Origin of the sequence: Baaleninema simplex PCC 7105 (assembly GCF_000332355.1) — a bacterium.
Lineage (GTDB): Bacteria > Cyanobacteriota > Cyanobacteriia > Cyanobacteriales > Geitlerinemataceae > Baaleninema > Baaleninema simplex.
Window position 1 is genome coordinate 3,338,875 of record NZ_KB235958.1, and the last position, 57,671, is coordinate 3,396,545.

The 57,671-nt window shown below is 52.7% G+C and carries 51 protein-coding genes (1 of these 51 running past the window's edge); 23 read left to right on the forward strand and 28 right to left on the reverse strand.

All coding sequences use genetic code 11. From position 1 onward, the window contains the following. Nucleotides 1-178 precede the first annotated feature (178 nt). Nucleotides 179-391: a hypothetical protein gene (locus tag GEI7105_RS37490; protein WP_144053847.1), complete on the reverse strand. Its 213-nt coding sequence runs from the start codon at nucleotides 389-391 to the stop codon at nucleotides 179-181. Between the two features lie 125 nt (nucleotides 392-516). Here GEI7105_RS37490 and GEI7105_RS0117045 point away from each other — a divergent pair, with 125 nt between their 5' ends. Beyond that, the gene (locus GEI7105_RS0117045) at nucleotides 517-1,740 is read left to right on the forward strand and encodes an RNA-guided endonuclease InsQ/TnpB family protein (RefSeq protein WP_017661642.1); all 1,224 of its coding nucleotides are present in this window, start codon (nucleotides 517-519) and stop codon (nucleotides 1,738-1,740) included. A gap of 141 nt (nucleotides 1,741-1,881) precedes the next feature. Then, nucleotides 1,882-3,129 (forward strand): lipid-A-disaccharide synthase-related protein, encoded by a 1,248-nt coding sequence (locus GEI7105_RS0117050; RefSeq protein WP_026097734.1) that lies wholly within the window; start codon nucleotides 1,882-1,884, stop codon nucleotides 3,127-3,129. A 35-nt stretch (nucleotides 3,130-3,164) separates the two neighbouring features. Here GEI7105_RS0117050 and GEI7105_RS0117055 read toward each other — a convergent pair whose 3' ends face one another. Further along, nucleotides 3,165-4,427, reverse strand: coding sequence for a hypothetical protein (locus GEI7105_RS0117055; RefSeq protein WP_017661644.1), 1,263 nt, complete (start codon nucleotides 4,425-4,427; stop codon nucleotides 3,165-3,167). 595 nt (nucleotides 4,428-5,022) lie between these two features. On the opposite strand from GEI7105_RS0117055, the gene GEI7105_RS0117065 reads away from it, so the two are divergent. Next, on the forward strand, nucleotides 5,023-6,771 hold the full coding sequence (locus GEI7105_RS0117065; RefSeq protein WP_017661646.1) for an ABC transporter ATP-binding protein: 1,749 nt from the start codon (nucleotides 5,023-5,025) through the stop codon (nucleotides 6,769-6,771). Nucleotides 6,772-6,818: 47 nt separating this feature from the next. On the opposite strand, the gene chrA is transcribed toward GEI7105_RS0117065, so the two are convergent. Then, the gene (chrA, locus tag GEI7105_RS0117070; protein WP_017661647.1) at nucleotides 6,819-8,051 is read right to left on the reverse strand and encodes a chromate efflux transporter; all 1,233 of its coding nucleotides are present in this window, start codon (nucleotides 8,049-8,051) and stop codon (nucleotides 6,819-6,821) included. 126 nt (nucleotides 8,052-8,177) lie between these two features. Here chrA and GEI7105_RS0117075 point away from each other — a divergent pair, with 126 nt between their 5' ends. The 3 genes from GEI7105_RS0117075 (at nucleotide 8,178) to GEI7105_RS31030 (ending at nucleotide 9,987) form a co-directional block, all read left to right on the forward strand. Next, complete coding sequence (locus tag GEI7105_RS0117075; RefSeq protein ID WP_017661648.1) at nucleotides 8,178-8,951, forward strand: MotA/TolQ/ExbB proton channel family protein; 774 nt, start codon at nucleotides 8,178-8,180, stop codon at nucleotides 8,949-8,951. A gap of 33 nt (nucleotides 8,952-8,984) precedes the next feature. Then, nucleotides 8,985-9,416 carry an ExbD/TolR family protein gene (locus tag GEI7105_RS0117080; RefSeq protein WP_026097735.1) on the forward strand — a complete coding sequence of 144 codons (432 nt, stop codon included), beginning with the start codon at nucleotides 8,985-8,987 and terminating at the stop codon, nucleotides 9,414-9,416. A gap of 88 nt (nucleotides 9,417-9,504) precedes the next feature. Continuing rightward, nucleotides 9,505-9,987, forward strand: coding sequence for an ExbD/TolR family protein (locus GEI7105_RS31030; protein WP_017661650.1), 483 nt, complete (start codon nucleotides 9,505-9,507; stop codon nucleotides 9,985-9,987). 67 nt (nucleotides 9,988-10,054) lie between these two features. Here GEI7105_RS31030 and GEI7105_RS37500 read toward each other — a convergent pair whose 3' ends face one another. Then, nucleotides 10,055-11,365, reverse strand: a complete 1,311-nt coding sequence (locus tag GEI7105_RS37500; protein WP_026097736.1) for a hypothetical protein — start codon at nucleotides 11,363-11,365, stop codon at nucleotides 10,055-10,057. Nucleotides 11,366-11,798: 433 nt separating this feature from the next. Between GEI7105_RS37500 and pstS the strand changes: the two genes are divergently transcribed. From pstS to pstB, 4 genes are all read left to right on the forward strand, one after another. Then, nucleotides 11,799-12,848 (forward strand): phosphate ABC transporter substrate-binding protein PstS, encoded by a 1,050-nt coding sequence (gene pstS / locus GEI7105_RS0117095; RefSeq protein WP_017661651.1) that lies wholly within the window; start codon nucleotides 11,799-11,801, stop codon nucleotides 12,846-12,848. 95 nt (nucleotides 12,849-12,943) lie between these two features. Continuing rightward, nucleotides 12,944-13,927, forward strand: coding sequence for a phosphate ABC transporter permease subunit PstC (pstC, locus tag GEI7105_RS0117100; protein ID WP_017661652.1), 984 nt, complete (start codon nucleotides 12,944-12,946; stop codon nucleotides 13,925-13,927). Between the two features lie 11 nt (nucleotides 13,928-13,938). Beyond that, nucleotides 13,939-14,850, forward strand: a complete 912-nt coding sequence (gene pstA / locus GEI7105_RS0117105; protein ID WP_017661653.1) for a phosphate ABC transporter permease PstA — start codon at nucleotides 13,939-13,941, stop codon at nucleotides 14,848-14,850. 24 nt (nucleotides 14,851-14,874) lie between these two features. Continuing rightward, the gene (gene pstB / locus GEI7105_RS0117110; RefSeq protein WP_017661654.1) at nucleotides 14,875-15,726 is read left to right on the forward strand and encodes a phosphate ABC transporter ATP-binding protein PstB; all 852 of its coding nucleotides are present in this window, start codon (nucleotides 14,875-14,877) and stop codon (nucleotides 15,724-15,726) included. 16 nt (nucleotides 15,727-15,742) lie between these two features. Here pstB and GEI7105_RS33645 read toward each other — a convergent pair whose 3' ends face one another. From GEI7105_RS33645 to hpnA, 4 genes are all read right to left on the reverse strand, one after another. Next, nucleotides 15,743-16,540: a DUF2135 domain-containing protein gene (locus GEI7105_RS33645; RefSeq protein ID WP_144053849.1), complete on the reverse strand. Its 798-nt coding sequence runs from the start codon at nucleotides 16,538-16,540 to the stop codon at nucleotides 15,743-15,745. A gap of 25 nt (nucleotides 16,541-16,565) precedes the next feature. Continuing rightward, nucleotides 16,566-17,225: an NAD(P)H-binding protein gene (locus GEI7105_RS0117120; RefSeq protein WP_026097739.1), complete on the reverse strand. Its 660-nt coding sequence runs from the start codon at nucleotides 17,223-17,225 to the stop codon at nucleotides 16,566-16,568. Between the two features lie 247 nt (nucleotides 17,226-17,472). Further along, nucleotides 17,473-18,495: an adenosyl-hopene transferase HpnH gene (gene hpnH, locus GEI7105_RS0117125; RefSeq protein WP_017661657.1), complete on the reverse strand. Its 1,023-nt coding sequence runs from the start codon at nucleotides 18,493-18,495 to the stop codon at nucleotides 17,473-17,475. A 673-nt stretch (nucleotides 18,496-19,168) separates the two neighbouring features. After that, entirely contained in the window at nucleotides 19,169-20,188 is a 1,020-nt protein-coding gene (gene hpnA / locus GEI7105_RS0117135) for a hopanoid-associated sugar epimerase (protein ID WP_017661659.1), read from the reverse strand. A gap of 155 nt (nucleotides 20,189-20,343) precedes the next feature. Between hpnA and nblS the strand changes: the two genes are divergently transcribed. Further along, nucleotides 20,344-22,374, forward strand: coding sequence for a two-component system sensor histidine kinase NblS (gene nblS, locus GEI7105_RS0117140; RefSeq protein WP_017661660.1), 2,031 nt, complete (start codon nucleotides 20,344-20,346; stop codon nucleotides 22,372-22,374). Here the strand turns inward: nblS and GEI7105_RS0117145 are convergent. From GEI7105_RS0117145 to GEI7105_RS0117215, 12 genes are all read right to left on the reverse strand, one after another. Continuing rightward, nucleotides 22,360-22,704, reverse strand: coding sequence for a zinc ribbon domain-containing protein (locus GEI7105_RS0117145; RefSeq protein ID WP_017661661.1), 345 nt, complete (start codon nucleotides 22,702-22,704; stop codon nucleotides 22,360-22,362). The two genes, nblS and GEI7105_RS0117145, sit on opposite strands and share 15 nt — an antisense overlap. Before the next feature lie 91 nt (nucleotides 22,705-22,795). Then, nucleotides 22,796-24,079 carry an RNA-guided endonuclease IscB gene (gene iscB / locus GEI7105_RS0117150; RefSeq protein WP_017661662.1) on the reverse strand — a complete coding sequence of 428 codons (1,284 nt, stop codon included), beginning with the start codon at nucleotides 24,077-24,079 and terminating at the stop codon, nucleotides 22,796-22,798. Between the two features lie 363 nt (nucleotides 24,080-24,442). Next, complete coding sequence (locus tag GEI7105_RS0117155) at nucleotides 24,443-25,120, reverse strand: GerMN domain-containing protein (protein WP_017661663.1); 678 nt, start codon at nucleotides 25,118-25,120, stop codon at nucleotides 24,443-24,445. A 207-nt stretch (nucleotides 25,121-25,327) separates the two neighbouring features. Then, nucleotides 25,328-26,491 carry a lipid-A-disaccharide synthase gene (lpxB, locus tag GEI7105_RS0117160; RefSeq protein WP_017661664.1) on the reverse strand — a complete coding sequence of 388 codons (1,164 nt, stop codon included), beginning with the start codon at nucleotides 26,489-26,491 and terminating at the stop codon, nucleotides 25,328-25,330. Then, nucleotides 26,488-27,306, reverse strand: a complete 819-nt coding sequence (lpxA, locus tag GEI7105_RS0117165; protein WP_017661665.1) for an acyl-ACP--UDP-N-acetylglucosamine O-acyltransferase — start codon at nucleotides 27,304-27,306, stop codon at nucleotides 26,488-26,490. The genes lpxB and lpxA overlap by 4 nt, the downstream gene beginning before the upstream one ends. A 94-nt stretch (nucleotides 27,307-27,400) precedes the next feature. Further along, nucleotides 27,401-27,913, reverse strand: a complete 513-nt coding sequence (fabZ, locus tag GEI7105_RS0117170) for a 3-hydroxyacyl-ACP dehydratase FabZ (RefSeq protein ID WP_017661666.1) — start codon at nucleotides 27,911-27,913, stop codon at nucleotides 27,401-27,403. 67 nt (nucleotides 27,914-27,980) lie between these two features. Continuing rightward, nucleotides 27,981-28,823 carry a UDP-3-O-acyl-N-acetylglucosamine deacetylase gene (lpxC, locus tag GEI7105_RS0117175; RefSeq protein ID WP_026097740.1) on the reverse strand — a complete coding sequence of 281 codons (843 nt, stop codon included), beginning with the start codon at nucleotides 28,821-28,823 and terminating at the stop codon, nucleotides 27,981-27,983. A 727-nt stretch (nucleotides 28,824-29,550) separates the two neighbouring features. Then, nucleotides 29,551-31,872 (reverse strand): BamA/TamA family outer membrane protein, encoded by a 2,322-nt coding sequence (locus GEI7105_RS0117185; RefSeq protein WP_245555427.1) that lies wholly within the window; start codon nucleotides 31,870-31,872, stop codon nucleotides 29,551-29,553. Nucleotides 31,873-31,966: 94 nt separating this feature from the next. Further along, entirely contained in the window at nucleotides 31,967-32,716 is a 750-nt protein-coding gene (purC, locus tag GEI7105_RS0117190; protein WP_017661670.1) for a phosphoribosylaminoimidazolesuccinocarboxamide synthase, read from the reverse strand. A 191-nt stretch (nucleotides 32,717-32,907) separates the two neighbouring features. Further along, on the reverse strand, nucleotides 32,908-34,566 hold the full coding sequence (locus tag GEI7105_RS31040; RefSeq protein ID WP_017661671.1) for a PAS domain-containing sensor histidine kinase: 1,659 nt from the start codon (nucleotides 34,564-34,566) through the stop codon (nucleotides 32,908-32,910). 111 nt (nucleotides 34,567-34,677) lie between these two features. Beyond that, nucleotides 34,678-35,571: a phosphatidate cytidylyltransferase gene (locus GEI7105_RS0117205; protein ID WP_017661672.1), complete on the reverse strand. Its 894-nt coding sequence runs from the start codon at nucleotides 35,569-35,571 to the stop codon at nucleotides 34,678-34,680. A gap of 154 nt (nucleotides 35,572-35,725) precedes the next feature. Then, nucleotides 35,726-36,913, reverse strand: coding sequence for an RNA-guided endonuclease InsQ/TnpB family protein (locus GEI7105_RS0117215; protein WP_192816691.1), 1,188 nt, complete (start codon nucleotides 36,911-36,913; stop codon nucleotides 35,726-35,728). A gap of 128 nt (nucleotides 36,914-37,041) precedes the next feature. On the opposite strand from GEI7105_RS0117215, the gene GEI7105_RS38595 reads away from it, so the two are divergent. Further along, a complete protein-coding gene (locus GEI7105_RS38595) occupies nucleotides 37,042-37,185 on the forward strand; it encodes a hypothetical protein (protein ID WP_017661675.1) in 144 nt (47 codons plus the stop codon). Between the two features lie 278 nt (nucleotides 37,186-37,463). Here the strand turns inward: GEI7105_RS38595 and cbiT are convergent, their stop codons facing one another. Beyond that, a complete protein-coding gene (cbiT, locus tag GEI7105_RS0117225; protein WP_017661676.1) occupies nucleotides 37,464-38,066 on the reverse strand; it encodes a precorrin-6Y C5,15-methyltransferase subunit CbiT in 603 nt (200 codons plus the stop codon). A gap of 135 nt (nucleotides 38,067-38,201) precedes the next feature. Between cbiT and ychF the strand changes: the two genes are divergently transcribed. From ychF to GEI7105_RS0117285, 9 genes are all read left to right on the forward strand, one after another. Next, complete coding sequence (gene ychF, locus GEI7105_RS0117230) at nucleotides 38,202-39,293, forward strand: redox-regulated ATPase YchF (RefSeq protein WP_017661677.1); 1,092 nt, start codon at nucleotides 38,202-38,204, stop codon at nucleotides 39,291-39,293. A 32-nt stretch (nucleotides 39,294-39,325) separates the two neighbouring features. Next, nucleotides 39,326-39,682 (forward strand): phage holin family protein, encoded by a 357-nt coding sequence (locus GEI7105_RS0117235; protein ID WP_017661678.1) that lies wholly within the window; start codon nucleotides 39,326-39,328, stop codon nucleotides 39,680-39,682. Nucleotides 39,683-40,413: 731 nt separating this feature from the next. Beyond that, on the forward strand, nucleotides 40,414-41,904 hold the full coding sequence (locus GEI7105_RS0117245; protein ID WP_017659491.1) for an IS5 family transposase: 1,491 nt from the start codon (nucleotides 40,414-40,416) through the stop codon (nucleotides 41,902-41,904). A gap of 502 nt (nucleotides 41,905-42,406) precedes the next feature. Beyond that, a complete protein-coding gene (locus tag GEI7105_RS0117250; protein ID WP_017661680.1) occupies nucleotides 42,407-42,619 on the forward strand; it encodes a hypothetical protein in 213 nt (70 codons plus the stop codon). Nucleotides 42,620-42,895: 276 nt separating this feature from the next. After that, on the forward strand, nucleotides 42,896-43,120 hold the full coding sequence (locus GEI7105_RS31045) for a TLTLP motif-containing protein (protein ID WP_017661681.1): 225 nt from the start codon (nucleotides 42,896-42,898) through the stop codon (nucleotides 43,118-43,120). 247 nt (nucleotides 43,121-43,367) lie between these two features. Continuing rightward, nucleotides 43,368-43,877, forward strand: coding sequence for an inorganic diphosphatase (locus GEI7105_RS0117265; RefSeq protein ID WP_017661683.1), 510 nt, complete (start codon nucleotides 43,368-43,370; stop codon nucleotides 43,875-43,877). A 173-nt stretch (nucleotides 43,878-44,050) separates the two neighbouring features. Beyond that, nucleotides 44,051-44,464, forward strand: a complete 414-nt coding sequence (gene panD / locus GEI7105_RS0117275; RefSeq protein ID WP_017661685.1) for an aspartate 1-decarboxylase — start codon at nucleotides 44,051-44,053, stop codon at nucleotides 44,462-44,464. 7 nt (nucleotides 44,465-44,471) lie between these two features. Continuing rightward, nucleotides 44,472-45,449: a thiamine-phosphate kinase gene (gene thiL / locus GEI7105_RS0117280; RefSeq protein ID WP_017661686.1), complete on the forward strand. Its 978-nt coding sequence runs from the start codon at nucleotides 44,472-44,474 to the stop codon at nucleotides 45,447-45,449. Between the two features lie 459 nt (nucleotides 45,450-45,908). After that, nucleotides 45,909-46,517 carry a Uma2 family endonuclease gene (locus GEI7105_RS0117285; protein WP_017661687.1) on the forward strand — a complete coding sequence of 203 codons (609 nt, stop codon included), beginning with the start codon at nucleotides 45,909-45,911 and terminating at the stop codon, nucleotides 46,515-46,517. A gap of 373 nt (nucleotides 46,518-46,890) precedes the next feature. Here the strand turns inward: GEI7105_RS0117285 and secA are convergent, their stop codons facing one another. The 5 genes from secA to GEI7105_RS0117310 all read right to left on the reverse strand — a co-directional run bounded on the left by secA (nucleotide 46,891) and on the right by GEI7105_RS0117310 (nucleotide 54,671). Further along, nucleotides 46,891-49,716, reverse strand: coding sequence for a preprotein translocase subunit SecA (gene secA / locus GEI7105_RS0117290; RefSeq protein ID WP_017661688.1), 2,826 nt, complete (start codon nucleotides 49,714-49,716; stop codon nucleotides 46,891-46,893). Nucleotides 49,717-49,890: 174 nt separating this feature from the next. Further along, nucleotides 49,891-50,553: a C40 family peptidase gene (locus GEI7105_RS31050; RefSeq protein ID WP_017661689.1), complete on the reverse strand. Its 663-nt coding sequence runs from the start codon at nucleotides 50,551-50,553 to the stop codon at nucleotides 49,891-49,893. A gap of 702 nt (nucleotides 50,554-51,255) precedes the next feature. After that, complete coding sequence (gene arsS / locus GEI7105_RS0117300; protein ID WP_017661690.1) at nucleotides 51,256-52,302, reverse strand: arsenosugar biosynthesis radical SAM (seleno)protein ArsS; 1,047 nt, start codon at nucleotides 52,300-52,302, stop codon at nucleotides 51,256-51,258. Between the two features lie 76 nt (nucleotides 52,303-52,378). Beyond that, nucleotides 52,379-53,395, reverse strand: coding sequence for an adenosine deaminase (locus GEI7105_RS0117305; protein WP_026097743.1), 1,017 nt, complete (start codon nucleotides 53,393-53,395; stop codon nucleotides 52,379-52,381). 94 nt (nucleotides 53,396-53,489) lie between these two features. After that, nucleotides 53,490-54,671: a DUF8838 domain-containing protein gene (locus GEI7105_RS0117310; RefSeq protein ID WP_017661692.1), complete on the reverse strand. Its 1,182-nt coding sequence runs from the start codon at nucleotides 54,669-54,671 to the stop codon at nucleotides 53,490-53,492. Between the two features lie 168 nt (nucleotides 54,672-54,839). Between GEI7105_RS0117310 and GEI7105_RS0117320 the strand changes: the two genes are divergently transcribed. Next, nucleotides 54,840-55,295 (forward strand): SRPBCC family protein, encoded by a 456-nt coding sequence (locus tag GEI7105_RS0117320; RefSeq protein ID WP_017661694.1) that lies wholly within the window; start codon nucleotides 54,840-54,842, stop codon nucleotides 55,293-55,295. Between the two features lie 147 nt (nucleotides 55,296-55,442). Beyond that, on the forward strand, nucleotides 55,443-55,613 hold the full coding sequence (locus GEI7105_RS35135) for a CPXCG motif-containing cysteine-rich protein (RefSeq protein WP_017661695.1): 171 nt from the start codon (nucleotides 55,443-55,445) through the stop codon (nucleotides 55,611-55,613). A 234-nt stretch (nucleotides 55,614-55,847) separates the two neighbouring features. Here the strand turns inward: GEI7105_RS35135 and GEI7105_RS0117330 are convergent, their stop codons facing one another. Then, nucleotides 55,848-56,198 carry a hypothetical protein gene (locus GEI7105_RS0117330; protein ID WP_017661696.1) on the reverse strand — a complete coding sequence of 117 codons (351 nt, stop codon included), beginning with the start codon at nucleotides 56,196-56,198 and terminating at the stop codon, nucleotides 55,848-55,850. Nucleotides 56,199-56,381: 183 nt separating this feature from the next. Beyond that, on the reverse strand, nucleotides 56,382-57,671 hold the end of the coding sequence (locus tag GEI7105_RS31055) for an EAL domain-containing protein (protein WP_017661697.1). Its footprint extends 1,869 nt past the window's final position; the window shows 1,290 of its 3,159 coding nt (coding positions 1,870-3,159); its start codon lies beyond the right edge, outside the window; the stop codon is at nucleotides 56,382-56,384.

A 57,671-nucleotide genomic window follows, 5' to 3' on the forward strand; every position in this document is an offset into this window, starting at 1 on the left:
GTTATCGAGGCTTGTGAGGTCGGTCGCACTGCCTTAACCCGAGTAAAGCTGTTTAACGACCGACGACAGAGCAACAAGCTGGCTAACTCGTCGGTGTCGTGACCTCGATAACGGAGTCCGTAAAGGACTTAGCCTGGTCAACTCTCGGGCTTTTCAAGCCCGCACTGTACCCGAAGGGTCAGTGTCGGGTCGTTGACTTTAACGGCGGAGAGAGATCGTCTCCATCGCAAGTATATTTCTTAGGGATGGCGGTGTGGACGGTGAAGGCAGTGCTAGAAAGATTCATCGTCGGTACGGTGTCGTCTACAACTTCGAGGGTGGCACGATCGCCACTGGCTTCGCAAGCCGTCAGCATTAAGCCCGTCGAGACCTTGGGAGGGAAACAAATCATCGAAAAATTTGGGTTTGAAACCCCGCCCCCTTCGACTTGGCTCAGGGCAAGCCTTCGACTTAGCTCAGGGCAGGCCTTCTAGGGCGGCTTTAGAGTACACTGGCATTAGTGTCTAAACTGTCTAAATGGCACTTCGAGCATTCCGATATCGCTTCTATCCGACTCCCAAGCAAGAGTCTCTCTTGCGCCGAACCCTTGGGTGCGTGCGGCTCGTCTACAACAAAGCGTTGGAAGCGAGATCGCAGGCGTGGAAAGAGCGACAGGAGAAGGTAGGATATCGCGAAACCTCGAAGATGCTGACGCAATGGAAGCAAGAAGAGGAGTTGCAGTTTCTTGGGGAAGTAAGTTGCGTTCCTCTCCAACAAGGATTGCGCCATCTCGATAAGGGATATTCCAACTTTTTCAACGGAAGAGCCAAATACCCACGGTTCAAAAAGAAACGGAATGGAGGTAGCGCCGAATTTACCAAATCGGCGTTTCGTTGGCGAGATGGTTCTCTGTATTTGGCAAAAAGCCAAGAACCGCTCGAGATCCGATGGAGTCGCCAACTCCCCAAAGGAGTAGAACCCTCCACCATTACGGTGCGACTCGAACCTTCGGGACGCTGGCACGTCTCTATCTTGGCGGACGACGACACCATTAAACCGCTTCCCCAGTCCGAGAAAAGCGTTGGTGTCGATGTGGGAATCGCCCATCTCGCCATCACCAGCGATGGAGAAAAAACGGAAAATCCCCGCCATCTGACGAAACACTACAAACGCTTGAGACGCGCCCAGAAAGCACTCTCTCGTAAGATGAAGGGTTCTCGGAATCGAGAGAAGGCGCGTCGTAAAGTTGCTAAGATTCACGAAAAAATCAAAGATTCTCGGAGCGACTACCTGCACAAACTGACAACCCGCCTGGTGCGTGAAAACCAAACCGTCGTGGTGGAAGACTTGTCGGTTAAAGGGATGGTAAGAAATCCCAAACTTGCCAAACACATCTGTGATTGTGCGTGGGGAGAGTTGGTTAATCAACTGGACTATAAGTGTCAGTGGTACGGACGAACTCTCGTCAAGGTAGACAAATGGTTTCCGAGCAGTAAGTTGTGTTCGAGTTGCGGACACAAAATGGGTTCGATGCCGTTGGATGTCAGAGAGTGGGATTGTCCGAAATGTGGGACGGTTCACGACAGGGACATCAACGCAGCACGAAATCTTTTGGCGGTGGGACACACCGTTACAGCCTGTGGAGCGAGTGTAAGACTTGAAGGACATTGTTCTAGAGAGCAACTGCGAAAAACCCGTAAGGGGAAGAAACAGGAACCCAAATCGCGAGGTTTGGGAATCACCGTCCTTCCAGGGCGGTGAGGATGTCAAAGAAACACCGAGACCCCGAAGTCCCGTGTCGTGCAACGCAGCCACGAGCAACAGCGAGAGCGTCTCAAAAGCGTCTACAACCCTCAAAATTGATATACCCTGGAAAACGTCGTCTTGGAGATTGAGTTAGGCGTGAAGCTACTGTGCTTGAGTAACGGTCACGGAGAAGACGCGATCGCCGTACAGATTCTGCGTCGCCTCCAACAACATCACCAAGCCCCAAAACTGGCAGCACTTCCCCTCGTCGGCGAAGGCCGCGCCTACACCGACTTAGACGGCGTACCGATCGTCGGTCCCGTGAAAAAAATGCCCTCGGGTGGGTTCGTGTATATGGACGGACGACAACTGTGGCGAGACGTGCGCGGGGGATTGTTAGGACTGACGTTAGCCCAGCGGCGCGTCGTCCGAACCTGGGGACGAGAAGGCGGCGCGATTTTAGCCGTCGGCGATATCGTTCCGTTGTTGTTGGCGTGGATGAGTGGTGCGAACTACGCCTTTGTGGGAACGGCGAAATCCGAATACTACCTGCGCGACGAGATCGGGTTGCTCCCTCGGCGCACCTGGTTTGAAAAACTCGAGAGTTGGTCGGGATCGGTATACTTACCCTGGGAACGGTGGTTGATGACCCGAAAACGTTGTCGGGCTGTATTTCCTCGCGACGGCTTGACGACCCGCTACTTACAAAAATTCAACGTTCCCGCCTACGACTTGGGCAATCCCATGATGGACGGATTGGACGCCGAAACCGTCACCAACGCCGAAGAAACCCATCGAGTCTTGACGATCGCCTTAATGCCGGGGTCGCGATCGCCTGAAGCCGAACGCAACTGGGAACAAATCGTCAAAACCGCCGCGATCGTGCGAGACGATCGCCCGAGTCGCGCGATCGCCTTTCTGGGAACCATCGCCCCCGGACTCGATCTCGATCCCTTCTGTCGCGTTCTCGAAACATACGGGTGGCAACCCAGCGAAAGCCGATCCCCGGTGTCCGTGTCCGATCCCGAAGCGCGACGTTTTACGCTGGGCCAGGCGACCGTCGTTCTGACACAGCGAGCGTTTGCCGAATGTTTGTATCGGGCCGATCTGGCGATCGCGATGGCGGGAACCGCGACCGAACAGTTCGTGGGTTTGGGGAAACCGGCCATCGCCCTGCCGGGAACGGGACCGCAATACACCCCAGCCTTTGCAGAAGCCCAAAGTCGCCTGCTCGGATCGTCGCTCGTTCTGCTCGATCGCCCCGAGAAAGTCACCGACGTTGTCGAACAGTTGCTCGGCGATCCTGACTGGCTGCAAGCGATCGCCGAAAACGGCCGTCGCCGCATGGGAGACGCCGGAGCCAGCGATCGCATTGCCGACTACATCATGCAGCTGCTGAGTTGAGGCGATCGAGCTGAAATGCGATCGCCCCAAACGATCTAAGGATTGGCAAAGGTGTTAATTTCCCCGTTGCCGATGGCGCGTCCCGGTGGCGTCCGGGGAACCGAAAACTGTTGGGGCGGTGCAGTGGGATAGGCGTAAGGCGTCGTACCAGTCGTCGAAGGCGTCGTCGCGCCGTTTCCAGACAAACCCGTGCCAGAATTCACGGAAAACGGATTGCCCGTAGGCGTTCCGTAGGCGTTGCCGTTGTTTCCGTTGAAGTTTCCATAAGGATTGACGTTCTCAGCGGTCGTCGGAGGCGTCGCCCCAAACGTCGGACGCCTGTACGTCGGTGCGGGGACGTTCGAGGGAGACGTACTTGGCGTTCCCGCCGACGGAAGGGCGTAAGGGTTGTTATAATTTCCCGAATTTCCTGCCGAATCGGGAGCGATCGCGTTGGGATTGTAGGGATAGCCGGTAAACGCCGGTAGCGTCGAACCCGTAGAAGTCTCGTCCGGCGTCGAGAACGGTGCGGGGGTGGCAAAGGGGGGCAGCGTCTCCGCCGAAGTTGCCCGCTGGCGTCTGTCAGAGTTGGAGGCGTTGCGATCGCCCGTCGCCCCGCCGTCCTGTCGGCTTTCCGCCGTTTCTTCTTCAGTCTCGTCAGTCTCCGCCGAACGCTGGCTGTCGTTCGTTCTCAAATTTGGCAGAGACGCGCCATCGAGGTCGAACTGTAAAAAATTCGTCAACGAATCGTTTGGTGGGGAGTCGGCGGCGTTTCCTGACGTGGTAGCAGAAAACAGGTTCGATCTCGCACTGCGATCGGATGGCGTCTCTTCCTCGTCCGAGGTTCCCAAAGACCCAAACGGTGAAAGATTGGCAAATATATTCGTCTCGGAAGCGTCTTCGGAATTCGAGGAACTCCCCGGAAGCTCGTAGTCCGCCGCCATAAGTTCGAGTAGGCGATCGATATGTTCTCGACGTTCTCGAGCTTGTCCGCTGTCGGGAACGGGAGCGGGGGCGGGAGATTCCTGTTGCGCGAGGAGACTGCGGAGAACGTCCGAACTATCGATATCTGCGGCGATTTGTGCGTCTTCGTCAGAAACTTCTCCTTGCCATTCCGATCCGAGAGCCTCTGAAATCTCCACTTCGCCTTCGTTTTCCGCTTCCACATCAGTCGGGGAGTTCAAGCGTTTGGCATATTCCCAACCCACGCCGAGAACTAACGCAACCCCCAAAGCAGACAGCCACACCGACGGACGCGACAACGAGCGGAGTCGGGCGCGTAAGATGTGGATCGAGTTCGGCAAGTGTTTGATGGGCATCTTTTACAGTGAACCGCGAACAGTGAGCAGTGAGTTATCAGTTGTCAGGGGTGTGTGGGGAGTTCCGAACCTTGTATTTTTTAGGGGCGATCGCGATCGTAACGGGCGAATCGCTGTTATATCGAGTATCGCTTCTATTGTAGCCGTTCTAAAGTATTCGTATCGCAGGGAACGGGGAACAGTCACCAGTCACCAGTCACCAGTGAAGACAGGGAACGGGGAACGGGGAACAGGGAAAAGTGATGATGAGGAGGAGAGGAGATGAGGAGAGGGTGCATCTCACTTTCGTAAATACACAAGTTCGGCAATTTGTCAATATTTTCCTCAAGGACTGCTAGAAGGGGATTTACTCCTTTAAGTATTTATACTTATCGCAGAATTGAGATGCACCCTGAGGAGAAACTGTTGCCTGTCTTCCCTCTTCACTCTTCCCTCTTCCCTGAAGAAGCTCCCCTTCTCCCCCTCTCCCCTTCTCCCCCTCTCCCCTTCTCCCCCTCTCCCCTTCTCCCCCTCTCCCTCTCCCCGGCTCCTCCAAAAATCGAGCCTGCTTTAAGATAGATGTCTAGCCCGTAGCCCCGTCCTCGATCGAACTCCGATGACTCGTTCCAAACTCGACAAACTGTTTTTCTATCTCAAGCCGCACTGGAAACAAGTAGCGTTGGGAACTGTCGCCTTACTCGTCGTCAACGCGTTGGGGGTGTACATTCCCTGGCTGATTCGCAACGGGATCGACGAGTTGCAAGTGACCTTCAGTTTCGATCGCATTCAGCACTACACGATTCTCATTATCCTCCTCGCCAGCGTCATGTGGGCGATTCGGGTGGCGTCGCGGATGTTGCTGTTCGGGATCGGGCGTCAGGTGGAATTCGACCTCAAACAGCGCATTTTCCAGCATTTGTTGCACTTGGATGCAGGCTATTTTTCCCAAAGTACCATTGGCGACCTTATCAACCGCGCCACTAGCGATGTAGATAACATTCGCCGCTTGTTAGGATTTGCCGTTCTCAGTCTGTTGAATACTTTGTTCGCCTATGCCCTAACGCTTCCCGTCATGCTCTCGATCGACGCGAGACTGACGGCGTTCGCGGTGGCGGTGTATCCAGCCATGTTTATTATCGTTTGGCTGTTTAGCGGACGGTTGCGAACCCAACAACTCGACGTTCAGGAAAAACTCTCCCGCGTCAGCGAACTGATTCAAGAGGATATGAGCGGGATTTCCCTGGTGAAGATTTACGGACAAGAGCAAAACGAGCGACGGGCGTTTCGCCACGTCAACGAACAGTTACTTGAAAGTAATTTAGCCTTAGCGAGAACCCGCACGATTCTATTTCCCTTTTTGCAGGGGTTGGCGGGAGCGAGTTTGTTGGTGTTGTTGGCGTTCGGGGCTGGGAGTATCGCCGACGGTGCGATCGACGTGGGAGACTTTATCGCGTTGATTTTGTACGTGGAACGGTTGGTATTTCCGACGGCGTTGTTGGGCTTTACGCTAACGGTTTACCAACGGGGGGAAGTGAGTATCGATCGCATCGAAGCCATTTTCACCACGGAATCGAAAATTCAAGACGCCCCCGATGCGATCGCTCTTCCGCCCGAGGAAACTTTGGGACGTCTCGACGCCCGCCATCTGACGTATACCTATCCCGGTGCGGAAACCCCCGCCTTAAACGACGTGAATTTCGACATCGAACCGGGGGAAACTATCGCGATCGTCGGTTCCATCGGTTCGGGGAAATCTACCCTCGCCAGTGCGGTTCCCCGTGTTCTCGATATCGACGCCGAACAACTGTTTCTCGACGGGTACGACGTGACGAAACTGCGGTTGCAGGATTTACGGGGGGCGATCGCCGTCGTTCCTCAAGATAGCTTTCTCTTCAGTACCACAATTCGCGATAACATCCGTTACGGCAACCCCACCGCCGAACAGTTTGAAGTCGAACGGGCGGCGAAACTCGCCCAAATTCACGAAGAAATTCTCAACTTCCCCAAACAGTACGATACTGTCGTCGGCGAACGGGGCATTACGCTCTCGGGGGGACAGAGACAGCGAACAGCATTGGCACGGGCGTTGTTGACAGATGCCCCGATTTTGATTCTCGACGACGCCCTCTCCAGCGTGGACAATCAAACCGCAACGCGGATTTTAGAGGAACTCTCGGCGGGAACGCAACGTAAAACGGTGTTGTTTGTGTCTCACCAGCTTTCGGCGGCGGCCACAGCCGATCGCATTTTCGTGCTCGACGAGGGCAAAATCGTCCAAAACGGTAGCCATCAAGCCCTAATCGAACAGCCGGGGTTGTATCGATCGCTCTGGGAAGAACAGAAACTCGAAGCCTTGTTGCGGTAGCCCAACCCCCAGTATGTCCAAGATACTGGGGGTCTGCCAGTTCGCGGTTAAATCCACCCCACCAACAAGCCAATGGCAGCCCCCGCCACAATCAACTGCCAAGTGGCGACTTTAAACCGCAACAACGCCACCATCGCCGCGATACCAATACATCCGGCTAACACCGATTTCCAGATCGTATCCTGAGTCAGCGAGGCTTCGGCTAAGGGGATGGCGGCGGCAGCGATCGCCCCGAGAACGGCAGGAGTAACGCCTTTCAAAAACGCTTGAATCCAGGGATTTTCCCGCAAGCGCAACCAAAACGGCATCGCCAGCATAATGAAGGCAAAGGAGGGGAAAAACACTCCGACAGAAGCCGCCAACGCCCCCAAAAAACCAGACACTTTATAGCCCACAAACGCCGCTGTGAGGACGACAGGGCCGGGACTCAACTGTCCGATCGCCACGCCGTTAATAAACTCTTCTCGCGTCAACCATTGCAGGCGATCGACCACCTCGAATTCGATCAGAGGAATAATCACCAATCCCCCACCAAAAATCAAACTGCCGACTTTCACGAAAAACCAGACCAGCGGCAATCCAAAAATGGCAATGCGTTCCCACCCCCAAAAACTTTCAGAAACCAAAGTTTGAAGGGCGTTTGAATTGTTCGCCGTTCCCCAAACTGTCGGTAAGGTGGGGGCTAACCACGCGGCGTTCGGTTTTTGAGGTGCGTATAAATACAAACCAAACGCTCCTGCTAGCAGAAACAAAATTAAAACGTTAATATTGGCGAACCACATCAACAGAAAAATAACAATTGAAATGACCCAACCTGCCCGAGTCGATAGAGTTTTTCGGGCTAACTTCCAACAAAATCCCAACACGATCGCCGTGACGATCGGGGAAATTCCTAAAAACAATGCCTCGATTTGAGGCACGCCTTGAAACTGAAAATATCCCCAAGATAACGCCACTACAATTAGAAACGCCGGGGCGATAAAACACAACCCCGCCACTAACGCCCCCAGTTGTCCGGCACGAATGTATCCAGTGTAAATGCCCATTTGCGTCGAAGCTGGCCCCGGCAGCATCTGACACACCGCCAGTCCTTCTGTAAACTGCTGTTGTGTCATCCAATTTCGACGCACGACGGCTTCGTTATTAATCATCGCGATGTGGGCTTGGGGGCCGCCGAAGCCAATGCTTCCGAGTTTTAAAAACATCCCGGCTAAAGACCACAAACGCTCGAACAGCGTTACGGATTCAGAAGTTTGTCGATCGTTAGATGGAACGGTCATATCAATTACTTAACCTAATCTTGTTCGAGTCTTAGTCGAATTTTAAACTCATCTTAACAGCAAAAAACACCGAATACCGCTAATCTATCCACTAAAAAGTTTGTATATTTAAGTTTTCAGAAACTGATGTATCTTTTAGTATATTTTTTAGCAGAAACGTCACCTGACGTACAAGAGACCGTTACTGAAACTGCCCCTCAACTAATCGACGAATTCCTCAAAGGCGGCCCGGTCATGTGGCCGCTGCTGGGATTGTCCGTGTTGACGCTGGCTACAGCACTCGAACGCCTCTGGTTTTGGATTCGCCTCGTCAGCCAAGAAGACCGCATCGTCCACGACGTTCTCGACGCAGCGCGGTACGATTTGGCGAAAGCGTCTGAAATTGCCGAGTACGCGCGATTTTTAGCCATCGGACGCTTTTTGCTGGCACCGTTGAGACTGCGCCACCCCACCCCGGAAACCTTTCGTCTGGCGATGGAGTCGGCGGCGGATAAGGAATTCGTCAAAATGCGAAAAGGCGACAAGCTGTTTGAAACTGTAATCGCCATCGCCCCACTGCTGGGGTTGTTGGGAACGGTGACGGGGTTAATTCGCACCTTCGACAACCTCAACGTCGGCGGTGGCGGATCGGCTGAAGAAGCGACGAAAGCCGCTGCGGGGATTGGGGAAGCTTTGATTACCACAGCCGCCGGCATGATCGTAGCCATTCTCGCATTGTTAGTGTTTCGCTTGATGGTAACGTTGCAAGCGCAACAAATGGACTATTTCGCGCAGGTGGGAAGCGAAATGGAGTTGATTTACCGTCAGTTTTGGTACGAACCCCAGTCGCACGCTCGTCCTCCCGCGTTACCGAGTACGACATCTCGCTCTCCAAACAATCGATCGTCCGACGACTATTAACGGTTTCAACTCAACGACGCTTTTGAATATTTTATGCGATCGCGCAACAGCCAAGACCGATCTTCTAAAGTGCCTCAAGTCAATCTCACGCCCATGTTGGACGTACTCATGTCCGTTTTGACCTTTTTTATTATTTTGTCGATGAGTTTGACCGGACAAGGAATTTTCGACGTCGATTTACCGAAAGTGAAAGACGGAACGGGGGCCGGAGGTGAAGGAGCTGAAAAACCCGAAGCGATCGAACGGTTCGTACTGGGGTTAAACCGCGACGGAGCGATTATTTATCAAAACGAAGCGATCGAACCCGAAGACGCGATCGCTCGCCTCCAAACATTTCTCGCCGAACATCCCGACGGCACGGTGACGCTCAACGCAGATCGCACGCTCGATTACGCCCAAGTCGATCGCCTGCTGCAACTCCTTCAAGAAAACGGAGAAACCGAAGTCTCTCTAGTTATCGAATAACGTCATTCAGCCACTCAAAAATTCTCCGCGTCCTCTGTGCCTCTGTGGTGAATTTCTCCGATCCAGGTATCACAAAAATTTTAAAGCCATGAATCGCTTTTCAATGTTTAATTCTCGACAACGTGCCTCGTCGATGCCAGACATCGATTTAACGCCGATGTTGAATTTAATTATGGTCGTTTTAGCATTTTTCGTGTTGGTATCGATGACGCTGACGGGAGAACCCGACGTGGTAGATGTGAGGCTACCAGGTGACGAACGAGCCAATCGCGATCGCGACAACTCGTTACCCCTCAAAGTCAAAATTGACGAATACGGCGGCTTAACGGCCGACGATCGCGCGATCGATCGCGACAAACTCCTCCGACAAATTCCCGCCTATTTAGCCAACAACCCAGAAAGTGCCGTGTATTTGATCCCGCATCCCGACCTTCCTTACGAAGACGTAATTCGGTTGCTGTCCCAAATGCGAGACGTGGGGGGAAATCGCGTCGCGTTAGCGATCGGAACTGACGGAAATTCCCGATCTGACACTGTATCGGAAAACGTTCCCGAAGCGGAGATCGAGTAGTCGGACTTCCCTGTGACCGATCGCGCCGAGTCGCCGAAAGCTCGAAACCAACAGCGATATACCGCACTTAAGGCGGTGTCGTGGATGTAAAGACCGCGTAAGGTTGAGTTCCAGGGCTTCCTGGCGGGTGATACGCCGGTGCGAAAATCACGTAACCTGTAAACGAACCGAGTTGGGCTTCGATCGCCCCGACGCCTTGATATTGCGTGGGACGAACGGAGAAATTACGTTCCTGCAACCGCGATGTCACAGTTGCTCGAAGCTGTTCGAGGGACGTTTGGAACATTGGCACCGTCACCCCTTTGGGAGTATAGCGAGAGGGATCGCAGCAGAATTGAGTCGCCCCGACGTCTAACTCCACGCCGCGAAACTGAGACAGCGTCAGATCGTTTCCGGCGGCGTCGATAGCTCGCTCGAACGTGCGTTCTTCAACGGAAATCGATTCGGCATCTTGCAGCGCAGCGAGTTCTAAGATCGGTTGTGGGGCGCGGAAAATTACCGTTTTGTTTTGGTGAAAGACTAAATGTAAAAATTGCGGCGCGATGCCTTCAGCTTGGGGGGAGAGCTGAAAAATCCTGAAGTTCGGCTCGTTTTTGACCGGGGGCGCGATCGTGATTTGGCGATCGGGTAGCGCACCTGCGTAAAACTGATAGACTCCATCGATGTCGCTCGAAACGTTTCGGGCTTCTGCATCGCTAGCATCGGAGAGTAATCCTAACGATCCGACGGCGGCATTGGGGGGAAAGGGAAAATCGTTAAACGGGTCTTCTACCGTCGTCCCTCGACCGGGATCGGGAGTCGGACTCGGGGTCGGTTCCGGTGTGGTTTTGGTTACGGGGGTCGGGGTGGGATTTGGCGTCTCCTCAAATGTCGAGGTCGGGTTGGGGGTTGGCGTGGTGGTCGGAGCCGCCGTTGGGGTTGGCGTGGGGGAGGGTTGCAAACTCGGTAGCGTGTCTGCGGTGGTGGGGTCGGGATCGGGTGGCGGTGCGATCGCGGGGGATTCGGTGGGGGGAGATTCGGGGGGTGGAGTTTCCGGCTGCGTGGTTTGCAGTTGCGTAATGCGGACGGCTTCTTCTTCGAGGGTCTCTTCTGTTTCTTCGACGGTTGGGGCTTCAGTGGCGCGATCGCTCGGCGAGGGTAACGTCAACAGCCAGTAGTGGAACGCGACGGCGACAACGAGCAATGGTCGAAAGAGCGCCCATCGCACGGGCTTCGGAACGCTGAGAAGGGCTTGTTTGAGGGGTTTTGGGGTCTGAATCCTCGAGAGTTTACGTACGGGAGTCCAGCAAACGCTCGCGACCCGATGCCAGTCGATGAGGGGGGTTTCGTCGGGTCGAGACTCCCGCTCGGATTCCCGTTCGGACAGTTTCCAGTTCATAGGAGAGGGGGTGGGGTTTTCGATGTCTCTCGAAGGGCGATCGCGCGATTCAATTCTACGAGTTGAATTTCTAAAGAGTCAGGTACAGAAACCAAGGGCGATCTGAGGGTTGTAAAAGCCGTCGATCGCAATTTATAACATTGAGCTACAGGTTAATTTACAAATTCTTTAGAGAATTGACAAGAACGAAAAAAATGATGGTTCCCAAAACACTGAAATTGTCGAGAACTCAGAATTTTACTGAAAATCGGGTTTTCAAAATAGTAAAATAATCGTATAGAAAAAACACACACAAAATTTTTTAACCCAAACCCAACCTTTAGTTAAACTAATATTAATATTAGGCTTACACTCCGTTAAATCCTGTCCTTTATTGTGAACCACATTCAGCCCCAACTCGCTCGAATCTCCAGAATGTGAGGACAGAAATAACATGATTTTTTCTACCGCAGTTTGGCGTCGCGTCGTTACCGTTTCAGCCGCGACGCTTGCCATGTCCGTCGGGTCGATCGCTCAAGCCGTAACCCTCAACGGAGCGGGGGCATCTTTCCCCAAACCTCTCTACGATCGCTATTTTTCCGAAATCCAAACCCAAACGGGCATTCAAGTCAACTACGAAGCGATCGGTAGCGGCGGCGGAATCCGCCAGTTTATCGCAGGAACCACCGACTTTGGCGGCACCGACGCACCACCGAGCGAGGAAGAAATCGCTCAAATGGAAGACGGCTTAATCTTAATTCCGACCGCTGGCGGTGCTGTAGCCGTGGTTTACAACCTTCCCGGCATCGAGAACTTGAACCTATCGCGGGACGTATTGCCCAAAATCTTCTCTGGGGAAATTTCCCGTTGGAACGACCCCGCGTTAGCCGCAGCAAATCCCGGCGTCAGCCTCCCCGACCAACCGATTCGGGTTAGCGTTCGTGCCGACGGTAGCGGCACCACCTTTATCTTTACCCGTCACCTGGCCGCGTTGAGCGGTAATTTCGTCGCGACGAAGAGTCCCGACGAGTGGCCTTCGGCAGCGAACGTCCAAGGGGGTCGCGGTAACTCCGGCGTCGCCGCCCTCGTCCAACAAAACGAAGGTGCGGTCGGTTACGTTCAAGCCAGCTACGCCGCCGAAAACAATATGCAGTACGCTCTCCTCGAAAACGCGTCGGGTCAGTTCGTCGCGCCGATTCCCGTGGCCAACGCCGATCGCGCGTTAGAAAACATGGAATTTTCCACGGCGAACAATCGCTTCATTCCTCAAGGCTTAGAAGATCCCAGCGAAGGCTACCCCATCGTCGGCGTGACTTGGTTGATGCTCAAGGAAAACTACGAGGACGCCGAAAAAGCCGAAGCCATCCAAACCATCGTCCAGTGGATTTTAAACGACGGCCAAGACATCAACGGCGAACTGCAATACACCCGCATTCCCGGTTCGGTCGCGCAAGCCGCGATCTCTGCTGTAACCAACGGCATTAACGCGACGGCGAGCCGCTAAATCGCGTTCGTTCTCCTCAATGGAATTCGAGATTTCATGGGGCTTTCGGGGACATCTCTCCAACGAGGTGTCCCTCAACCGTTTCAATCAAGAAAATGATACCGAGTCGATCGCCTGCCTCCGAAACCCTCTCTCACCCCCTCGATCTCACTCAACCTGACAGCAAAACCCGTTGGCTCGAAACGGCCTTCGTCCTTCTCGCCTGGGGTTGCGCTCTCCTAAGCGCCGGAACGCTCTTTTGGATCGCTCGCGTCGTTTACCAAGACGCACGACCGGCGATCGCAGAATTCGGGCTGGAATTTTTATGGGGCCGGGAGTGGAGTTCGACGCGGGAAGTATTCGGGGCGCTGCCCTTCGTGTACGGAACCCTCGTCACCTCTGCGATCGCGCTGTTGCTGGCGGTTCCTTTCGGTTTGGCCGTGGCGATCGTCACCAGTGAAACCATTCTGCCTCAATGGGTGCGATCGCCCGTAGCCTTTCTCATCGAACTGATCGCCGCCATTCCCAGCGTCATCATCGGACTGTGGGGCATTTTCGTCCTCGTTCCCTTTCTGATGCCGCTACAGCGATGGTTACACGAAACCCTGGGTTGGATTCCCCTATTTGGGAGCGAACCCTTCGGACCGGGACTGTTGGCGGCGGGAGTGTTATTAGCCATCATGATTTTGCCGACGATCGCCGCAATTTCGAGAGATGTTCTGTTGGCGATTCCCCCAGAGTTACGAAGCGCCTCGCGATCTCTCGGGGCGACGCGCTGGGAAACGATCGTCCGAACGTTACTCCCTGCCGGGAGTGCGGGCATCATCGGCGCGATCGTCCTAGCGTTGGGTCGTGCCTTGGGGGAAACGATGGCCGTGACGATGGTGATTGGAAACGCCGTCCGCATCAGTCCGTCGCTGCTCGATTCGGGATACACGATCCCTGCAATTTTGGCCAACCAGTTCGCCGAGGCACTCAAACCGATTCACATCGGCGCGTTGATGTATTTAGCGTTGATTTTGTTTGGCTTAACGCTCGTCGTCAACGTCATCGCCGTGGTGTTGGTGCAGTGGGTCAGTCGCCGGGCGATCGTTCGATAACTGTTGAAACGATGACTCATTTCGACCGTACAGACATGGAATTATCCGACCGGGAACTCCCCGATCTCGACTTACAACAGCCGCTATCGCTACCGCGTCGGTTGTTTGAATACGGAACGACCGCGATCGCACTGGGATTAACCGTCGTCGCACTACTGCCCTTGTTCGCCATATTTTGGCAGATCGTCAGTCAGGGATTGCAGCATTTAAGCCTAGAGGTGTTGGTTGCGCTGCCGGCACCGGTGGGGATGGAAGACCAGCCGAACGGCTTCGCCAACGCCATTCTCGGCACGATGATGATGGTGGGTGTCGGGGCTTCTGTTAGCGTGCCGTTTGGGGTGATGACGGGAATTTTTCTCTCGGAATTTGCCGGAGGAACGGCGATCGCCAACGGGATTCGTTTTGCGGTCAAAATCCTCAGCAGCGTCCCCTCGATCGTGGTGGGGGTGTTTGCCTACGCCACCATCGTTTTAGCGACGAAACAGTTTTCTGCCCTAGCCGGTGGGTTTGCGTTAGGGGTCATTATGCTACCCATCGTGACGCTCACCACCGAGGAAGCCCTCAAACTCGTTCCCGACACCTACCGTCTCGCGTCGGCGGGATTGGGAGAAGGGCGCTTTAGTACCACTTTTCGCGCGGTGATTCCCAACGCACTGCCCGCGATCGTCACGGGGGTTCTTCTGGCCGTTTCCCGAGCGGCTGGAGAAACAGCCCCGTTGATTTTTACCGCGTTGTCGAGTCAAAACTGGCCGCAAGGGCTGCTGAGTCCCACGCCTTCGTTGTCAGTGTTGATTTTCAACTACGCCGATTCGCCCTATCGCGAGCAGAACGCTCTGGCTTGGACGGCAGCGTTCGTGTTGTTGGCGATCGTGTTGCTCGTGAACACCATTTCGCGACAAGTTACGCGCAAGCATTTGAAGTAATACGTCTGAATTCACACGCTGACGATGGCATCTGAAGAACGAACTCCCTACGATCGCGCCCTAGAACCGGAAATACGCGACGTTTCGATAGAATTGTCCGAGCCGCCTCCCTCGACGGCGATCGAAGTGCAGAACTTACACTTTCATTACGGTCGCCGAAAAGTCCTCGAAGACATTTCGATCGACATTTACCAACACCACATCACGGCAGTTATCGGCTCCTCGGGATGTGGGAAATCGACCTTTCTCAAAGCCCTCAACCGCATCGGCGAAATTGAAGGAAACGTCAACGTTGCGGGGTCGGTTCGCTTTTTCGGACAAGATATCTACGATCGCCGCGTCAACGTCAACCGACTGCGCCGCCACATTGGGATGGTGTTTCAACGTCCGAATCCCTTCCCCATTAGTATTTACGACAACGTCGCTTACGGCGTGCGGCGGTTGGGCCGGTCGCGAGTTCACCTCGACGAAATCGTCGAGTCTGCCCTGCGTCGAGCGGTGTTGTGGGACGAAGTCAAAGAAGATTTGAAAAAATCGGCCTTGGGGCTGTCGGGAGGACAACAGCAGCGACTCTGTATCGCTCGAGCGTTGGCGATCGAGCCGGAAGTGCTGTTAATGGACGAACCCTGTTCGGCTCTCGATCCGATTTCAACAATGAAAATCGAGGAGTTGCTGCGACAGTTGCGATCGCGATACACCATCGTCATCGTGACTCACAATATGCAGCAAGCGTCTCGAGTCTCGGACTACACTGCATTTTTCAACACGGACGAAAGCCGCATCGGACGACTGGTCGAATTCGGGCCGACCGTGCAGATCTTTACCTGCGCGGCGAACTCCAGCACCCGCGATTACGTGGAAGGGCGATTTGGTTGAAGCATGCGTCGAACCGTTACGGAAGCGAAAACGGGAACGTAATTGTGGGTTCGGCATCGCTCACCGTTCCCGTTTCCGTGCGCGTTTCCCCCTGAGTCAAAATCGTCAGCTCAAACGAAATCGGTTCCGAAGACGCCGCGCAGCGGATAAACAGTGTCACCGACACCACATATTCCCCCTCTGGAGCGCCCCCAGTCGGCCAAAAGACGTTTTCGACCGGGTTCGAGGTGGAATCCATACATCCGGCGTTCGAGTCTACGTCGAGCTGTCCCCCCGAAGCTACCGAGGGATTGGCAAAAAATGCCGTGTTCCCCTCGGGATCGGTGACGGCCAGATCGAGATCGTCGGTGGTGTCCCAGCGTAACGTGACCTGTACGTCTCCGGTACCGAGAACCGGTTCCTCGCCCGGCGGCGGTTCGGCGGGGATGGTGTTGAAACCGAGGAGGTCGCGCGTGTTGGGATAGTATCGCGCCCAACGGGTGACGTCTGGGTCTTGTCGCCAGCGATCGCGGCGCACGTCGATCGAGAGCAGGGGCGCGACGAGACCGTTATTTTCCCCCATGACGACGACCGATACATCGCTGACAACGATGTCGGTGTCGAACAGTCGTTGAACCTCCCGTTGAGCGAGGTCTTCAGCCCGTTGTAACATTTGAACGTAAGATTCTCCCGGCTCCCGTTGGAGTGGAAGGTCGAGGCGTTCGGTGACGGCGAGGATACGAGGTGGGTCGATCGCCGTCGAGATCGTCGAGTTGACGGTTCCGGCCGCGATGAGGGTCGCGAGACTCCACGGTACGAATCGATTGACCAACACGGTTGTTTCTCCCTGATTTGAGACGTCAGCCAACGCCCGCGAACAGTTGTGCGATTTCAGTTTTCGGGGCGTCGGCCTTGGCGACGATCTCGACAATTTTATTGCGAGCGTCGGGACAAAACACCGCTTCGACACAGACGCGAGCGACTTTCGAGCGAGGAATGCTCCCATCGAACAGACTGTCGGCCGATCGCATGACGATCGAGGCGGAACTGTCTTCGTTTTTCAATCCCCCCGGACGCACGATCGTATACGTCAAACCGCTTTTTTGCAGGTATTCTTCGGCTTGTTTTTTCCAGTACAACACCAGCCAGAACAGATTGAGGGGATGGAAAAACTGGGACACGCACAGGGAACTGACGAGAACGAACTGTTGAATGCCTTGGTCTCGGGACGCATCGACGAGGTGTTTCGTTCCTTCGTTATCGACTTTGTAGGGACTGGTGGGATCGAGACTGGGTTTGGCACCGGTGGCACAGAAAACTACTGTGCTGTCGCCGATAGCGTCGGGGAGGGTGTCTGGTTGGAGAACGTCTCCCGTGACGAGTTCGGCTTGGGGAGGGAGAAGCTCTCGAGCGCGTTCGAGGTTACGGACGAGGGCGCGAACGGGAACGTCTCGCTGGACGAGTTCGGCTACGATGCGGCGTCCGGTTTCTCCGGTGGCTCCTGCGACAAATGCTTTCATGGGTTCGTCGGGCAAAATGACCTCACGTCGTCATTTTACTGCGATTTTTTGCATAGTCAGTTCGGAAGAGCCCGAAGTGTTTGAGTCGGGGGAAGTTGCGCCACCGAACCATCTAGATCGAACAGACTCTGGATTGGGGCGCAACTTACTCATTTACCTTTCGATCGCTGCCGTTATCCAAATCGTAACTCGGTTAGACCAAAGGAGTTGGAACGGAAACTTGAGGTTTGACACGAGATTGAGTCTCTCAACGCGCCATTCCGAAGACGCTGCCGAGCGATCGCACCACGTTCGCCGGTTCCATCGAATCCATCGCCGCCGTCGGTTCGTAACCGCAGTGAACCATGCAATCGGCACATTTCGGGTTACCGCTCTTGCGTCCGTACTGGCTCCAATCGGTACGGTCGAGCAGTTCTTGGAAGCTGTCGTAATGCCCTTCATCGAGTAAATAACAGGGTTTTTGCCAGCCCAAAACGCTGTAACTGGGACTTCCCCAAGGGGTGCAGTCGTAATCTTTATACCCCATCAAAAAGTCTAAAAACAGGGGGTTGTGGTTGAAGTTCCAATTCTTTTTACCGGCTTTGAACGGTGCGAGAATCTCCCGAAACAGGGCTTTCGTGCGTTCCCGTTGCAAAAAGTGGTCTCGATCGGGCGCTTTTTCGTAGCTGTAACCGGGAGACACCATCATTCCATCGACATTCAACTCCGCTAAGAAATCGAAGAATTCTTGCATTTCTTGGGGATCGGTTCCCTCGAATACGGTGGTGTTGGTGGTGACGCGGAAGCCTTTCGCTTTGGCGGCGCGAATGGCGTTGATGGCAATGTCAAACACGCCCTCGCGATCGACGCATTTATCGTGTTGGTCTTTTAAACCGTCCAGGTGAACGCTAAATGTGAGATAGGGAGACGGTTGGAATTTATGCAGGAATTTTTCCAGTAAAATCCCGTTGGTGCAAAGGTAGATAAACTTTTTGCGATCGACCAGTCCCGCCACGATTTCGTCGATTTGCGGGTGCAGCAGCGGTTCGCCACCGGGAATCGACACCACGGGAGCGCCACATTCTTCGACGGCGGCGAAGCATTCTTGCGGCGTCAAGTTTTGTTTGAGAATCTCTTTGGGATGCTGGATTTTGCCGCAGCCGGAACAGGCTAAGTTACAGCGAAACAGCGGTTCGAGCATCAACACTAGCGGGAACTTTTTACGTCCTTTTAAACGCTGTTCGACGAGATATTTTCCGACGGCGACAGCTTGTTGGATTTGAATAGACACAGTCTTCCTCCTCTCACCGATTTAGGGAGTTTTTTATGGTTCTAGTAAGCCAGGCGATCGCAAATTTTGCAAATGCCAATCTATCTGTTTTACTATTGTACTCAGATCGAATGTTGAAATCGAGTATGTAGCTCTATTATTTCAAAATTTCCTTCGTATTTGAGATTATTTGTGACAGTTTTTTGACTGTTTTGAATTTTGAAAAAGTCTTAAAAATCGAATTTCAGAGCGATTTTGTTTTAAATTTTGAGATTCGATCGCTGGATTTTACGAAAATACGAAAAGCCCTCGACTCCCCAGCCGTCACTAAATCTGTAAATCTCATTATAATCCCGTTGTCTCTCTAGGATCGGAACTTTTGAACAAAATTAGCCCTAACCCCCACATAGGAACAGGTGGGCGACGAATTGCCAACGAACCTATGTTAGAATTGCCCTATCCTGAGCGGTACGGCAAAGGGCGCAACGAGATTGCGAACCACCTGGAGGCACGACCTCTCAGCGAAAGCGAAACCCAACCTATAAGTCCTCTGAGTCGGTTCGTACAGGTCGGACTCTAGGCGAAAGAAATTAACCAAAAGCCCCATAGCGGAAACGACTTGGGGGAGCAGTCCAGCCAAAGTTCTGGCGGTTCGGCGAGAATACCGCCTGTCGGGAGGGATAAGCCCTTCTAATTAAGACACCGCCACCTCGCGGGACGCAGGTGGAGGAGTATTCATATTCACATGAAACCACTGCACCGCCTCGCGAATTGCCCCGTCGATATCCGATTGCGGCAAACCCAACTCTCGCACCGCTTTCGAGGCGTCGTAATACATAGGTTCGGCGGACATTCGCACGCCGTCGAGGGGAACCGAGGGGGATTTTCCCAACCGCGCCAATACCATTTCGTCGAACCACGCCACTGTCAGAGGCAGCCAGAGGGGAATCGTGCGTTTGGGGGCGTCTAACCCCGCGATCGCAGCGAGCTTGTCAAGAAATGCTTTTAAAGTCAGGTTTTGATGGCCGAGAATGTAGCGATCGCCCGTTTTCCCCCGTTCCAAGGCGAGAACGTGACCTCGCGCCACGTCCCGCACGTCGATAAAATTCAAGCCCGTATCCACGTAAGCGGGCATTCGCCGTTGTAGGACGCGTAAAATAATATCGCCCGTGGGCGTGGGTTTGATGTCCCCCGCACCGATGGGAGTGCTGGGGTTGACGATGACGACATCTTGTCCGGCGGCGACGGCGCGATCGGCTTCTCGTTCGGCGTGGTATTTCGATTGTTTGTAAGCACTAATCAGCTTCTCGACGGGACTTTGAAAGGTTTCGTCGGCGAGTTGTCCGTGGGGTTTGACGCCGATCGCGGCGACAGAACTGGTATAGACGACGCGATCGACCCCCGCATTGCGGGCGCAGATTAGGACGTTACGAGTTCCGAGGACGTTGCTACGGTAGAGGCGATCGCGATCGCGCTGCCACAAGGAATATTCCGCCGCCACGTGACAGACCGCTTGACAGCCTCGCATCAACGCTTCCAAACTGGCATCGTTGAGATCCCCTTTGACCAATTCCACATCGAGACCGCGCAGATTGTCGAGGCGACTGGTGGGGCGAACGAGCGCCCGTACCCCGTAACCTGACTTTAAGAGCGATCGCACGACGTGAGATCCGACAAATCCCGTTCCGCCGGTCACAAAAACTGGCTCGACCACAAAAACTTCCCCTCGAGTTCGATCGACTATCTTACCGTCGAAACCGTATTAGACTGTCCGAAACGGTGGTTTTCGTTCGCGCGAATCTGCCTCAAATCCCAGATCGTGGCAGAATATAATCGTAAAAATTGTAGCGAAGTTTTAATAGGCTCCCCTTGCTGACTCTACTGAGACAGATCTCGAACGCGATCGAAAGCTGGTGGTCGGAGTTTACGCTCCAAACCAAACTGATGGCGGCGGCAACGCTTGCGGTCTCCCTCATCGTGAGCGGCTTGACGTTTTGGGCAGTCAACACCATCCAGCAAGACGCTCGCCTCAACGACACGCGCTTCGGTCGCGACTTGGGGTTGCTTCTGGCGGCCAACGTCACACAACTGGTCGCCGACGACAACAAACACGAACTGGCTCGGTTTTCAAGTCAGTTTTATAGCAGTACCTCGAGCGTTCGTTACATCATCTACGCCGACGAAGACGGACAAATCTTTTTCGGCATTCCCTATTCCGAGTCTACCGTTCAAAATTCCCTGACCATTCAGCGGCGGATTCACCTTCCCGAAGAAGCCCTGCGATCGCGATCGCCGTTCGTTCGCCAACACCACACGCCGAACGGCCAAGTGACCGACGTGTTCGTCCCCCTCTACGACGGCAATCGCCCCTTGGGAATCATGGCCGTAGGCATCAACCCCAACCCCACCGTCGTCACCTCCTCGGGACTGACACGGGACGTGACCATTGCGGTATTTGTCTCCATCTGGGTCATGGTGATTCTCGGGGCGGTGTTCAACGCCTTAACCATTACCCGCCCCATTAAAGAGCTACTCGTTGGCGTCAAAAACATCGCCTCGGGGAACTTCAAACAACGCATCGATTTACCGTTTGGCGGCGAACTCGGCGAGTTGATCGAAAGCTTCAACGAAATGGCGGAACGCCTCGAACGCTACGAAGAACAAAACATCGAAGAATTAACCGCCGAAAAAGCGAAATTAGAAACCTTGGTGTCTACCATTGCCGACGGTGCAGTGCTGTTAGACACCCACATGAACGTGATTCTCGTCAATCCCACGGCCAAGCGGATTTTTAGCTGGGACGATCGCGATTTAGTGGGAACGAACGTCCTCCATGCTTTCCCGGCGGCGATTCAAGTGGAGTTGACGCGGCCGCTGTATCAAATGGCAAAAGGCGAACGAGACGGTGGCGAATTTCGCGTGACGCTGACAGAACCCACGCGGCGCACCATTCGTATTTTAGTGACGACCGTACTCGATCGCGACCGGGAAAACGTCAAAGGCATTTCCATCGCCGTCCAAGACATCACCCGCGAGGTGGAACTCAACGAGGCAAAAAGTCAGTTCATCAGCAACATTTCTCACGAACTGCGAACGCCGTTGTTTAACATTAAATCCTTTATCGAAACCTTACACGAGTACGGCGAAGATTTAAGCGAAACTGAACGACAAGAGTTTTTAGAAACCGCCAACCACGAAACCGATCGCCTGACGCGACTCGTCAACGACGTTCTGGACTTGTCGCGGTTGGAGTCCTGTCGGATTTACCACCTCGACCCCCTCGACATCGCTCAACCCATCGAGCAAACCCTGCGAACCTACCAACTCAACGCCAAAGACAAAGGGATCGAACTGACGCAGGAAGTCGAACCGGATTTACCGCTAGTTTTAGGACATTACGATTTGCTGTTGCAGGTATTTGCCAATTTAGTGGGAAACGCCCTGAAGTTTACGCTGTCGGGGGGACGGGCGATCGTGCGGGCGTATCTGTTACCTCCCCCCACCGAAAACGAGGGCAGCCACGCGATCGAAGGGGCAACGCGTTACGTGCGGGTGGAAGTGTCCGACACGGGAATCGGTATCGAACCGGAGGATCGAGAAGCCATTTTCGATCGCTTCTTCCGAGTCGAAAACCGCGTTCATACCTTAGAAGGAACGGGGTTAGGACTCTCCATCGTCCGCAACATCCTCAACAAACACCACAGCAGCGTTCATTTAGCCAGCGAGGTGGGGGTCGGGACGACGTTCTGGTTCGATCTCGCCGTCGCTGAAGATTTAGAAGAAACTCACCTCGCCACACCGCAGACGACCTCCCACGAAACCACCACAGCAACCGCCCCTGAAGATGCGACCGAAACCTCTCCCCAAACCGTCTCGAACAGTACTTCACAGGGTAGCTAAGACGAAGCTGAGAACGAGGAGTCCGAGAACCGGCCACAACAGTCGGTAGCGTCGATACCAGGGCGTTGGTCGTTTCCAGGGAGGAAGCGTTTCCGGGGCGATCGCCTCTTCGACGTTGTGATAGAGCGTGCAAGTCTCGGCGTAGGGACGCTGGGGAAAGTTACAGGTATCGTCGTGGTGATAAGTGCAACTCGAGCAGAGAAATCCGTCGTCCGTCGCCCGGTGTAAGGGAATACCGGGATGTCCGAACGCCTTGAGTGGATAGCGACAGTGGGGACAAGAAACTGCGTCCTCGCGCACGGGGCGATCGCATTGGGGACAACTCGCCATCTAAAATGCGGGAATTCCCCTCCCGTTATATCCGACAGGATTAGCGGGAGGGGAATTCCCGCCAACAAACGAACTGCCCGACAGGGCATCCTTATTTCGAGAATCTGTATTCATAGCCGTCTGATTTCTGAACAGTCGTCAGATATTTCGGATGAACGTCAAAAGGTTTAACCCCAGCGTTCAGTCGAAAGGAAGGGCGAAACCGAATAGCAATCCGCCCCGTGTAATTTCCGGCGAATTTTCCTTGAGGAATTGTCGCCTTGACTATATCGCCGGTTTGGAAACCTTGAAAAGATTTGGCTTTCGGGGCAACAGCCCTCGGAAAACCGTATCGATCGGGACGACATCGTTGCCGAACTCCGTGACCTTTGGCTGCAACGAGTAAAGGTTTCTCGACCGCGACATCTAATCGATCGGGAGTCGATTTCCCGACACAAGCAGCATCGAGCCAGTGAGTTTTCGGCAAACCCAATCGAGTCCGATTAAACTTAGTCTGTCCGCCCGTTCCCACTTCAACGGGCAATCCAGTTTCTTTCAACTGTTGGTACAGCTTCCAGCGAGTTGCGTTGACTGCTGCCGCATCTTTTAACGGCGCTTTTGCCTGTTTCAAAATACGGTTGAGAACGGTCGGTTTGCCCGATAGAAACTCGCGAATATCTCGGTTTCCCTTAGCTTGGTTGCAAGTATGACAAGCCAGCGTTAGGTTAGAAACTCGGTCGCTCCCTCCCTTGGATTTGGGATGAATATGTTCGACCTCTAATGGTAGGTCTTCCGCGCCGCAATAAATGCACTTCCGACCCCACTTTTGCAACACGTACTCGCGCACTTCATAGCCCAACAATTCGCCCTGCTGGTACTCAATACCACTCACTTCGGGGTTTTGGAGTTTTTGGGTATCGAACCGCACGAGTTCTTGAGAAATCGAGACGATCGGACAAAGTTTTCGCAAACGGTTCACCCAGGTCATCGTAGTTTCGACCCGATGGTTGAGAGACGGTGGAAGCCAACCCTTCGGACGAGTACGGTTAAGAAAGCGAGGCTTTCGGTAACGAGTTTTTCGATGGCGTCGGGAGCGTCGTAAAGCACGACGCTTCTCTAAGTCGTTCTTAATTTGCTGTCCGCGATAGCTGAGTTCGGACGCCCAAATGACTCGGTTTTCGGACAGGATAGCCAACCCAGTTGTTTGCGAGCCGGGATCGATTTTGAGTTGAGTTTCGGGAACGACACAATCTTTGGCTTCAATCTCGTGCAAGATAAGGGTAAATGGATAGCGACGAAACACCGAAGCTCGACCGGATTTCAGGAGCCGCCGCGCCTTGGCTGGATGGCATGGTGCTAGGGGTTTTTTGTCTTTGTCTAGAACGAAAACGTGCATAATACACAACTCCCAAAAGGGGTAACGTTTGCCTCGCCAAGGTTACGTCTCGGTACTCTCTGAAAAGCACTGCCTTAACCCGTTTTAAGCTGTTTAACTTTTCAGTTCTAGAGCGACAAGCTGGCAACGTACTCGTCGGTAGGAACTTAAACTCTCGGACGTAACGTAGTCTTCGGAAGACTTAGGCTGGTCAACTTGTGGGCTTAGAGCAAGCCCCCGTCATAGCCAACAGGCTTGACGGCGGGTTGTTGACAGTTGCTGTTGAGTGGTGTGGGGTTGACGGTTCTCTGCTCACCCTAACGGATATTGCGACGAGATTGCCAAACCTCGAAGCTGCCCCGAGAGACGACACCGCTCTTCTCGTTACAGCGAAAATTCTGCGTCGAACTGTTGGCGAGAAATCGGCTGAGGGACTTCTAACCCTTCTCCTCCCAACAGGCGCAGCGGTTCGCCTTCGACAGACAGCCAAACGGACGCGTCGGGGTCGAGACTGGTGGCGGTATAGACCACTTGTCCGAGGCGTCCCATCATCGAAGCACTGCCGCCGCCAGAGGTAAACTCTCGCGAGAGATCGACGTGAATGCCGTCGTCGCGAACGCTGAGGTCTTTGAGTTCGGTTTCGGTGGGAATGGTGTTAAAGGCATCGTTTTGTTCGGCTGTATCGAGGAGGCGATCGAAGGCTGCCGTTAAAATCGCGTCGGGTTCGTCGCTGCTGGCCTCGACCGTGACGTCCAGCGGGACTAACTCAAACGAGGTTCCCGTATCTCGCAGAAAATAGGTTTTGAGGGTTTTCTCGACAGTCGGCGCGTCCGTGGCTTTCGTCGTCTCGTCGGGGGCTTGTGGTTCGGAGGGTTGCGCCTCAGACGGTCGCGCGTCAGGAGGGCTGTCGGGGGCGACTTGACCGGGATTCGTCACGGTTGGGGCTTGTCGGTTGGCGTTGTTGCGCGTCCATACTGTCGCCGCCCCACCTGCGACGAGGAGGACAGCGGCGATTCCAGCGACAATTCCAAGAGAACGGCGGGTTTGACGTGGGTTGTCCATGACGAAGTTAACTCCTAACGGTTAATGTCTGAATCGTGATTCGGGGCGATCGCCCCGTCCCCCATACACTGACAGAAATAGGGTGAATTTCGGGCGATCTTCTGAGAAAAAACTACAGAATTTGCCGGTAATTTTCCAGAACGAACGGGAAAGTCGGGACGGGAGAATTGTTCTATCCTAAGTGTTTACGGCGATTTCGAGAACGCCTCAGCGCAACGTTTTGAAAATTTCAGCCGCCGCGCGATCGCACGCCCCGACGGTTCCGACGGCCGCCCGCATTTCCCGATAGTCGTTCCGGGTTTTCTGGCGGCGATCGGGGTTCGAGAGCAAGTCTAGGGCTTCCCGTAGGATATTCTCGGGTGTCACTTCTTCTTGTAGCAGTTCCGGCACGATCGCCTTCATTTGTACCAAGTTCGGCGGCGACATGAAGGGAATGTCGAACCCGAGGAGTTTTCGGGCGATCCAGGCGGTCACGGGATGGACGGCGTAGATGACGATTTGCGGAACCTCGAGCAACGCCAGTTCTAAATTCACCGTTCCCGATTTCGTGAGGGCGAGGTCGGCGGCGGCGAGGATTTCCGGGGTGCGATCGCTGGTAATTTCGGCCTGCAACCCGTACTCGGACACGGCCCGTTCTAAGGCGTCGCGATAGGTTTCCAACGACAGGGGAATCCAAAAGCGCACCTGGGGCAATTTCTCCTGTAAACGCCGGGCTGCCTCGAACATGGGCGGAACCAGCGATCGAAGTTCTTGATGGCGGGAGGCGGGTAGCAGGGCGACGGCGAGGGTATTGTCGTCGAGGTTTAACGCAGCGCGGGCTGTGGCGCGACTGGGGGCGTCTGCAAGGCGATCGACGAGGGGATGCCCCACCCACGTGACCGACGCGCCTTTGGCTTCAAAATACCGGGCTTCTTCGGGGAAAATGGCCAGCAGGCGATCGCTGGTTTCGACCAACCGCAGGGCGTCGCGATCGCTCGGCGACCAGACCCAGGTTTGAGGCGCGATATAGTACACCACCGGAACCTGGGGAAAGCGACGTTTGAGGACTTTTCCGATGCTGAGGTTCGGCCCCATGTAGTCGATGAGTACCACCAAATCGGGGGGACGAGCCGTCAGTTCGGCGAGGGCGCGTTTTTGAATTTGCAGGGTGGGAAACACGAAGGGTAGGGATTCTAGCAGCCCCACCGAGCCGATTTCGCTAGTTTTTGCCAATAGTTTCGCCCCGGCCTCGGCCATGCGATCGCCGCCCAAGGCCACGATGTCCAGTTCGAGGTCGGCGCGTTCGGCCTGTCGAAACAAAGCCTCGACCAGCAGCGACCCTTGCAAGTCTCCCGAGACTTCTCCCGTGCTGATAAAAATGCGATAGCTCACGATCGGTCGCTACTCCCCCGTCGGCGTCCGGCGATGGGGCCGCGTCGTCCGGCGGTCAAAGACTCTCGTAGAAATTCTCGCAGGTGATGGAGTTGCGGCGTTTCGGGCAACAGTTCCAGTTGTTCGAGAGACTCGTCTAGGGTCAGCCCCGAGCGATACAGGATGCGAAACGCCTTTTTCAACACTTTAAAGGGTTGTCCGTCTTCGGCGTCTACGAGTCCGGCTCGTTTCAACCCCACTTGGTTGAGGGCGCGAACCCGACTGGGGTTGCCTTCGACGAGCATATAGGGGGGAACGTCGCGATCGATGCGACTCATACCGCCGACCATCGCAAGCTGACCGATGTGAACGAATTGGTGAACGCCGACGACGCCCCCGATGCGCGCGCCCATTTCGACGCGAACGTGACCGGCGAGTTCGACGGCGTTGGTAATGACGACGCGGTCTTCGACGATACAGTTGTGGGCGATGTGAACGTAAGCCATCAGCAAGTTTTCGTTGCCGATATATGTGGTTTCCCCGGCTTGGGTGGCGCGGTTGATGGTGACGTACTCGCGGATGCGGTTGTCGTTGCCGATTTTAACGCCGCTCGCCGCACCGCTGTATTTGAGGTCTTGGGGTTCTAAGCCGATGGCTGCGCCCGGAAAAATATGGTTGCGTTCTCCGATTTCTGTATCGCCTCCGACGACAACGTGAGATGCGATCGTCGTGTCGCGCCCGACCTTCACGCGCTCGCCGATGACTGAATAGGCCCCGACACGCACGGTCGGGTGGAGTTGAGCGCTGGGGTGAATGACAGCCGTTGGATGAATCATCTTCTGTCTGGTAAAGCCGTGCGGAGAGACGGACGTGTTGGGGGCGCAAGTGTACGACCCACCGAGTTCGTCGCGTGCCGAACGAGTCGGCGAACTATTCGATTAACAGAGAGAACATCAGTTCTCCTTCGGTCACGAGTTGTCCGTCTACTTCGGCACGGCCGCGCATTTTGCCAAACCGCCGACGCTTCGTCCACATGAGTTCGACAGTCATAATCATGCGATCGCCGGGAACGACGGGACGACGGAACCGCACGCCGTCGATTCCGGCGAACATAAACAGTCCTTCGTCCATTTGCGACATTTGCGTCAGGACGATACCGCCGACTTGCGCCATCGCTTCGACGATCAATACCCCCGGCATCACGGGCTTACCGGGAAAATGACCTTGGAAATGGGGTTCGTTAATCGTGACGTTTTTGATCCCGACCGCTCGCTCGCCCGGAACGTATTCGATAATGCGATCGACCAAACTAAAGGGGTAGCGATGCGGGAGCAGTTGCTGGATTTGTTCGATCGTCAACACCGTTTGAGGTGGCTCGGACGGTGTTTCGATTGCTTTGGTCGAGTCTGATTTCAAAGAATTCGCGTCGGTAAGTGTGGACATAGTTCAATTCGATCGCTGTTGAAATGCAAAATAGGGCTTTTCGGATTTGCCGAAGGTCGAGGAACTGTCACCCGTGCTGCGACAATCCTCGCTCTCGCAACCGTTGAGTTAATCGAACGTGCAGGCGGTGACTTGCTTTGTAGGCGATAAAATGAGCCACTGGAATCGTTCCGAGCAAGCTCAGATCTCCTACTAAGTCTAAAATTTTATGACGGGCTGGTTCATTTGCAAATCTCAGGGGAGGATTGAGCCAGTGTTGGAGATCGCACACGAGGGCGTTTTCGAGACTCCCGCCGCGAATGAGTCCGGCCGATCGCAGGCGATCGACGTCTTCGGCCAGTCCGAAGGTTCGGGCCGGCGCGATCGCTTGGCTAAAGTCTTCTTGCAGGGGCGTCCAACTGTGCCACTGGTTGCCGATCGGACGTGCCTCGAAGTCGATACCGTAGCTCAATCGCAGTTCGGGGGAAGGCAGAGCGGCGACGAAGGCATCGCCGTCGCGTACCCAGAGGGGATCGTCTAGGTACGCGACGGTGGCGGTTTGGGATTCGGTTTGGCCGGCGCGATCGATGGCGTCGATCCAATGTTTCGCCGATCCGTCGAGTAAGGGGAGTTCGGGGCCGTCGATTTCGATGCGAGCGCGATCGATGCCTCGGGCGGCTAAAGCTGCTAGGAGGTGTTCGACGGTTCGCACGCTGGCGTCTCCTGTCGCGAGTTCGGTGGACAGTTGGGTTTGGCGCACGGCTTCGACTTCGGCGGGAATGTAAGGGGTTCCCGATAAGTCGGTGCGGACAAAGTAACGGCGTTCTCCTGCTTCGGCGGGGAGGACGCGCACTCGCGTTGTTTGTCCCGAGTGCAAGCCGACGCCGCTTCGATCGAATCCTTCGAGTAGGGTCGATCCGCCTCGGGCGATCGCGGGTAGTGTTTTTTGATGGCTTGTTTCGGTTGTTTTTATTTGTGTTTGCGACACGATTTTGGAAACTCTCTAGAACTAGAATTAAGTCAGAAACATTATTTTTTTATTGTTTTTTTGAGTAAAAACTATTTTTGATATGTCTAATATTTCAAAAATAGTAGAGTAGAAAATTATTTTCATTTTTTTGTGCGATCGCTGGGTAATTTCTGCTTTTTTACAGATATTATAATACGGAATCCGTTTCCGATAAGCTAGGTTTTAAGAAGTCTTCACCCCATCCCCCCTTAGCCCCCCTTTGAAAGGGGAGTTGGGGGGATAGATGGACTTGTCGGGTTGAAAAAAACAGTATTGGAAATTCAAATTCCGTATCAATTCCGAGGTTTTTACAACATTTATAGCAAGGATTTTCTCACACTCGACTCTACAGGGTGGGCAATGCCAACCTTACAGGCTACAGGGAATTTTCGAGAGAAGAGTTAGGAGATAAACCACAGATACACAGAAGATGCGTAGATTTTGGATGCAGAAATTTTGGATGTTGCTGTCTAACAAAAATGTTTTAAAGAAACTTTGTAGGGTGGGCATCGCCCACCTTTTTCACTCATTGAAAAAATTCAAAGTTGAGATTTTTGAACGATTTGACCCAACTTTTATATGGTGGGCATCGCCCACCCTACAGGTTTCTACAGGTTTCTGAAACTCCCAAACGCTCCAATTTAACAGGTTAGAAACGCTGACCGATACCGAAGTGGAATCGATTTTCGCCGTCGTCGTTAATCCCGAAATCGATCCGAATCGGACCGATGGGAGACTGAACGCGAATCCCCGCGCCGTAACCGAATCCCGAGCCGGGTTTGTCGCGAATCCCCGCCGGATCGCCGGGAACGTTTTCCCCAGTTCCTAAATCAGTTCCCACATCCAGGAAAACAACGCCACTCAAAATCGAAAAAATGGGAAATCGGTATTCCGCCGTTGCTTGAACGAACGATCGCCCGGTTCCCAACGCCCCTTCAGCATAACCGCGAACGGAGTTGACACCGCCGAGAACGAAGGCTTCGTAAGGGGGCATATCGCCGATAATCGTTCCCGCTTGTACGTTAAACGCCAACGCTTCGGGACCGTCGGTAAAGTTTAAGATATCCACCGGAAAATAATAACTGTAACTCCCGCGCAACCGGTTGTAGAACACGTCAGCGTCAAAAGGAATCGCCTGTTCGGTACTGAAGCTGACGCGATACCCTCGGGTGGGATCGAGGGGGTTGTTGCGGCGATCGCGGGCGATTCCAAACCGCACGCTGGGAATAAAATCGGTACCGTCTTCACTGGCGGACAGCAAGTTTCCCTCTTCGTCGCGGGGTTCTCGATCGCCGTCTGCATCGCGAATGGTGACTTCTTGAACTTCCAAACCCAACGACGCCGTCCAAGCTTGACGGGTATTAAAGACCTCCCGAGTCAGGGGACGTGTAAAGGTTACAGCGCCGCCGATGCGATCGATCCGGGGGCGATCGCCGTTATCGAGTTCGACCTCCCTCTGATCGGGGCCGCTGTCGAACACCAGCGAAATCGATCGCCGCCGAAACAGGTTGATGTTGTACGCCGTTCGGTAAGGATCGCCGCCGATCCAAGGATCGGTAAAGTTGACGTCGAAGAACAGACCCCGCGTTCCCAACTGCACCTCAGCCCCTAAAATCTGGTCGTTTCCGCCGAGGTTTTGCTCTTGGAAACTCACCGTTCCGAAGAAGCCACCCACGGAACTAAACCCACCCCCAGCGGCGATCGAGCCGAAACTTCCTTCGATGACGTTAATCACCAAGACCGCCTGACGGGGATCGGTTCCCGGTTCGACGGAGAGGTTCACGTCCTCGAACAGTCCCAAGCCGAAAATTCGCTGTAAGTCCTGCTGAATCACATCGCGGTTGAGGACTTCCCCCGGTTGCGATCGCATCTCCCGCGTAATAATAAATTCGCGAGTCCGTCCGTCTACGGGTTCGCCATCTTCGTCGACGAGTTCTCCTTCTTCGCTGAGAAAGCGAATATCGATATCTTCAATTCGACCTTCGGCCACGTCTAGGGTCACGACGCCGTCGTCGGACACCGGAGGCGGGGCGATGAGTCCCTCTTCGGGAACGGGCGGGTCGATGACCTGCGCCAACACGTAACCGTTGGTTTGATACCACTGGTTCAACGTCTCGATTCCCCGTTGGAATTCCCGCAAGTTGAGAATATCCCCATAGAGATCTCCGAAAATTTCGTCGATTTTCTCTTGGGTCAACACTTGGTTGTTTTGGGCGGTCACCCGGTTGAGCGTGGGGTTCGGTAACACTTCAAAAATCACGCGTACCCCCAACGGCGTTTCTTCGGCCAGGGGTTCGACGCGACCGAAAAATCCCGTGGCGTAAACGGCGTTGACGTCTTCTTGAAGCTGGCGGCTGGTGGTCGTGCGTCCGGGTTGCGTTCCCACGGTGTCGTAAACCAGTTCTTGAAGGTCGCGGGGAATCTCCCGGCCGCCCGGTCCGCGCACGACGACTTCCGAGACGAGAACCTGCGGTTGTCGATCGCCTGTCTCGTCTTCGTTGTTTTGCGCTCGCAGCGTTGGGGGGGGAGAGGACGACTCGTCGAGAACGGCGGGGTTGATGTCGGTGTCGATCGCCACCGAAGGAGTCACCGCATCTTCTGTCTGCTCGGCTCTTTCCTCGACCGTCGGGTCGCTCTCCGACTCGATCTCCAGGCTGAGATCTGCTTGGGACTCGGACTCGACGGGCGATCGCGCTTCCAGCTCAGGAGCGGCCGCCTCGCGTTCGGGGTCTGAGTTCTCTGCCGTTTCCGAGGGTTTGAGGGGTGACGCAACGGTCGCCACTGTCGGTTTTTCAGGCGTTGTTGGGTTGTCGGTTGCGATCGCGCTGGCTTTTTCGTCCGAGCCATCGAGCCGCATCGCCGAGTCGTTCCCGTCGAGCGATCGCACGGCTTTGGCGATACCCGGTTCTCCCCCGACGAGGGCGATCGTCAGCGGCAAAATTGTTAACCAAGACCACTTGAGTCTGTCCACGATTCTCCTTTTCCTCCACACACCAAATCCCGGCACCCACCAAACGTCCGGACGGTCGATTTAAACTTTACTCTGTTTATCCGACGTTTTCGCCTTACGTTACCGCATTCGACAGTGTCTCGACGCGTTCGAGAACCCGTTCTAACACCCGTTCGTAAGCATCTTCGACTTGTCCGAGGTCTTGTCGGAAGCGGTCTTTATCCATCACGCGCCGTTCGGAATCGGTTTCGCGCCGATCCCACAAACGACAGGTATCGGGGCTGATTTCGTCGGCTAGGACGATGCGCCCGTCGGACGCGATCCCGAATTCGAGTTTGAAATCGACGAGGGTAATGTCGCAACTGGCAAAAAACTCTGACAGGTGACGGTTGACGGTCAATGCGAGTTCCCGCAGGCGATCGATCGTTTCAGAAGTTGCGACGTTTAGCAATCGCAGGCGATCGCGCGTCAGTAGAGGATCGCCCAACTCGTCGTTTTTGTAAAAAAATTCCACCAACGGCGGATCGATTTCCGTTCCCAGGGCGATTCCCGTTTGGCGACAGAGGCTTCCGGCGGCGACGTTGCGAACGACGACTTCGAGCGGAACGATTTCGACCGCTTTGACTTTCATGCGATCGCTCTCCGGTGTATCCAGCCAGTGCGTCGGGACGCCGCAGGCTTCGAGGAGTCGAAATAGATGAGTCGAAATCGCACAGTTAATTTCGCCTTTGCGAACGATCGTGCCGCGTTTGGCGGCGTTGAACGCAGTCGCGTCGTCTTTGAAGTGAGCGACGAGGACTTCGGGATCGTCGGTGGCGTAGAGGATTTTGGCTTTCCCTTCGTACAGCTTTCGATCGGCGGACATGAATTTTAGGCTCGAGGCTTGCAGTGGAGCGGCCGATCTGCCGGAAGGCAGGGTCGGGCTTCACAATTCTATAACGCTTCCCGGTTTTTCGGACTGACTTGTCGGGGGTTTTTGTTCAATTCGCCCCTCGGGACGCCGTTTCGGGGAAGCTCGCCGGTCAGACTGCAACGTCGAGCGAGGCGGCTAGAGGGCTAGGTTTCGATGTCGCGATCGAAGGGTTTGACGGGAAGCACCACGGTAAATTCCGTACCGCCTTCGAGTTCAGATCGAACGTGAATGTTGCCGCGATGGTTTTCAACGATTTGGTAGCAAATGGCCAGTCCCAGGCCGGTTCCCGCGCCGACGGGTTTGGTGGTAAAAAACGGATCGAAGATTTTTTCGAGCAGTTTGGCGGGGATTCCCCGTCCGTTATCGCGAATTCGCACGCACACGCGATCGCCGTCGAGCGGTTCGGTTTCGACGATAATTTTCGGCTCTTTCTGGGGTGTTTCGATGGCTGAGGTTTCTACGGGGCGATCGCCCACTGCATCGATGGCGTTGCACAGCAAATTCATCCAAACTTGATTGAGCTGTGCGGGATAGCAGTAAGTTTTGGGCAGCGTGCGATACTGTTTGACGATTTCGATATGCCCTTGAATGCGGTGGTTGAGAATTACCAGGGCGCTGTCGAGACCTTCTTGAAGATCGACTCGTTTGAATTCGGCTTCGTCGAGACGCGAAAAGTTTCGCAACGACAACACGAGTTTTAAAATACGCTCGGCACCGATTTTCATCGAGTCGATAATTTTCGGCAAATCGGAGGCGATAAAATCGAGGTCGATCGCTTCGATTTCGGCTTCGAGGGTGGGGGTTAACGTCAAGAGTTCGTCGCGATATAACTGCATTAACCCCAGTAAATCTTTAACGTAATTGTCGGCGTAGGCTAGGTTTCCGTAAATAAAATTAATTGGGTTGTTGATTTCGTGCGCCATTCCCGCCACCATTTGACCGAGGGCGTACATTTTCTCGGATTGAATCAGGTGAGCTTGGGCTTTTTGCCGTTCTCGCAAGGCGTCTTCGAGTTGTTGCGTTTGCTCTCGCAAGCGGCTTTCGCTATGACGTAAGGCTTCTTCGGACTGCTTGCGATCGGTGATGTCGATGCCCACGGCAACGGTCGCGCGTCCTTCGTCGTACTTTTGGGCGGCGATAATGTAGTAGCGATAGACGCCGCGAACGCTGGCTCGAATCACTTGTGAGGCATACAAATCGTCGTTTTGAAGGAACTGTCGCACGAACTCGACGAATTCGGGACTGTTTTTGAGAAAGCCCAGTTCTTTACCGACGAAAGTGGCTGGCGGCATATTGTAGCTGGCGGCCAGGTGGCGGTTGACGCCGAGATAGCGACCGTCTGCGCTAATCCAAGACACGAAGCCGGGAACGGCATCGAGAACTGCTCGCAGTTGTTCGCGCGCGCGTCGCACTTCTCGAGCGTCGGCGTTTCGTTTGGACAGGGAACGCGCGACGAGACAACTATAGGGGGTATCGGGGTTAAAAATATAAGTGGTGGTGGTTTCGACTGCGATGCGATCGCCCGCGGCCGTGAGATAGGTCGTCTCTCGAGCGATCGATTCTTGCTGGTGTAAGCGCTCCCAATAACTCCCCCACTCTTCGACCGTTAGCTCAGTATCGATCTGCCAGAGTTTTCGGGACAGGAGTTCGGTTCGTTCGAGGTCGAGGAGCTGACAGGCTGCATCGTTGACGTAAAAAATCTCAGCTCGACCGTCAAAAAAAACTACGGCGTCTGCCATGCGATCGAGAGACAACTGAGCGAGTTGCCCGATTTCAAGGCTCGACGGTTTCAAATCTCGCATGACAGTCTCTTACAGTATGGGTTCGGCATCCTGTGGGCGGTACGCACCTGCGGCTCTTGTTCTGTATCTTAACACTGACCTCGATCTGACGGTCTCCGTGAAATCGCGGTTTTACAGGACAAACAGCGGTAAAACGAACATCACGAAATAGTACACGAGCGGTGCTGTAAATACGTAACTATCGGTTCTATCTAAGATTCCTCCGTGACCGGGAATTAACTGTCCGGAATCTTTGACACCCGCATCTCGTTTCATCATGGATTCGGTCAGATCTCCCATGAGGCTGGCCAAACCGATCGCCAAACCCATCGCAGCCCCCGACCCCAGCCAAACCGGCCAGCCGAGACACCAGGCTCCAAACGCTCCGATAGCGGTACTGCTGGCAATTCCAAAAATTGCCCCTTCGACCGTTTTCTTGGGACTGACCGCCGACAGACGAGTCCGTCCGAAGGTTTTGCCGAAAAAGTACGCCCCGATGTCAGCCGCCCAAATGCAGCCGAAGGCCAACAGGGTGATACACAGTCCTTGGGGAACGTTTTCGAGAGAGAGGGGAGACGACCAATTCTCGAAGAAAGGAACGGGACTGGCGACGATGGTGCGATCGAAGGGTAAGGGAACGCGATCGAGTTCGACTCGCAGCCGAATCCAGTAACTCGGTAACAGACCGCCGTAAAATAACCCGAGAATCGATGTGGAAATATCGGCGATCGAAGCGAGTTTCGGTTGAAACAGTAGATAGGCGCAGATAACGCCACCGGCTAGGGGAAACGCGACGCTAACTAAATCGGGGGCGATCGCTGCGATTAACAGCAGGACTTGCGACAAAACTAACGTGGTTTTCGCGGCGGGTGCGATGCCCTTCGCGCGCACGAGTTGAAAGTATTCTCGCTCGCCAAGAAAGACGATCGCACCGAAAAAGACAACGAAATACCACCCACCTAAACCGATCGCCGCTAACGCAACGACGATCGCAACAATTGCACTGAAAAGCCTAGCCCAAGACATATGACGTATCGCTGTTCGGAATTAGAAATTTGGGGAAACACCACGGCAATTCGATCTTCACCCGTCGGTGCTGCTACCCGCTCGATCTTAAGGTTAAAAACGCAGTGAACTACCCGACGCTGACACTGATGGGTACAGCGCGGGCTTCCGACTTCTAAGGGGATTGCCTCAACACGGATTTGCGTCCGCGTTTCGGTCTGACATTCCCTCCATCGGCAGCCGTCCCGGTTCCCGAGACAGTTAGCAGTCTGATCCCTTCGGCTCTGATATTTTTGGCGGCATTTTCATCTCGGTCGTGATGCGTTCCACAGTAAGGGCAATCCCACACCCTCACGTCTAACGGCATCTCGGAGACTTGAAACAGACACTCAGAGCAGGTTTTCGAACTGGCGAAAAAACGGTCGATCTCCACCAATACCTTTCCTTCTCGTTCGAGTTTGTAGGAAAGAAAATTGACGAATATTCCCCAGCCCACATCAGAAATTGCCTTAGCCAGATTGTGATTCCGAACCATGCCCTTGACATTGAGATTTTCGACTACGATGACTTGGTTATCGTTCACCAGCTTTCGGCTCAGCTTGTGCAGGTAGTCTTGACGGGCATTTGACAGGCGTTCGTGAACTCTGGCGACCAACCTCCTGGCTTTCTCTCGAGACCTCGAACCTTTGGACTTACGAGCAAGTTTTTTCTGTTTCCTCGCTAAGTTCCGTTCGTGTTTCTCGAGATGCCTTGGGTTGGCATATTTGGAAGTTTTGACACCATCGTTGACGATGGCGAAGTCCTTCAATCCCAAATCTACCCCCGCCACTTTTCCCTCGGGACTCGGTGAGGGTGCATCGCCCTCAAGTTCGCAAAGGACAGACGCAAAATACCGACCCGAGGAAGTCATAGATACTGTGACCGTCTTAATTTTTCCGTCGATGGGTCGATGGAGTTTCGCCTTGACGACTCCTACCCGACCGGGGAATTTAATGTGGTTGCCAATAACTTTGACGTTCTGGGGGTATTGAATGGATTGACGATACTTTTTGCTCTTGAAGCGAGGATATTTCGCTCGCTTATCAAAGAAATTCTTGAAGGCGGCTGTCAAGTTGAGTGTCGTCGTTTGTAAAACTTGCGAGTAGCACTCTGATAGCCAAGCGGTCTCCTCGGATTTCTTGAGACTGGGAAGGTGAGCGTTAAGAGCTGTGCGGGTCAATCCTTTACCCGTTTCTTTATAGGTTATGTTGCACAGGTTGAGTGCATAATTCCACCACCAACGAGCGCAGCCAAAGTGCTGAGCTAACGCCTGTCTCTGTTCGTCAGTTGGGTAGATTCTGACTTTGACCGCTTTGTGTATCAACGCCCTCACCTCCTGTGTTTGCCACTATAACATAATTCCGATAAATTTGTGTGATGGGTCAATTTTCGGGGCATCGTAGACGCGAAGCGGCTTCTCGCAGAGTACCCCTCAATTGACGCGGGGAGTCCATGTTGTTGCTGAGCTTGTCGAAGTTGTTGCTGAGCTTGTCGAAGCTGTTGCTGAGCTTGTCGAAGCATCCCGACGCTGACCGTTCGGCTAAGCCGCTCACAGCCGAAGCCTTCGGTGCAGCACGGGACTTATTGCTCCGGTGAACCCCTCACAAGTTAAGAAAAAAATTGCCCCGATCCATCTATTGTCGCACGTTTTGCAAAGTTGCGATCGCGCTTGTAGTAGGGGAGCGGGGGAGAAGGGGAGAGGGGGAGATAGGGAGAGGGGGAGAAGGGGAGATAGGGAGAGGGGGAGATAGGGAGAGGGGGAGAAGGGGAGAAGGGGAGAGGGGGAAAAACAGTTATCTGTTTGCTGTCTTCACTGTTGCCTGTTCCCCGTTCCCCGTTCACTGGTGACTGGCGACTGGTGACTGTCTTGACCCTCACTCCATCTTCTCGCCGCTGAGTACGAAAATCGGATTGACGGCGGCGAGAATTTGGTGAGTTCCCCGTTTTTCGAGTCGGTTGACGGCAGATTGGACGACTTCGATGTTGCGAAGCTGGAGTTGAGCGAAACATTCAGAAATCGTGTAGAGACTTTCGAGATTGGCGGCTGTGGCGACGATGCGTCCCCCAGCTTCCATCGCGTCCCACACCGCCTGCAAGATATCTTTCATCTGGCGTCCCCCTTCAATACAAGCGTGAGTCGGGGGCTGTGACAGTCGAGCCAAACATTCGGGGGCGTTTCCTTCGATGACTTCGACGTTCTGTAACCCGAAGCGATCGCAATTGCGGCGAATGAGGTTCGCCACGTCTTCGTCTCGTTCGACGGCTAAAATGCGACCCTGGCGACAGAGTAACCCGCTTTCGACGGGAATCGTTCCCGTTCCGGCACCGATATCCCAGAGAATCGAATCGACTTTTAAGCGCAGTTGCGACAGCAAAACGAGCCGAACCTCCCGTTTGCTGAGGGGAATTCCCGGCAGACGCTCGAAGAGTTCGTCGGGAATTCCCGGCGTGACGTAAGGCCAGAGGGGGGCAGACATGAATAGGTTTGGGTAAACGGGTTTCGCGAACGGGATGGCGGCGATCGAGCGATCGGGTATCCTCAACCTTCAATCTCAAGTTAAACTAGCAGAGCAAACAAGACTCAAGCAAGCAAGCCTCATCGAACCCCCAGTATGCTCAGAGCCGGAATTGTCGGACTGCCGAACGTCGGAAAATCTACTCTCTTCAACGCTCTCGTCGCCAACGCCAAGGCGCAAGCGGCAAACTTTCCCTTTTGTACTATCGAGCCAAACGTCGGTGTCGTCGCGGTTCCCGACGAACGTTTGAACGTTTTAGCGAAAATTTCGGAGTCGGAGCAAATCGTCCCCACCCGCATGGAATTTGTCGATATCGCCGGATTGGTCAAAGGTGCCAGTCAGGGGGAAGGGTTGGGAAACCAGTTTCTCGCCAATATTCGAGAAGTGGACGCGATTGTTCATGTGGTTCGCTGTTTTGAGAACGACGATATCGTTCACGTTTCGGGATCGATCGACCCGGTGCGGGACATTGAAGTGATTAACTTAGAGTTAGGCTTGGCGGATTTGGCGCAAGTCGAACGCCGCATGGAGCGCACCCGCAAGCAAGCTCGCAATAATAAAGATGCGAAACTGGAACTCGACGCCTTGGAAAAAGTGGCGGCGGTTCTCAACGAAGGGAAATCAGCTCGTTTGGTGGAGTTGACGGAGGAGGAAGACCTCGCCATCAAACCCTTGGGACTGCTGACGCGCAAACCGATTATTTACGCCACGAACGTCTCGGAAGACGATTTGGCGCAAGGGAATCAGTGGGTAGACCGGGTTCGCGAGGTGGCTAAGGAGGAAAACGCCCAGGTAGTGGTGGTTTCGGCGCAGGTGGAATCGGAACTGATCGAACTTCCCGAGGAGGAACGAGGGGATTTTCTCGAATCCTTGGGAGTTAGCGAAGGGGGGCTGCAATCTCTGATTCGCGCCACTTACGATTTGTTGGGACTTCGAACCTATTTGACCACGGGACCGAAGGAAACTCGCGCTTGGACGATTCACGCCGGAATGACTGCACCGCAAGCGGCTGGGGTGATTCACACGGATTTCGAGCGGGGCTTTATTCGTGCGGAAACCATCGGATTTGAGGATTTGGTGAGTGTGGGGTCGATGACGGCGGCGAAGGAGAAGGGTTTGCTTCGCAGTGAAGGTAAAGATTATGTTGTGCAGGAAGGCGATGTGATGTTATTTCGCTTTAATGTGTAGTGTACTGACTCCGTTTTGGGAGATACACAGCTATGCAAATCGACATCGTGGGGCTGATTGTCACCTGGCTTATCATGTCCCTGAGCTTCTTTATCATTTCCAAGCTCCCTCTAGGGGTGGAAATCGACAGCTTGAATAAGGTTTTAGTTTCGGCTGCGGTTTTCGGGATTTTGAACGCCCTCATCAAACCTGTTTTGTTGGTGTTGGGGTTTCCGTTCGTCGTTTTGACCCTCGGCTTGTTCATTGTCATTATCAACGCGATCGTGTTTGGTTTGGCGGCGTGGTTCGTTACTGGATTCCGCTTACGCTGGGGGATTTGGAGTGCGCTCCTGGGTTCGATCGCTTTGAGCATTATCAACTCGATTTTGTTTAAAGTATTCCCGTCTTAAAACGGTCTGTTTTGTTTGATTTCCTTCCGTGAAGTTTAACGTTAAAATTTGATTTGTTTGGGAATTGAGAACGAAAATTAACCTCAATTTTAAGAGGATTGTAATTTACTCGATCGAACATCTTTTTCTAAAATCGGAGTTCGCGATTTTTAGACAACTCATACGAAGTTCGATCGAGCTGAAACTCGCGGCTTTTTCTGACAGTCGCGAGTTTTATATTTTCGATTTTAGCAGCGTTAGGACTCACGCCGAAACCCGGTAACAATCATGAAATTCCGTTATTGTAGTGTCGGGTTTAGAACGAGAAACTCGGTTGTTCGACCAACAACTGTATAACTCCCGATCGTCAAGTTTTTACAATATCCCACCTCGTAAATCCATCTGGGTCTTCGGAGTTTGTGGTTATAAATGTATAGCATGATACAAAAAATTGAAGATTCGAGAGCCAAAACCCTTGAAATCTCGTGAAGTTAGTTTTTCTGTCACCCTAAACTCCGAAGAGCCATCCATCTGTGGATGTCTGCTCGTTTTTCCTGGATTTCCCATCTCCAATTTCCTGTTTTTTCTGTGTCTCCGTGGTGCTTAAATTTCATTAAAAATCGAGAAATAAATAGGGCTTGCTGAAAAGAAGTGAAAAGCTTACGGCGTAGGGCTTAGAGGAGTCTAGATGTGACGTCAAGAGCCCGAAAAAGAGGTAAAATTGAAAATTATCGTGCATCCAGTCAGAGAAAATGTATCGAAAATCACAAAATCCCGACACGCCCGAAGAAGCCTTTGAGCTTTCCTCTGAGGAAAAGTTGTGTGGAGAAAATCGTTGGGTCATTCTGGCAAAACTCATTCCCTGGACAGAATTTGAGGAAGAATACGCCCAGATTTTTTCCGAGGAAATGGGAGCGCCAGCGAAACCATTTCGGATGGCGCTCGGCGCATTAATTATCAAAGAAAAATTGGGAATTAGCGATCGAGAAACCGTAGAGCAGATCCGAGAGAACCCGTATTTGCAGTATTTTATCGGTCAGAAGAGTTACAGTAGTGAAGCCCCATTCGACCCCTCAATGATGGTTCACTTCCGTCAGAGAATTGGGGAAGAGTTTCTGGGTAGAATCAATAAATCAATGGTCAAAAAAGCCCAAGGATTTGGGAAGGAAGCCACCGAAAAAAAGCTCGGAGAAGCCGGAGAAAGAGAAGACGGTCAAAATAATAAAGGAAAACTCTTAATCGATGCAACGGTGGCACCAGCGGATATTAAATATCCCACGGATTTCGATCTGTTAAATTCAGTCAGAAAAGATACAGAAAGGATCGTCGATAAGATGCACGAACAACAGAAGGTAAAAGGAGAGAAAAGACCGAGAACTTATCGAAAACAAGCCCGTAAAGAGTATCTAAAATTTTCTAAAAGGAAGAAGAAATCGAGAAAAGAACGAATCAATGCAGTGAAGAAACAACTGAAGTATGTGAAAAGAAATTTGGAATATATTGAGAAGCTAATTGAAACAGGGGTGAGCCTGGAATGCTTAAGCCACAGGCAATACAGAAGATTATTGGTCGGAGTAGAAATCTACCGTCAGCAGCAATGGATGCTCGAAAATCAAACCGAGCGGATTGACGATCGGATTGTCAGTCTCAGTCAACCTCATGTGCGTCCGATCGTGAGAGGAAAAGCGAGAGCCAATACAGAATTCGGAGCCAAAATCTCGGTGAGTTGTTGGGATGGATATGTGTTTGTGGAGCGAATCAGTTGGGACAACTATAACGAAACTGGCGACTTGAAAATGCAAGTAGAGGAGTATAAAGAACTGACGGGACATTACCCAAAATCGGTTCACGCCGATCGAATTTATCGAACCCGAGCTAATCGAGCTTGGTGTAAAGAACGAGGAATTCGTTTGAGTGGTCCGCCTTTGGGAAGACCGCCTAAAAAGGTGAGCAAAGAACAGAAAAGACAAGAACGAGAAGATGAGAGAGTTCGGAACGAAATTGAGGGTAAATTTGGACAAGGAAAACGGAGATTTGGTTTGGGGCGAGTCATGACTAAACTGGCTCAAACATCAGAAACCTCAATCTCCCTCACATTTTTAGTGATGAATTTGGTGAAGCTGCTGAGGCAGTTTTACTGTCTTTTTTTGTGTCAAATTTCCCAAAACTCTGATTTTGTGTTCCAAATTATTAGGATGAGTTATATCAAGCTATTTTATACCAAAAAAATAGCTTATGCTTAACTCTGTTCCATTTCTTGTCAACTGTCCATACCCTGTTTTTTGGAGTTATTCAGCAAGCCCTAAATAGGTGAATTTCAAAAATGTAAATTTATCAAATCGGAGTCTCTGCACTGAATCGATCTGTTGTTGGGTTTCGGCTTCGCTCCACCCAACCTACTCCAGACTCATATAGCAGTCCCAAATGAGTCGTCAAAAATTAAAACACCAGAAAAAATCTGATTCCCCGTTCTCCGTTCTCTTTTTGTCTCAATTTTGTTACACAATTGAGATACACTCAAATAAATTGGCTTGGGGGCGTGGTTTCATAGAAAAATATTTTGTGTAAATTCAAACTTCAAAATTATCCAAAGTTTAAGAGGTTATTAATAAAGTAATTACTCAATAAAACGATCGCACTTCATGCCGCTTCAGTGTGACGACGATCGCATCGAAATTTGCCCTCGATCTTAAAATAAAATGCTATACTAGAAACATAAAACTAAAGCCTTAACAAGCGACCAAAATGGAGACCAACATAAACTGTGCGGAAGCGTGCGTCAACGGATGTGTTTTGGGCGATCGCTGCCCGAATCGCGAGTACGCTCAAAACGCCGCCAAGTTTATCGGCGAAACCTCGATCGATAGAATGCATGATATTGCTGAAGCCGCCCTGCGAAAGAAAATGGCAGAACCGCCCAAATGGGTGATTCCCGATTTCCTCGATTCCAACGACTGAACTCGTTCGGGTGGCGACGTGTCTGAAATCTCTATCGGTGCGGCTGATTCCTTCTTCAAACAGGGCGTCGCCGTACGTTACAGAGTACGATCGAAGCTTGACTTTTGTTGAGAGTGTTGGCTGAGCGACAGTTAATCCGGTCGATGCTTTCTAAGATAGATCTCAAAAGCACTCTTGTTTCGAGAAGCCTCATCCGGTTCGAGTTTCGATCGCTGTTGCGATTGCGTCGTTTCCGTGTCCCCTTGCGATCGAGTTTGAAAACTACACTCGTCTTATATGGAATCTGGTAGTCAGTCTGGCAGGTCACAGCAGCCACTCCCTCGCGGCTTCTCCCAACTGGTGGGAACCGCGATCGCGCTGCTGACATTAACACTACCCCTTTTAGTCATCTTGCTCTACTCAGCGGGAACGGTCGATTCCCCACGTCAGATTTATCCAATGTCTCGGCTGGGAAGTCGTTCGGGAGGATTACTCGATCCGAGATTCGATCGCGCCCCCTAATGCAGTGCGATCGCATCAATTCCCGAAGCATTCACGCTAAATGTAGCTTGAGCAATACCCACCGCCCCCTACATTTAGTGAAATCGACGTTCGATCGCGTAAGTCCGACCCAAGCTGGAACGTGGGGTGCGCCAGTCGAGTTGTAAAATGAGTTCGTCAGACGGCGACCGTCTGAGTTCGCTCGGACGGTCGAACTGTCGTGTTTAAAGCACGTTTTGTATCGTCAACAGGAACTGGAGAAACGCTTGTGGATTTATCGCGCATTCCCGCACAACCCAAACCGGGTTTAGTCAACGTTTTAATCGAAATTCCCGCCGGAAGTAAAAACAAATACGAATTCGACAAAGACCTCGGTTGCTTTGCGCTCGATCGCGTCTTGTTTGCGTCGGTTCACTATCCCTTCGACTACGGTTTTATCCCCAACACCCTGGCTGACGACGGCGATCCCCTCGACGGCTTGGTGATGATGGACCAGCCGACGTTTCCTGGCTGCGTCATTTCCGCTCGTCCCATTGGGATGTTAGAAATGATCGACGGCGGCGATCGCGACGAAAAACTCCTGTGCGTTCCCGCCGAAGATCCCCGTTACGCCGAATACAAATCCCTCGAAAACGTCGAACAACACCGCCTCGACGAAGTGGCCGAGTTTTTCCGCACTTACAAAAACCTCGAAAAGAAAGTGACGGAAATCCTGGGCTGGAAAGACGTGGATGCTGTCGCGCCCTTGGTTGAAGAATGCGTGAAAGCTTACAAGTAACATTAACGTAAGCCAGCCACCCGGTATCGTGGAGATGCCGGGTTTCTCGCTAAAATCAAACTAAGAGAAGGATCGATCTGCCCGGTTCGACTGTTCGATTCTATCTCCTCGAGTCTTTCCAAGTTCACTTTTTGTTCCTTGAGGTCTTGTACTTCAGCCATTCTTCGAGAATTATGCAGCGATCGCTCCTTTACGCCAAACTTCACAACTGCACCTTAACCGGCGCGAATTTAGACTACATGGGTAGCATCGGTATCGATCGAGCGTTACTCGACGCAGCGGGAATCCTCCCCTACGAACAGGTGCATATCGTGAACGTCACCAACGGAGCGCGACTCGTCAGTTACGCCATTTCCGCTCCGCCGAATTCGGGTATCGTAGAACTCAACGGCGCAGCCGCCCGGTTGGGAACGAAGGGCGATCGCGTCATTATTATGGCTTACGCGCAGTTTTCGCGCGAAGAACTGCAACACCACCAGCCGAAAGTCGTAATCGTGGGCGAAGACAACCACATCGACGACGTGCGCCATTACCCCCACCCCCTCAGCCCCATTGAAGCTAGAACCGCCGAAGCACAACTCGTCTAGCGACTTCATGCGAGTTGGAAATATCGGCGAACGGGGATTGCTCGAACGACTGCATCAGTTTTGTCCGACGGGACTCGTCGGCGACGATGCGGCGGTTTTGTCGTTTCCGGCGTCTCGTCGTCTCGTCGTTACCACCGATACCCTCGTCGATGGCGTCCATTTTAGCGATCGCACCACCTCCGCTGAAGACGCTGGATGGCGGGCGGTGGCGGCGAACCTGTCGGATTTGGCGTCGATGGGAGCGTTTCCTATCGGAATTACTGTGAGTTTGGCTATGCCGGGAGATACGCCTGTAGACTGGGTTGAAGGGCTGTATCGGGGTATGAAAGCCTGTCTCGATCGCTTCGAGAGTGCGATCGTCGGCGGCGATGTCTGTCAATCTCCCGTGAAATCTATCTCGATTACCGCTTTCGGAAATGTCGAACCGGAGTTCGTCGTGCGTCGCAGTCAGGCGAAACCGGGAGATGCGATCGTCGTGACTGGCGTTCACGGGGCGTCTCGGGCGGGGTTGGCGTTGTTGTTGGAACCGGATACCGAACATCCGTTATCGTCAGAACAGTGCGATCGCCTCCTTCGCGCCCACCAACGCCCGATTCCCCGATTCGACGCGGTTTCAGTATTGTGGAAAACCGCCGAAAACGAGCCTCGCGTCGCTGGAATGGACAGCAGCGACGGGTTAGCCGACGCCGTGGTGCAAATTGCCCGAGAAAGTGGCGTTTCGGCGCAGTTGTGGGCGGAATCTCTGCCCGTTTCGCCAGATGTCGCCGCGATGGTGTCGCCAGAGACGGCGCGACAGTGGACGCTCTACGGCGGCGAAGATTTCGAGTTAGTGTTGTGTTTGTCTGCTTCCCACGCCCAGCGGTTTGTTGAAGTTTTTCCCGGCGCGTCGGTAGTGGGGCAAATCGTTACAGGAGACGGGGCTTGGCTGGTGCAGGGGGAATCGCGAGAACCCTTGACGATGCAGGGGGGATTTCAGCATTTTTAGGGCAAGCGATCGCGAAACGCTGCATACAATAGAAGTAGAAATTCCTCACGAACAATACCCGAGTCTGGATGATTCGCCAAGCCTCAGAATCCTTACGGTGAGGGCATCTTGAAACATAGACTGTTTTTTGCTTCAATTACCAGATTGACTGCTGTGTAAGGCTTTGGAAGATTTTTTCAGACCCCTCGTAAATAATGCAGGCCAGAGAGAATTTTGGTTGAAATCCCTCCAACACCCTGTCAGGAATCGGGATACAAGAGGGTTTGTGTGATGTCGTTTCTAGCTCCATTGAAGGTAATGGTACTGAGTTGAGCAACAATATTTGTACCGCTCTTCAAGGCTATTCGACTAGCCCTGATACTGAGGACATGATTGTTGAGTTTCACAAAGTGAGACTCAATCTACCAACCGATCGCACTTAATATAGAAGTTCGATTCAGCAGCATGAGGTAAATTCTAATGGTACAAGCTCCTCATCCACCCAAACTGCTCTTACTTCATCTGCCTAGTGAACTGGCTCTTCAGGTAACGCGAGAGCAGTTTGCTGCCCTGGCTGCTGCGAATCGCGAGCTGAACCTCGAACGTACCGCAATAGGAGAACTCATTGTGAACCCACCTACAGGTGGAGAATCTGGCAAGCGAAATGCGAAAATCATCACTCAACTTGGTGTTTGGTGCGAAGCCAACGAGATGCTTGGAGAATACTTCGATTCATCAACCGGCTTCGAGTTACCCAATGGTGCGAATCGCTCTCCGGATGCATCGTGGGTACTAAGAGAACGATGGGAAGCGTTGACGTTGGAGCAGCGAGAAGGCTTTATTCCTCTATGTCCTGATTTTGTAATTGAATTGAGATCCAAGACAGATAGTCTTAAAGAACTGCGTGCCAAGATGCAAGAGTATATGGATAATGGCGCACAGTTAGGCTGGTTAATTGACCCGCAAAACAAGCAGGTAGAGATTTACCGTGCGGGTCAAGCAGTGGAAGTTTTGGAGAATCCAAGTATGTTGTCGGGAGAAGAGGTTTTACCGAGGTTTATGCTAAAGTTACAACGGATTTGGGCTTAGTGGCTTTGGGGACTTGGTTGAGCAAGGAGATCGATCGCCTTAGTGGTGCAGAAAAGTCCTGAAACTCTTGTTAGAAAAGATATCGCCGTATTAAAGGGTTTGCCACAAAATCCCAGATCGGTAAATTGCTGCCGGGGATTTGGCTCGAGTCTAAATACATATTTTATGTGTTTTGTCAATCCCCGATCTCGAAAAGTTTTTTGCACCACTGAGGATCGATCGAAGTGCGACTTCGTTTGCGGCTTGTTTTCAGGATAGATCGTTACGGTATGGGGTTTTCAGCCGATCTGTTTCCGCAAACCATTTAGGATTGCTATAGATCCCCGGCATCTCCGAGATACCGGGGATCTGATACAAGGTTTCGAGCGTTTCCCTACGCCGTAGTCGAGGGCGTTTCCACCGACTGCTGTACCTGGGGTTGGAATTGGAACAGCGAGTACACCACATCGCGGCGAATGTCGATCGTCATTTCCAAGAACAACTCGTATCCTTCGCTCTTATACTCGATGAGGGGGTCTTTTTGCCCGTAACCGCGCAAACTCACCGACTCCCGCAGCGCGTCCATTTGCTGCAAGTGTTCCCGCCAAAGCGTATCGATCCGTTGCAGAATGAAGAAGCGTTCCGCCTGGCGCATTAACCCCGGCTGAATGCGTTCCACTTGCGCCTCTTTGATGTCGTAAGCAATGCGAACCTGTTCGTGGAGGAAGATTTTAATTTCTTCGACTGCCATGTCTTCCAACTGGCTGGGTTCGAGTTCGTCGAGTAAGTAAACGAACTGCTTGACTTTATCGATGAGTTTGTCGAGGTTCCATTCTTCCGTAGGCAGTTCCGGGTTAATGTACGCATTGACGATATCGTCCATCGTCATTTCCGCGTATTCGATGACCCGCTCTTTCAAATCCTGTCCTTCCAGCACCCGGCGGCGTTCGGCGTAGATGGCGCGACGTTGGTTGTTCATCACCTCGTCGTACTCGAACACCTGTTTCCGAATGTCGTAGTAGTAGGTTTCGACTTTCTTTTGCGCTCCTTCGAGCGATCGCGTCAGCATTCCCGACTCAATCGGCATATCTTCCTCGACGCGGAAGGCGTTCATCAATCCCGCCACGCGATCGCCGCCGAAAATCCGCAACAGGTTATCTTCCAAACTGAGGAAGAATCGCGTCGAACCGGGGTCTCCTTGGCGTCCGGCCCGTCCGCGAAGCTGGTTGTCCACCCGACGAGACTCGTGACGTTCCGTTCCAATGACGTGGAGTCCCCCGAGTTCCACCACCTCGTTATGTTCCTCAGAAGTATGGGCTTCGTAGTGGTGTAAAAGCTGGTTGTACACCTCCCGCAGTTTTTGCACCACCGGGTCTTCCACCGGGGCTTTTTCCGCCGCCGTCGCGATGCGTTCTTCAGCTTCCAACTCCGGCAAACTACGATCGCCGTACTCTTTCACCGCGAAATCGACCATTTCCTTGAGTTGCTGTTCCAACTCCGGGGTCAACTCCACCGGGAAGATTTGTGAGGACGCTTTCCAGGTTTTCGGTTTCGTAGCGGTGTCGAAGCCTTTAGCTTTGCTGCGGCCTTTGCTACCGGGAACCTTGCGGGAGGCGAAACTTCCTTCTTCGTCTGGACGCGCCAAGCGAGGCATGAAGTATTCCCGCAGTTTCAACCGCGCCATATAGTCCGCGTTCCCGCCGAGAATAATGTCCGTTCCGCGTCCTGCCATGTTGGTGGCGATCGTCACCGTGCCTTTGCGTCCGGCTTGGGCGACGATTTCCGCTTCCCGTTCCACATTTTCCGGTTTCGCGTTAAGCAGGTTGTGGGGAACGTTCAACTGACTCAGCAGGCGCGACAGCACCTCCGATTTTTCCACGCTCGTCGTTCCCACCAGTACCGGACGGCCTTTTTCGTGCATTTCCGCGCATTCTTGAGCGACGGCTTTCCACTTGGCCGGTTCGGTTTTGTAAACCACGTCTGACAAGTCTTGCCGACGGAGGGGGCGGTTCGTGGGAACCACCGTGACGCGGAGGTTGTAAATCTTCTCGAATTCCGATTCTTCCGTTTTCGCCGTTCCCGTCATCCCCGCCAGTTTCGGGTACAGCAAGAAGAAGTTTTGATAGGTAATCGTCGCCAGGGTTTGGGTTTCCGGCTGGATGTCGAGTCCTTCCTTAGCTTCGATCGCCTGGTGTAAGCCGTCGCTCCAACGGCGTCCCGGCATCACCCGTCCCGTAAACTCGTCTACGATGACCACATCGCCATCTCGCACGATGTAGTTGACATCTTTAATAAAGAGTTCTTTAGCTTTGACAGCGTTGAAAACGTAGTGCGCCCAGGGATCGTCGGGATCGTACAAATCGCTGACGCCGAGCAACTCTTCGGCTCGAGCGAACCCTTCGTCTGAGAGCAGGACGTTACGGGCTTTTTCGTCCACTTCGTAATCTTTCGGGTCTTCTTCCGTTCCCCGAAGCAGTTTCGCGGCGACTTCAGCGGCGCGGCGGTATTTTTCGCTCGGACGTTCCACTTGACCCGAGATAATCAATGGAGTGCGGGCTTCGTCAACGAGTACCGAATCCACTTCGTCGATGACGCAGTAGTTAAAGGGACGCTGCACGACCTCTTCCATCGAAGTAGCCATATTGTCCCGCAGGTAGTCGAATCCCAGTTCGGAGTTGGTGCAATAGGTAATGTCGCAGGCGTAGTTACGACGGCGTTCGTCGGGGGGCATTCCCTGCTGGATCAGTCCCACCGACAGCCCCAGGAAGCGATGGACTTGTCCCATCCATTCGGCGTCGCGGCGGGCTAGATAGTCGTTGACGGTGACGACGTGAACGCCTCGCCCTGAGAGGGCGTTGAGATAGGACGGAAGGGTTGCCACCAGGGTTTTACCTTCCCCGGTTTTCATTTCGGCAATTTCCCCTTGGTGCAGGACGACACCTCCGAGAACCTGTACGTCGAAGTGACGCATTCCCAAGACGCGCCGGGAGGCTTCCCGAACCACTGCGAAGGCTTCGGGTAAAATTTCCTCGAGCAGCTCGTTGAGTTCGTCGTCGGATGTCGCTTTCTCGAGTTGTTGCTTGAACTGAGACGTTTTCCCCGCCAGATCTTCGTCCGAAAGCGGCTGCATCTCTTCCTCAAAGAGTTGGACTTTCGTAACGAGGGGTTGGAGTTTTTTGAGCTTGCGGGTGTTGGGATCGCCGAGCAGTCGTTTAAGCATAGCCAGATAGAGAAAGCGTGTGTCGAACCGTCTGCAACCGCACGCCTCAACTCCCACGAGTGGGCGTTGCGTCTGAAGGTTAATGTTAAGGACGAATGTTAATTTACGTTCATCGTACCATTTTGATTTGGTACGGCACAGAAACGAAAGGGCGGGTTTTCCCACCTGCGGGGGTTATTCGGCCGGGCCGGAGTTGGATTTGATGAGAACGGGTCGGTCTAAGCAGGTGAAGTTCACCACGTCGGCGGGGGTTTGTTCGGAGGCGTTGAGGTCGTCGTCGAGAACGCCTGCGATTTTGAGGGCTTTGGTAACGAGTTCGGAACAGAACAGCCGCGAGAAGTCTTCTTGATTGCTCAAGCCGAGGCGATCGAACAGGTCGATTCCCGACCCCATGACTTGAACGAAATCGTAAGGGACGCGCTGGTTGTGGGTTTCTCGTAACCAGGCTTCGGTTTGAGTTTGGCCTTCTGGCGGTAAGGGGTTTTTGAGGGGAACCCACCAGACGGAACCGTCGTAGAGAAGGGCGCGTTTGGAGAGCCAGTTGAGTTGGACGCCTTTGATAATTTCGCTGACGGAGGCTTCGTGATGTGAAATTTCCGTGGTGGATTCGACCACCATGACGCTTTCTCCGAACCCTCCACTCAATCCCAGTCTCAAGACAATACCGACGTGAGAGTACATCGAACCGGTTCCCCATTTGATTAAGTCAGAAAAGCCGGTGTTGCCGGAAAAGGCGATGACATCTCCGGTTTTCATCTGGGGTCGGTGTTGTTCGTAAATCGAGAGAACGCTTTCTTTGCGAAAGGTTCTGCCAAAGGCGGCACCAAGTCCTCCCATTCTTCCTCTTCTCTGTATACGACAGACCGATGATACCTTGACATACTCCCCAGCCTGAAGGCGTGGGGATTCTCCAGACCTCACGGTTCTAGATTTCTGGTTCGGCGACAACCCTTACTACCCATTGTTGCCAATAAGTACCAGAGGGGTTTATCTCCCCAGACGTTTTCCCCATTACAGAGGAGGTTTCGGTATGCCCTACCGTACCTGATAATCTACTGAAAAATTGACTCTCTGTACTTGAGGACAGGGGTGGCGAACCGATTTCGCCACCGTGAGATGTCCGTGTTGCTTAGAGCTTTTACCTGTTCGAGCTTTCCCGAACAGAACCCGCTAACTCTAGTTTTCAAGCTTCGGATGCCTCGATTAGAGGCTCGGTTTTTAGACTGGTTAAATACCGTTCCAGTTTTCTGACATCATAGCAAATTCGCCCTGCAAGGCTTGCCCTGAGCTAAGTCGAAGGCTTGCCCTGAGCTAAGTCGAAGGGGGCGAGGCTTTAGACCCAAATTTTTGGTAATTGTGGAGAGGGGGAGAGGGGGAGACGGGGAGATGCAAAGTTAGTCCGACGTCACCCACATTGTCAGTTGGCGGTGTACATTGGCGGTGCGCCTCTTTCAGGGAAGAGTTAAGAGTGTAGAGTGAAGAGTTAGAAGTCCCACTCTACACTCTGCCCTCTGCACTCTACACTGATAAACACGCACCCTACCCCTGTTCCCTATTCCCTGTTCCCTGTTCCCTCTTCACTGATAACGCGCCGCCGCAACTCGAACCACAGCCAGCGGTACATCCGTAACAGTAGGATTCGGTTTGGACGGTTTCGATCGCATCGAGGCTTCCGCGATCGAGCAATTTGGCGATCGTTAGGGGTTCGCCGTTTCCGTCAACGGCGGAAACCTCTTCCATTTGGTTGAAGTCGCAGTCGTAGAGGTTTCCGCGATAGTCTACTGAAAGCTGGTTGCGACACATCAACCCGTCTACGGTGTCGGGGTTGAAGTTCTCCTCGAGGAATCGGGTATAGGGGCGATCGAGGTTTTGACGCTGTAAAAACTGTTTGGTGCGTCCGATGGGAAGGTTGGTAATTGTCAGTAAGCGATCGAAGTCGATTCCGAAGTGCTGGCTGAGATGCTGTTTGTAAGCTTTTTCGAGTCCGGCTTGTGCGGGAGGAAGGGAAAATTTATCTTCTGAGGTGGGAATCGGCGGGTTGTAGACTAAATCCAATTTCAACTCGGAATTTCGACCGTATCCCAGTTCGTTCAACTGTTGTAAGGCGCGAATCGAACTGTTGAAGACGCCGCTTCCGCGCATTTTATCGACGTTTTCGGCGAGGTAGCAGGGGAGGGAGGCGACGACGCGAACTCGGTGTTTGGTGAAGTATTCGGGTAAGTCTTCGTAGCCGGGAACGAAGAAAATGGTGAGGTTCGATCGCACGATAACTTCTTTTCCGGCATTTCTGGCGGCTTCGACAAGGGGTTTGAAGCCGAAGTTCGTTTCTGGCGCACCTCCGGTTAAATCGACGGTTTCGATTTGGGGAAAGCGACGAATGGCTTCGATTAACTGGTTGCAAACTTCTTCGGTGAGTTCTTCGGTTCGGTTAGGCCCCGCTTCGACGTGACAGTGGGTACAGGCGAGGTTGCACTTTTTCCCGAGGTTGATTTGCAATACGGTAATTTTCTGTTTGGTGAGGGGGCGATCGAGTTGGAGATCGAACGGGGTAATGGCAACGGTTTTAGATGTCGGCGTCTGTACCATAAAGCGATTTTTGACTGTGGTTTTCGGGTCGGGTAATTTTGTGCAATTCTGGCGAGAAGTCGAGGTTACGCGATCGCTATGCGATTTCGGATACTGAAGCCACAAAAGCGTCGATTTCCTCGAGATAGGTTTGTTGGATATCGTCGGGTAAAAACGATGCTATAAAGGAGTTTTTTGCCAACTGTACGATGTCCGCGCGGCTGAGGTTTAATCTGGTTTGGACTGCCTCGAAGTTTTCAAGGACGTAACCGCCGAAATAGGCGGGATCGTCGGAGTTAACGGTGACGCACAAGCCGCGATCGAGCAGTTGTTTTAAGTTGTGCTGTTCGATAGATTCAAACACGCGTAATTTGATGTTGGAGAGGGGACAAACGGTTAGGGGAATTCGATCGCGACGCAGGCGATAGACCAATTTTTCGTCTTCGAGACAGCGGACGCCGTGGTCGATTCGAGACACTTTTAGTAAATCCAAAGCCTGCCAAATATATTCCGATGGACCTTCTTCTCCAGCGTGAGCAACGGTTAGGAAACCTTCGCGACGGGCGCGATCGAATACGGTTTTAAATTTTTTGGGAGGATGTCCGAGTTCGGAGGAATCTAACCCGACTGCCACGATTTTATCGCGATAAGAAATTGCTTGTTCGAGGGTCTCCATTGCCGCATCTGCACTGAGATGGCGCAGGAAACAGAGAATTAAGTTCGATGAAATGCCAAATTCGGTTTTCGCGTCGGTTAAGGCGCGATCGATCCCGTTCAAAACCGTTTTAAATTCGATTCCGCGATCGGTGTGGGTTTGCGGGTCGAAAAAAATCTCGACGTGACGCAGGTTTTGACGAACTGCTTTTTCTAAATACGCCTTTGTCAACTCGTAAAAGTCGCGTTCGGTCTGCAAAGCGTTCGTACCCGCGTAGTAAATATCGAGAAACGACTGTAAGTCTGTAAATTGATAGGCGTTTTTCGCGGCTTCGATCGATGCAAAGGGTAGTGAAATTCCGTTTCGCTGGGCGATCGCAAACATTAATTCTGGTTCTAGGGTTCCTTCGAGATGAAGGTGCAGTTCGGCTTTGGGAATCTCGCGAAGAAAAGCGTTCATCGTGAATTCTGTGTGAGGAGAAATCGGCAAGAGACTTGTTATCTATTATTGTATATAGATTTTTCGATCTTACCGATCGCCTAAAGTTAGAGGCTTAACAACATCCTGCGCCGTCACCACAAACTGGCGCGTCGTTGGTGTGGGTTTCTCGATAGTTTGCACCTTTGGTTTCTTGGGGACTGCGAACGCGCGATCGCTTGCAGTCGAATTTTTTCGCCTTGTCTAAGGGAATTTCTTGATGGGGTAAAATGGGAATCACATCGTTTCGATAAGGACTTTTGGAATCGGTTAAAATTTGGAAGGTTTTATCGCAAACCGCCATCCGCTGACCGCGATGGTAAACGTGGCCGTCGTCGTCGAGGACTTGTTTCCAAGGTCCTTTGTACACCACTGCTCGATTGCGTTCCCAACACTCACCGTCTTTTCCTTTGTAGGCGCGAACGGTCATCGATCGAAACTCAATCCCATCGATAACTTGCCAAGGTTCTTCTTGACGAGACAAAATTTCGACACCGTAAAATCCCGCGTCTTCAAACATTTCTAAAAATCCATCTTCTCGGAAAGCTCCAGAAATGCAGCCGCTCCACAGTTCTGGGTTGTCGAGAATTTTTTTTGTGGGTGTTTCGTCGCAGACAATATCCGAAATTACGGCACGTCCGCCCCGTTTTAAAACGCGGAAAATTTCTTGAAATAACTGCTGTTTGTCTTGGGGACGAACCAAGTTCAAGACGCAGTTTGAGACGACGACATCGACACTGTTATCGGGAATTGCAGGATCTTCTCGTCGCAGGCGATCGCGCTCGGATTCTAAGGCGGCTAAATCCTCGAGCGTTTTGACCGGATGCGCGTCGAGCCAAGTTTGAAGTTTGTCTAAATTTAAGGCTAAATCTTGAATTTTACCCTTGACAAAATCGACATTTTGATATCCAATTTCATTGGAAATTTCCGTTTGATATTTCCGAGCCAGCGCCAACATGGTGTCGTTGAAATCCACACCGATAACACGACCTGTTGCGCCGACTTTTTGCGAGAGAACATAGCAAATTTTTCCCGCCCCCGATCCCAAATCCACGACAGTTTCGCTCGGATTGACGTAACGAGAGGGATCGCCACATCCGTAATCTTTTTCGAGAATTTCTTCGGGCAAAATATCCAAATACTGAGTGTCGTATTCCGTGGGACAACACAAACTCGCCTCAACCTGTTGCGCTCCAGCTTGGTAGCGATCGAGAACTGCCCGTTCGATATCGTAGGACGTGGGGGTGGTATCGGTCATCGAAACTATCCTTTATACGCAATTGGGTCTTTAATGTAGGGTAGCGGGATTTTGTAGCAGTACGATAGGAGGCAGCGATCGGTTTTCACGCGATCGCCGGCCGAGGGCTCGATCGCGCTACTGTAGTTTTCAAAGACGCGATCGCACTGATTCCCCACACACCCGTTTATGCTTCACTTTAGCTACAGCAGTCTCATTGATGCCCCCGTCGACGTGGTTTGGAACTTCCACGAACGTCAAGATGTCCTGCAACTCCTGACTCCTCCGTGGCAACCTGTAGAAGTCGTTCGCCGCGAAGGAGGACTCGAGATCGGGGCGATTAGCGAATTCAACATTTATCTCGGCCCGATTCCCGTGCGTTGGGTAGCCCGCCATACTGAATTCGATCGATATCGCCTGTTTACGGACGTACAAGCTGAAGGACCGATGGAATCGTGGACGCACCGCCACCAATTCGCCGAGGAAGACGGCAAAACTCGGTTAACCGATGCGATCGCTTATCAAATGCCGGGATCTCCGATTTCTGAGACGTTGATGGGATGGTTCGTTGAAGATCGTTTGCGAGATATGTTTCGCTATCGCCACGAGGTCACGAAACGGGAATGCGAGGAGATGAGGGGATGATAATCCTTTTCCGATAAGCTAGGTTTCAGGAAGGCTTCACCACATCCCCCCTTAGCCCCCCAAAGAAGAGGGGGGTTGGGGGGATAGAGGGGCTTGTCTGACTGGGGCAAACCAGTGTTTGAGATTCGGATATGAGGAGGGATAGCGTTGGATAGTTCGGCAGAATATGTCTGCGCCTATTGCGGCGAAACGAATACTACGTTTGTGGATTGGAGTGCGGGAAACCAGCAGTCTTACGTGGAAGATTGTCAGATTTGCTGTCAACCGAATATTTTGTACGTGCGGTTCGGCGAAGACACCTTAGAACATCTCGATTAATTCAAAATTATTGAAAAACAGACTCGACTATAGAGAATAGAGAAGGAGATTTTAAGAGTTTTAGCTGTTGGAGTTTAAACCAAAATCAATTTTTTGAAATTCTCCAAAAACTACTTTTTGCTTGAACTTAAATGAAGATCGAAACTCTTAAAAAAAGCTCGAGCGATCGCAAGTGATACTCCATCCATTTCTGATAAACTGGGTTTCAAGAAATCTTCACTACATTCTCCCGATCTATCGATCTGAACGTTCGATTGTTACAGAAAAAAAATCTTCTATTTTTTGAATAATTGCATTAAAGGCACTTTCTAAACTTGCTTCTTCGATGTCATCCCATGGTAAACCTTCATCTAAAACATAAGTTTTTACATCCCACTTATCTCCAAGAGACTCCTTTGCCTGAAAAGTAGGTTCTAGACGATAAGTTTCCTCACGCCAAAGCTTGCATTTAAATCGATTGGGTGACCACTGAAATATTTCAATTCTGAATTTTAAGCTTTCAGCATTCTCATTAGCTAGATCGATAGGTTCTAAGATCGCTACTTTGACTAAAGTAGCCGAGTGAATAACTTTTTTAGAAGACATACTATAGAAGTCCCAAATGAGTCGTCAAAAATTAAGGCTCCAGAAAAAATATGATTCCCCGTTCCCCGTTTTCGATTCCCTTTTTATCTCAATTTTATTACACAATTGATTTAGGGTTGCTATATGTTCCCTTTTTCGAGGTTCCCATACCTTAGAGGTTGAAATTGAGACCGAACCCGAATCCTAACGACGAAGCATCAGTTGCGTGGCTTCCTCGGCAGACATGGGATGACCGAAGAAATAGCCTTGCATTTGAGGACAGTCGAGATGGCGGAGGCGATCGCATTGAAGTTGGGTTTCGACCCCTTCAGCCACGATGCGGAGATCGAGTGCGTTTCCCAAGGCAACGATGGCAGCGATCGCCGCTTCGTTATAACTATCTTCGCCGAGGGTGCGAACGAAGTTTTGATGGATTTTCAGGGTTTGAATCGGGAAAATCGGTAGCGAACTCAACGACGCATACCCTGTTCCAAAATCGTCGAGTGCGATGGAAATCCCCATTTTCTGAAACTGCATGACCCTCTCGCGCACGCTTTTCGTATCCTGAAGGGCGACCGTTTCGGGAATTTCTAACTCCAGCTGACTCGGATCGATCCTCGTCTGTTGTAACAACTCCTCCAAGCAACGACTTAAGTTAGGATTTTGCAACTCGTAAGTCGAGAGGTTCGCCGATATCTTAACCGTTCCCAAGTTTGCGGCGTTCCACCTCTGGATTTGACGACACACCCTTTCGAGAACCCATTCACCGATGGCAGCGATCGAGCCGTTTTCCTCTGCGATCGGTAAAAACTGCGACGGTAACAGCAATCCTTGCGTCGGATGTTGCCAGCGTACCAAAGCTTCCCAGGCGGCGATCGCTCCCTCAGCCGTCATCTGGGGTTGGTAGTACAACCGCAACTCCTTTTGTTCGAGGGCTTTTCGCAAACTTTCGATCGCCGAACGCCGTTTTGAAGTTTGGGCTTCCATTGAGGGCGTATAAAGCTGATAGTTGTTCCGTCCGGCGTCTTTGGCGCGATACAGAGCAATATCAGCCTGTTTGACGAGCGTTTCGGCGTCCTCGTGGTCTGTCGGATATAAAGCAATACCGATACTGGTACTCACGTAAAGCTGGTGTCCGTCGATCTCGAAGGGGTTTTCCAGAACTTTCAGCAATCGATGGGCGATTTTTTCGGCGTCTTGAATGTGGCGAATTTGCGGCAACAGTAAAATAAACTCGTCGCCTCCCCAACGAGCCACCACGTCGAACTGACGCAAACAACTGCGAAGTCGTTGACTGGTTTGTTGTAACAGCTTGTCGCCGATCGCGTGTCCCAGCGTATCGTTAATAATTTTGAACTGATCGAGATCCAGAAAGCACACGGCCACTTTTTCGCCGTTGCGTTTGGCCCGGGCCAGAGCGGTGTGGAGGTGTTCGTCGAACAACAGGCGGTTGGGCAATCCCGTCAGCAGGTCGTGAAAGGCTCGGTACTGGAC

Coding starts and splice junctions, on each gene's coding strand:
- GEI7105_RS0117250 (WP_017661680.1), top strand. CDS start 42,407: ATGGAGACCAACATAAACTGTGCGGAAGCGTGCGTCAACGGATGTGTT.
- secA (WP_017661688.1), bottom strand. CDS start 49,716: ATGCTTAAACGACTGCTCGGCGATCCCAACACCCGCAAGCTCAAAAAA.
- GEI7105_RS0117330 (WP_017661696.1), bottom strand. CDS start 56,198: ATGTCTTCTAAAAAAGTTATTCACTCGGCTACTTTAGTCAAAGTAGCG.
- lpxA (WP_017661665.1), bottom strand. CDS start 27,306: ATGATTCATCCAACGGCTGTCATTCACCCCAGCGCTCAACTCCACCCG.
- GEI7105_RS0117080 (WP_026097735.1), top strand. CDS start 8,985: ATGCGATCGCGCAACAGCCAAGACCGATCTTCTAAAGTGCCTCAAGTC.
- GEI7105_RS0117235 (WP_017661678.1), top strand. CDS start 39,326: ATGCAAATCGACATCGTGGGGCTGATTGTCACCTGGCTTATCATGTCC.
- GEI7105_RS0117285 (WP_017661687.1), top strand. CDS start 45,909: ATGGTACAAGCTCCTCATCCACCCAAACTGCTCTTACTTCATCTGCCT.
- GEI7105_RS31045 (WP_017661681.1), top strand. CDS start 42,896: ATGGAATCTGGTAGTCAGTCTGGCAGGTCACAGCAGCCACTCCCTCGC.
- GEI7105_RS0117055 (WP_017661644.1), bottom strand. CDS start 4,427: ATGCCCATCAAACACTTGCCGAACTCGATCCACATCTTACGCGCCCGA.
- thiL (WP_017661686.1), top strand. CDS start 44,472: ATGCGAGTTGGAAATATCGGCGAACGGGGATTGCTCGAACGACTGCAT.
- GEI7105_RS0117120 (WP_026097739.1), bottom strand. CDS start 17,225: ATGAAAGCATTTGTCGCAGGAGCCACCGGAGAAACCGGACGCCGCATC.
- ychF (WP_017661677.1), top strand. CDS start 38,202: ATGCTCAGAGCCGGAATTGTCGGACTGCCGAACGTCGGAAAATCTACT.
- panD (WP_017661685.1), top strand. CDS start 44,051: ATGCAGCGATCGCTCCTTTACGCCAAACTTCACAACTGCACCTTAACC.
- GEI7105_RS31030 (WP_017661650.1), top strand. CDS start 9,505: ATGAATCGCTTTTCAATGTTTAATTCTCGACAACGTGCCTCGTCGATG.
- GEI7105_RS0117075 (WP_017661648.1), top strand. CDS start 8,178: ATGTATCTTTTAGTATATTTTTTAGCAGAAACGTCACCTGACGTACAA.
- pstC (WP_017661652.1), top strand. CDS start 12,944: ATGATACCGAGTCGATCGCCTGCCTCCGAAACCCTCTCTCACCCCCTC.
- GEI7105_RS0117245 (WP_017659491.1), top strand. CDS start 40,414: ATGTATCGAAAATCACAAAATCCCGACACGCCCGAAGAAGCCTTTGAG.
- arsS (WP_017661690.1), bottom strand. CDS start 52,302: ATGGTACAGACGCCGACATCTAAAACCGTTGCCATTACCCCGTTCGAT.
- GEI7105_RS37490 (WP_144053847.1), bottom strand. CDS start 391: ATGATTTGTTTCCCTCCCAAGGTCTCGACGGGCTTAATGCTGACGGCT.
- GEI7105_RS0117205 (WP_017661672.1), bottom strand. CDS start 35,571: ATGTCTTGGGCTAGGCTTTTCAGTGCAATTGTTGCGATCGTCGTTGCG.
- purC (WP_017661670.1), bottom strand. CDS start 32,716: ATGTCCGCCGATCGAAAGCTGTACGAAGGGAAAGCCAAAATCCTCTAC.
- GEI7105_RS0117065 (WP_017661646.1), top strand. CDS start 5,023: ATGACTCGTTCCAAACTCGACAAACTGTTTTTCTATCTCAAGCCGCAC.
- iscB (WP_017661662.1), bottom strand. CDS start 24,079: ATGCACGTTTTCGTTCTAGACAAAGACAAAAAACCCCTAGCACCATGC.
- fabZ (WP_017661666.1), bottom strand. CDS start 27,913: ATGTCCACACTTACCGACGCGAATTCTTTGAAATCAGACTCGACCAAA.
- GEI7105_RS31050 (WP_017661689.1), bottom strand. CDS start 50,553: ATGGGAGGACTTGGTGCCGCCTTTGGCAGAACCTTTCGCAAAGAAAGC.
- GEI7105_RS0117305 (WP_026097743.1), bottom strand. CDS start 53,395: ATGAACGCTTTTCTTCGCGAGATTCCCAAAGCCGAACTGCACCTTCAT.
- pstB (WP_017661654.1), top strand. CDS start 14,875: ATGGCATCTGAAGAACGAACTCCCTACGATCGCGCCCTAGAACCGGAA.
- GEI7105_RS0117320 (WP_017661694.1), top strand. CDS start 54,840: ATGCTTCACTTTAGCTACAGCAGTCTCATTGATGCCCCCGTCGACGTG.
- chrA (WP_017661647.1), bottom strand. CDS start 8,051: ATGACCGTTCCATCTAACGATCGACAAACTTCTGAATCCGTAACGCTG.
- pstS (WP_017661651.1), top strand. CDS start 11,799: ATGATTTTTTCTACCGCAGTTTGGCGTCGCGTCGTTACCGTTTCAGCC.
- pstA (WP_017661653.1), top strand. CDS start 13,939: ATGACTCATTTCGACCGTACAGACATGGAATTATCCGACCGGGAACTC.
- cbiT (WP_017661676.1), bottom strand. CDS start 38,066: ATGTCTGCCCCCCTCTGGCCTTACGTCACGCCGGGAATTCCCGACGAA.
- GEI7105_RS0117310 (WP_017661692.1), bottom strand. CDS start 54,671: ATGACCGATACCACCCCCACGTCCTACGATATCGAACGGGCAGTTCTC.
- GEI7105_RS38595 (WP_017661675.1), top strand. CDS start 37,042: ATGTTGTTGCTGAGCTTGTCGAAGTTGTTGCTGAGCTTGTCGAAGCTG.
- GEI7105_RS31040 (WP_017661671.1), bottom strand. CDS start 34,566: ATGCGAGATTTGAAACCGTCGAGCCTTGAAATCGGGCAACTCGCTCAG.
- GEI7105_RS0117145 (WP_017661661.1), bottom strand. CDS start 22,704: ATGGCGAGTTGTCCCCAATGCGATCGCCCCGTGCGCGAGGACGCAGTT.
- GEI7105_RS0117155 (WP_017661663.1), bottom strand. CDS start 25,120: ATGGACAACCCACGTCAAACCCGCCGTTCTCTTGGAATTGTCGCTGGA.
- GEI7105_RS0117045 (WP_017661642.1), top strand. CDS start 517: ATGGCACTTCGAGCATTCCGATATCGCTTCTATCCGACTCCCAAGCAA.
- GEI7105_RS37500 (WP_026097736.1), bottom strand. CDS start 11,365: ATGAACTGGAAACTGTCCGAACGGGAATCCGAGCGGGAGTCTCGACCC.